Source organism: Pseudomonas sp. NBRC 111130, assembly GCF_001320485.1.
Taxonomy (GTDB): Bacteria; Pseudomonadota; Gammaproteobacteria; order Pseudomonadales; family Pseudomonadaceae; genus Aquipseudomonas; species Aquipseudomonas vlassakiae.
Map to the genome: position 1 here is coordinate 55964 of NZ_BCBG01000015.1, position 57671 is coordinate 113634.

52 protein-coding genes and 3 pseudogenes (1 of these 55 cut by a window edge) are annotated in these 57671 nt (G+C 58.7%); 32 read left to right on the forward strand and 23 right to left on the reverse strand.

Features of this window, described 5'->3' with window-relative positions:
• Positions 1-62: 62 nt before the first annotated feature.
• Entirely contained in the window at positions 63-929 is an 867-nt protein-coding gene (hexR, locus tag APH33_RS08880) for a transcriptional regulator HexR (RefSeq protein ID WP_027917078.1), read from the reverse strand.
• Positions 930-1032: 103 nt separating this feature from the next.
• Between hexR and zwf the strand changes: the two genes are divergently transcribed.
• Together zwf and APH33_RS08890 are read left to right on the forward strand one after the other, a co-directional pair.
• Complete coding sequence (gene zwf, locus APH33_RS08885; RefSeq protein ID WP_054884778.1) at positions 1033-2475, forward strand: glucose-6-phosphate dehydrogenase; 1443 nt, start codon at positions 1033-1035, stop codon at positions 2473-2475.
• A gap of 89 nt (positions 2476-2564) precedes the next feature.
• Positions 2565-2876 carry a hypothetical protein gene (locus APH33_RS08890; protein WP_054884779.1) on the forward strand — a complete coding sequence of 104 codons (312 nt, stop codon included), beginning with the start codon at positions 2565-2567 and terminating at the stop codon, positions 2874-2876.
• Positions 2877-2926: 50 nt separating this feature from the next.
• On the opposite strand, the gene APH33_RS08895 is transcribed toward APH33_RS08890, so the two are convergent.
• Positions 2927-5287, reverse strand: a complete 2361-nt coding sequence (locus APH33_RS08895; RefSeq protein ID WP_054884780.1) for a bifunctional diguanylate cyclase/phosphodiesterase — start codon at positions 5285-5287, stop codon at positions 2927-2929.
• 232 nt (positions 5288-5519) lie between these two features.
• Here APH33_RS08895 and uvrD point away from each other — a divergent pair, with 232 nt between their 5' ends.
• The 3 genes and pseudogenes from uvrD (at position 5520) to APH33_RS08910 (ending at position 9193) form a co-directional block, all read left to right on the forward strand.
• Entirely contained in the window at positions 5520-7706 is a 2187-nt protein-coding gene (uvrD, locus tag APH33_RS08900) for a DNA helicase II (RefSeq protein WP_054884781.1), read from the forward strand.
• Positions 7707-7817: 111 nt separating this feature from the next.
• On the forward strand, positions 7818-8675 hold the full coding sequence (locus APH33_RS08905; RefSeq protein WP_054884782.1) for a Tim44 domain-containing protein: 858 nt from the start codon (positions 7818-7820) through the stop codon (positions 8673-8675).
• A 114-nt stretch (positions 8676-8789) separates the two neighbouring features.
• Positions 8790-9193, forward strand: a pseudogene (locus APH33_RS08910) (SMI1/KNR4 family protein).
• 117 nt (positions 9194-9310) lie between these two features.
• On the opposite strand, the gene APH33_RS08915 reads toward APH33_RS08910, so the two are convergent.
• Complete coding sequence (locus APH33_RS08915; protein WP_054884783.1) at positions 9311-11071, reverse strand: cation:proton antiporter; 1761 nt, start codon at positions 11069-11071, stop codon at positions 9311-9313.
• A gap of 334 nt (positions 11072-11405) precedes the next feature.
• Between APH33_RS08915 and APH33_RS08920 the strand changes: the two genes are divergently transcribed.
• Positions 11406-11891, forward strand: coding sequence for an acyl-CoA thioesterase (locus APH33_RS08920; protein ID WP_016394349.1), 486 nt, complete (start codon positions 11406-11408; stop codon positions 11889-11891).
• On the opposite strand, the gene pdxY is transcribed toward APH33_RS08920, so the two are convergent.
• Positions 11888-12760, reverse strand: coding sequence for a pyridoxal kinase PdxY (pdxY, locus tag APH33_RS08925; RefSeq protein WP_054884784.1), 873 nt, complete (start codon positions 12758-12760; stop codon positions 11888-11890). The two genes, APH33_RS08920 and pdxY, sit on opposite strands and share 4 nt — an antisense overlap.
• A 120-nt stretch (positions 12761-12880) precedes the next feature.
• On the opposite strand from pdxY, the gene APH33_RS08930 reads away from it, so the two are divergent.
• Positions 12881-13273: a DUF3301 domain-containing protein gene (locus APH33_RS08930; protein WP_054884785.1), complete on the forward strand. Its 393-nt coding sequence runs from the start codon at positions 12881-12883 to the stop codon at positions 13271-13273.
• Positions 13274-13276: 3 nt separating this feature from the next.
• On the opposite strand, the gene APH33_RS08935 is transcribed toward APH33_RS08930, so the two are convergent.
• Genes APH33_RS08935 through zigA form a run of 3 tightly spaced genes read right to left on the reverse strand, consistent with a single transcriptional unit; the run spans position 13277 to position 16113 of the window.
• Positions 13277-14245, reverse strand: coding sequence for a GTP-binding protein (locus tag APH33_RS08935; protein WP_054884786.1), 969 nt, complete (start codon positions 14243-14245; stop codon positions 13277-13279).
• Positions 14246-14284: 39 nt separating this feature from the next.
• Positions 14285-14908, reverse strand: coding sequence for a DUF1826 domain-containing protein (locus APH33_RS08940; RefSeq protein ID WP_054884787.1), 624 nt, complete (start codon positions 14906-14908; stop codon positions 14285-14287).
• Complete coding sequence (gene zigA / locus APH33_RS08945) at positions 14905-16113, reverse strand: zinc metallochaperone GTPase ZigA (protein ID WP_054884788.1); 1209 nt, start codon at positions 16111-16113, stop codon at positions 14905-14907. The genes APH33_RS08940 and zigA overlap by 4 nt, the downstream gene beginning before the upstream one ends.
• A gap of 113 nt (positions 16114-16226) precedes the next feature.
• Between zigA and APH33_RS08950 the strand changes: the two genes are divergently transcribed.
• Together APH33_RS08950 and folE2 are read left to right on the forward strand one after the other, a co-directional pair.
• Entirely contained in the window at positions 16227-16607 is a 381-nt protein-coding gene (locus APH33_RS08950) for a hypothetical protein (protein ID WP_054884789.1), read from the forward strand.
• A gap of 20 nt (positions 16608-16627) precedes the next feature.
• Positions 16628-17515, forward strand: a complete 888-nt coding sequence (gene folE2, locus APH33_RS08955; RefSeq protein ID WP_054884790.1) for a GTP cyclohydrolase FolE2 — start codon at positions 16628-16630, stop codon at positions 17513-17515.
• Positions 17516-17518: 3 nt separating this feature from the next.
• Here the strand turns inward: folE2 and APH33_RS08960 are convergent, their stop codons facing one another.
• A complete protein-coding gene (locus APH33_RS08960) occupies positions 17519-18046 on the reverse strand; it encodes a DUF3617 domain-containing protein (RefSeq protein WP_054884791.1) in 528 nt (175 codons plus the stop codon).
• Between the two features lie 130 nt (positions 18047-18176).
• Here APH33_RS08960 and cls point away from each other — a divergent pair, with 130 nt between their 5' ends.
• Entirely contained in the window at positions 18177-19616 is a 1440-nt protein-coding gene (gene cls, locus APH33_RS08965) for a cardiolipin synthase (protein ID WP_054884792.1), read from the forward strand.
• A gap of 49 nt (positions 19617-19665) precedes the next feature.
• On the opposite strand, the gene cfaB is transcribed toward cls, so the two are convergent.
• The gene (gene cfaB, locus APH33_RS08970) at positions 19666-20850 is read right to left on the reverse strand and encodes a C17 cyclopropane fatty acid synthase CfaB (protein ID WP_054884793.1); all 1185 of its coding nucleotides are present in this window, start codon (positions 20848-20850) and stop codon (positions 19666-19668) included.
• Positions 20851-21057: 207 nt separating this feature from the next.
• Here cfaB and lpdA point away from each other — a divergent pair, with 207 nt between their 5' ends.
• Both lpdA and APH33_RS08980 read left to right on the forward strand, forming a co-directional pair.
• Positions 21058-22458 carry a dihydrolipoyl dehydrogenase gene (gene lpdA / locus APH33_RS08975; RefSeq protein ID WP_054884794.1) on the forward strand — a complete coding sequence of 467 codons (1401 nt, stop codon included), beginning with the start codon at positions 21058-21060 and terminating at the stop codon, positions 22456-22458.
• A gap of 73 nt (positions 22459-22531) precedes the next feature.
• On the forward strand, positions 22532-23440 hold the full coding sequence (locus APH33_RS08980) for a LysR family transcriptional regulator (protein WP_054884849.1): 909 nt from the start codon (positions 22532-22534) through the stop codon (positions 23438-23440).
• On the opposite strand, the gene APH33_RS08985 is transcribed toward APH33_RS08980, so the two are convergent.
• A complete protein-coding gene (locus APH33_RS08985) occupies positions 23426-24196 on the reverse strand; it encodes a substrate-binding domain-containing protein (protein WP_082433507.1) in 771 nt (256 codons plus the stop codon). The genes APH33_RS08980 and APH33_RS08985 overlap by 15 nt on opposite strands.
• Positions 24193-25491, reverse strand: coding sequence for an MFS transporter (locus APH33_RS08990; RefSeq protein WP_054884796.1), 1299 nt, complete (start codon positions 25489-25491; stop codon positions 24193-24195). The genes APH33_RS08985 and APH33_RS08990 overlap by 4 nt, the downstream gene beginning before the upstream one ends.
• A gap of 328 nt (positions 25492-25819) precedes the next feature.
• Between APH33_RS08990 and APH33_RS08995 the strand changes: the two genes are divergently transcribed.
• The gene (locus APH33_RS08995) at positions 25820-26242 is read left to right on the forward strand and encodes a DoxX family protein (protein WP_054884797.1); all 423 of its coding nucleotides are present in this window, start codon (positions 25820-25822) and stop codon (positions 26240-26242) included.
• A 41-nt stretch (positions 26243-26283) separates the two neighbouring features.
• Here APH33_RS08995 and APH33_RS09000 read toward each other — a convergent pair whose 3' ends face one another.
• Complete coding sequence (locus APH33_RS09000; protein ID WP_054884798.1) at positions 26284-27864, reverse strand: glycosyltransferase family 39 protein; 1581 nt, start codon at positions 27862-27864, stop codon at positions 26284-26286.
• Positions 27865-28293: 429 nt separating this feature from the next.
• Between APH33_RS09000 and APH33_RS09005 the strand changes: the two are divergent.
• A pseudogene (locus tag APH33_RS09005) lies at positions 28294-28644 on the forward strand (SDR family NAD(P)-dependent oxidoreductase); the annotation flags it as partial.
• Between the two features lie 36 nt (positions 28645-28680).
• Here the strand turns inward: APH33_RS09005 and APH33_RS26490 are convergent.
• The 6 genes from APH33_RS26490 to APH33_RS09035 form a co-directional block, all read right to left on the reverse strand.
• Positions 28681-30426 (reverse strand): MOSC domain-containing protein, encoded by a 1746-nt coding sequence (locus tag APH33_RS26490; protein ID WP_082433509.1) that lies wholly within the window; start codon positions 30424-30426, stop codon positions 28681-28683.
• Positions 30427-30644: 218 nt separating this feature from the next.
• Positions 30645-32135: an aldehyde dehydrogenase gene (locus tag APH33_RS09015; RefSeq protein ID WP_054884800.1), complete on the reverse strand. Its 1491-nt coding sequence runs from the start codon at positions 32133-32135 to the stop codon at positions 30645-30647.
• A gap of 13 nt (positions 32136-32148) precedes the next feature.
• Positions 32149-33042 (reverse strand): dihydrodipicolinate synthase family protein, encoded by an 894-nt coding sequence (locus APH33_RS09020; protein WP_054884801.1) that lies wholly within the window; start codon positions 33040-33042, stop codon positions 32149-32151.
• A 71-nt stretch (positions 33043-33113) separates the two neighbouring features.
• Positions 33114-34442: an MFS transporter gene (locus APH33_RS09025; RefSeq protein WP_054884802.1), complete on the reverse strand. Its 1329-nt coding sequence runs from the start codon at positions 34440-34442 to the stop codon at positions 33114-33116.
• Positions 34443-34627: 185 nt separating this feature from the next.
• Positions 34628-35947, reverse strand: coding sequence for an FAD-binding oxidoreductase (locus APH33_RS09030; RefSeq protein ID WP_054884803.1), 1320 nt, complete (start codon positions 35945-35947; stop codon positions 34628-34630).
• Positions 35948-36041: 94 nt separating this feature from the next.
• On the reverse strand, positions 36042-36764 hold the full coding sequence (locus APH33_RS09035; protein WP_054884850.1) for a GntR family transcriptional regulator: 723 nt from the start codon (positions 36762-36764) through the stop codon (positions 36042-36044).
• Between the two features lie 339 nt (positions 36765-37103).
• On the opposite strand from APH33_RS09035, the gene APH33_RS09040 reads away from it, so the two are divergent.
• The 6 genes from APH33_RS09040 to APH33_RS09065 all read left to right on the forward strand — a co-directional run bounded on the left by APH33_RS09040 (position 37104) and on the right by APH33_RS09065 (position 42762).
• Positions 37104-37796, forward strand: a complete 693-nt coding sequence (locus tag APH33_RS09040; RefSeq protein WP_054884804.1) for a GntR family transcriptional regulator — start codon at positions 37104-37106, stop codon at positions 37794-37796.
• A gap of 126 nt (positions 37797-37922) precedes the next feature.
• Entirely contained in the window at positions 37923-38807 is an 885-nt protein-coding gene (locus tag APH33_RS09045) for a glycine betaine ABC transporter substrate-binding protein (protein ID WP_054884805.1), read from the forward strand.
• A gap of 40 nt (positions 38808-38847) precedes the next feature.
• On the forward strand, positions 38848-39960 hold the full coding sequence (locus tag APH33_RS09050) for a glycine betaine/L-proline ABC transporter ATP-binding protein (RefSeq protein ID WP_054884806.1): 1113 nt from the start codon (positions 38848-38850) through the stop codon (positions 39958-39960).
• A complete protein-coding gene (locus APH33_RS09055) occupies positions 39957-40814 on the forward strand; it encodes a proline/glycine betaine ABC transporter permease (RefSeq protein ID WP_054884807.1) in 858 nt (285 codons plus the stop codon). Before APH33_RS09050 ends, APH33_RS09055 begins: the two co-directional genes overlap by 4 nt.
• Positions 40801-41652, forward strand: coding sequence for a proline/glycine betaine ABC transporter permease (locus tag APH33_RS09060; protein ID WP_054884808.1), 852 nt, complete (start codon positions 40801-40803; stop codon positions 41650-41652). Before APH33_RS09055 ends, APH33_RS09060 begins: the two co-directional genes overlap by 14 nt.
• 69 nt (positions 41653-41721) lie before the next feature.
• Entirely contained in the window at positions 41722-42762 is a 1041-nt protein-coding gene (locus APH33_RS09065) for a GlxA family transcriptional regulator (protein ID WP_054884809.1), read from the forward strand.
• 43 nt (positions 42763-42805) lie between these two features.
• Here APH33_RS09065 and gabP read toward each other — a convergent pair whose 3' ends face one another.
• Entirely contained in the window at positions 42806-44212 is a 1407-nt protein-coding gene (gabP, locus tag APH33_RS09070; RefSeq protein ID WP_054884810.1) for a GABA permease, read from the reverse strand.
• A gap of 860 nt (positions 44213-45072) precedes the next feature.
• Positions 45073-45567: an arsenic resistance N-acetyltransferase ArsN2 gene (arsN2, locus tag APH33_RS27935; RefSeq protein ID WP_054884811.1), complete on the reverse strand. Its 495-nt coding sequence runs from the start codon at positions 45565-45567 to the stop codon at positions 45073-45075.
• Positions 45568-45744: 177 nt separating this feature from the next.
• On the opposite strand from arsN2, the gene APH33_RS09080 reads away from it, so the two are divergent.
• From APH33_RS09080 to APH33_RS27185, 10 genes are all read left to right on the forward strand, one after another.
• Positions 45745-46101 (forward strand): metalloregulator ArsR/SmtB family transcription factor, encoded by a 357-nt coding sequence (locus tag APH33_RS09080; protein ID WP_049695271.1) that lies wholly within the window; start codon positions 45745-45747, stop codon positions 46099-46101.
• Positions 46102-46130: 29 nt separating this feature from the next.
• A complete protein-coding gene (locus APH33_RS09085) occupies positions 46131-47414 on the forward strand; it encodes an arsenic transporter (RefSeq protein WP_054884812.1) in 1284 nt (427 codons plus the stop codon).
• 14 nt (positions 47415-47428) lie between these two features.
• Complete coding sequence (locus APH33_RS09090; protein WP_054884813.1) at positions 47429-47899, forward strand: arsenate reductase ArsC; 471 nt, start codon at positions 47429-47431, stop codon at positions 47897-47899.
• A 23-nt stretch (positions 47900-47922) separates the two neighbouring features.
• Entirely contained in the window at positions 47923-48636 is a 714-nt protein-coding gene (arsH, locus tag APH33_RS09095; RefSeq protein WP_054884814.1) for an arsenical resistance protein ArsH, read from the forward strand.
• 4 nt (positions 48637-48640) lie between these two features.
• Positions 48641-49144: a dual specificity protein phosphatase family protein gene (locus tag APH33_RS09100; RefSeq protein ID WP_082433511.1), complete on the forward strand. Its 504-nt coding sequence runs from the start codon at positions 48641-48643 to the stop codon at positions 49142-49144.
• 25 nt (positions 49145-49169) lie between these two features.
• A complete protein-coding gene (locus APH33_RS09105; protein ID WP_054884815.1) occupies positions 49170-50252 on the forward strand; it encodes an ArsO family NAD(P)H-dependent flavin-containing monooxygenase in 1083 nt (360 codons plus the stop codon).
• Positions 50245-50823 (forward strand): arsinothricin resistance N-acetyltransferase ArsN1 family B, encoded by a 579-nt coding sequence (locus APH33_RS09110; RefSeq protein ID WP_054884816.1) that lies wholly within the window; start codon positions 50245-50247, stop codon positions 50821-50823. Before APH33_RS09105 ends, APH33_RS09110 begins: the two co-directional genes overlap by 8 nt.
• A 74-nt stretch (positions 50824-50897) precedes the next feature.
• Entirely contained in the window at positions 50898-51788 is an 891-nt protein-coding gene (locus APH33_RS09115) for a cation transporter (protein WP_082433513.1), read from the forward strand.
• A 49-nt stretch (positions 51789-51837) separates the two neighbouring features.
• Positions 51838-52353, forward strand: a complete 516-nt coding sequence (locus tag APH33_RS26495) for an ATP-dependent zinc protease (protein WP_082433515.1) — start codon at positions 51838-51840, stop codon at positions 52351-52353.
• Positions 52354-52360: 7 nt separating this feature from the next.
• Positions 52361-52930, forward strand: coding sequence for a DUF4946 domain-containing protein (locus tag APH33_RS27185; RefSeq protein ID WP_158238191.1), 570 nt, complete (start codon positions 52361-52363; stop codon positions 52928-52930).
• 170 nt (positions 52931-53100) lie between these two features.
• Here the strand turns inward: APH33_RS27185 and lspA are convergent, their stop codons facing one another.
• Together lspA and APH33_RS09130 are read right to left on the reverse strand one after the other, a co-directional pair.
• Entirely contained in the window at positions 53101-53613 is a 513-nt protein-coding gene (gene lspA, locus APH33_RS09125; protein ID WP_054884818.1) for a signal peptidase II, read from the reverse strand.
• 116 nt (positions 53614-53729) lie between these two features.
• Positions 53730-56141: a heavy metal translocating P-type ATPase gene (locus APH33_RS09130; protein ID WP_371263242.1), complete on the reverse strand. Its 2412-nt coding sequence runs from the start codon at positions 56139-56141 to the stop codon at positions 53730-53732.
• A 73-nt stretch (positions 56142-56214) separates the two neighbouring features.
• Between APH33_RS09130 and cadR the strand changes: the two genes are divergently transcribed.
• Together cadR and APH33_RS26500 are read left to right on the forward strand one after the other, a co-directional pair.
• Complete coding sequence (gene cadR / locus APH33_RS09135) at positions 56215-56610, forward strand: Cd(II)/Pb(II)-responsive transcriptional regulator (protein ID WP_054884819.1); 396 nt, start codon at positions 56215-56217, stop codon at positions 56608-56610.
• A gap of 166 nt (positions 56611-56776) precedes the next feature.
• Positions 56777-56997, forward strand: a pseudogene (locus APH33_RS26500) (copper resistance protein B); the annotation flags it as partial.
• 102 nt (positions 56998-57099) lie between these two features.
• On the opposite strand, the gene APH33_RS09140 reads toward APH33_RS26500, so the two are convergent.
• Positions 57100-57671: the 3' portion of a hypothetical protein gene (locus tag APH33_RS09140; protein WP_177332370.1), read on the reverse strand. 121 nt of this gene lie beyond the right edge of the window; 572 of the gene's 693 nt are visible here — the last part of the coding sequence; the start codon falls outside the window, past its right edge — the gene reads right to left on this strand; its stop codon occupies positions 57100-57102.

Sequence of the window (57671 nt, forward strand, 5' to 3'; positions counted from 1 at the left end):
GTTTGGCTGTGGAATGGTGACAAAACCGTGAAATCTGCTTTGCCCGTACAGGAAAAACACGATCAGTCGTCGGTAGCCTTGATCGACTTGGGCGACAACCGCAGGCTGCGCAAGCTGCGCTTCACGCTCTTGAGGTGATTGACCAGGCTTGGCCCCCGGGCCATCGCCACGCCCATGGCCAGCACGTCGATCACCACCAGGTGAGCGATACGCGAGGTCAGCGGGGTGTAGATTTCGGTATCTTCATGAACATCGATCGCCAGGTTGACCGTCGACAGCTCCGCCAGGGGCGTAGCGCTTGGGCACAACGTGATCAGGTTGGCACCACTTTCACGCACCAGATTGGCGGTGATCAGCAGGTCCTTGGAACGCCCCGACTGGGAAATGCACACCGCTACGTCACCCGGTTTCAACGTCACCGCCGACATGGCCTGCATGTGCGGGTCGGAGTAGGCCGCAGCGCTGAGCAGCAGGCGGAAGAACTTGTGCTGGGCGTCGGCGGCTACTGCGCCGGACGCACCAAAGCCATAGAACTCCACGCGTTGCGCCTGAGCCATGGCACTCACCGCCTGCTGCAAGGCCTGTGGGTCCAGGTGCTCTCGGACTTCCATCAGCGTGTGCAGGGTGGTGTCGAAGATCTTCAGGCTGTAATCGGCAACCGAGTCGTCTTCATGAATCGCGAACTGGCCAAAACTGGCGCCCGCCGCCAGGCTCTGGGCCAGCTTGAGCTTGAGATCCTGGAAGCCAGAACAACCGATCGCCCGGCAGAAGCGCACAATGGTCGGCTCACTGATACCCACGCTGTGCGCCAGGTCGGCCATGGAACTGTGCATCACGGCAGCCGGGTCGAGCAGCACGTGGTCGGCCACTTTGAGTTCCGATTTGCGCAGCAAGTGGCGCGATTGGGCGATATGTTGCAACAGATTCACGGGCTGGACTCGGTTATGATCGGCTGGCCGGGATGTAGCTTTCTTGTAGTTATACTACATGGAGGCCAACCCGCCCAGTTAAACGAACGTGGAGAGTGGTGGTTTGACTATTCCTTGCGACATTCTGGTGTTCGGTGGCACCGGTGACCTGGCCCTGCACAAACTGCTGCCGGCGCTGTATCACCTGTATCGCGAGGCACGCCTGAACAACGCGGTGCGCATCATCGCCCTCGCCCGCCGCCACATAACCCGTAATGACTACCTCAAGCTCGCCGAACGCCACTGCCGGGCGCAGATCGCCCGCCACGATTTCGACGAGGACGTGTGGCAACGCTTCTCCGCCCGCCTCGACTACTTCCCCATGGATGCGGCGCAAAGTGCTGATTTCGGCCGCCTGGCACGTTACCTCGGCGAGCCTGGAGGGCTGACCCGCATCTACTACCTGGCCACTGCACCCAACCTGTTCGTACCCATCGCCAACCACCTGCGGATTGCCGGGCTGGCCGACAGCGAAGCGCGCATCGTGCTGGAGAAACCGATCGGCCACTCACTGGCATCGGCCACCGCCATCAACGAAGCAATCGGCGCGGTATTCGATGAATCGCAGGTGTTTCGCATCGACCACTACCTGGGCAAGGAAACCGTGCAGAACCTGATGGCCCTGCGCTTCGCCAATGCCTTGCTGGAGCCGGTATGGCGCAACGGCCAGGTCGACCATGTGCAGATCAGTGTCTGCGAAACCCTTGGTGTGGAAAACCGCGGGGGTTACTACGACCGCGCCGGGGCGACCCGCGACATGCTGCAGAACCACCTGCTGCAGCTGCTGTGCCTGGTGGCCATGGAGCCGCCTGCGCAGTTCGAGGCCGAAGCCGTACGCGACGAGAAAGTGAAGATCCTGCGTGCCCTCAAGCCCATTACCGGCCAGGACGTGCAGGACAAGACCGTGCGCGGCCAGTACGGTGCCGGCCACATCGGCGGCCAGGAAGTGCCGGCCTACTACTTCGAGAAGGACGTCGACAACGACACCGACACCGAAACCTTCGTCGCCGTACACGCCCACATCGACAACTGGCGCTGGGCCGGCGTGCCCTTCTACCTGCGCACCGGCAAGCGCATGGCACGGCGCTCGTCGCAAATCGTCATCCAGTTCAAGCCGGTGCCCCACGAGCTGTTCACTGGCGGCCAGGTCAATCAGCTGCTGATCCAGCTGCAGCCGGAGGAGCGCATCAGCCTGCGGATGATGACCAAAAGCCCCGGCAAGGGCATGCGCCTGGAACCGGTCGACCTGGACCTGAACCTTGCCCAGGTATTTGGCCAGACGCGCCGTTGGGAGGCCTATGAACGTCTGCTGCTGGACATCCTGGAGGGCGATTCGACGCTGTTCATGCGCCGCGACGAAGTGGAGGCCGCCTGGGCCTGGATCGACCCGATCATCAAGGGTTGGGAAGAGCACTTCCAGGCACCCCGCCACTATGCCGCTGGCACCAACGGCCCGGAACAGGCCAACAGCCTGCTGGCCAGGCATGGCAGGCACTGGCATGACTGAAATGCTTCGCTCTTCAATGCAAGGAGACTCGCCCTGCACTGTGTCGGGCAGAAGGTGCATACCGCCCTTCTTCACACAGGAGCAGCAAAATGATCATCGAATGCAAAGATTGGCGAGCCCACCACGACAAGATGCTTCCAGCCGAGCTGCGCGTCAGTGGCACCATCATTGTGAGCCATCCCGGCATCGAACCTGTACTGGTCTTGCGCGCCAGCCAAAATACATCCACGACAGTGGCACTGGATCTTGAATTGCAAGATAAGGAAGGAAGCTTCCCGGTCATCTGCGACAAGGAAGTTCGCTTCGTTAAGCAACGAGCCTTCGAAACGATCACGCAAGTGGACATCTTCCAGGACGGAAAACTGATCGCATCCATCACCGATATCCTTGTTACCCATTGATCTGGCGATCCGTGCGGCCGCTGCTGGTCACGCATCAGCAGTTGCCGCGCTCAATGAGACCACGGTCGGGCAAGCATCTGCCTGAACTCAGGCGCCGGCATTGGCCTGCTGATCAGGTAGCCCTGGGCCTCATCACATGCCTGCTCACGCAGGAATGCCAATTGTTCCGCCGTTTCCACCCCTTCTGCCACCACCTTCAGGCCAAGGCTCCTGGACAGGGTGATGATCGCCTGGGTAATGGCCGCATCCTGGCTACCCTCATGCAACCCTCGGATGAAGGCCTGGTCGATCTTCACGTAGTCCACCGGCAGGCGCTTGAGGTAGCTGAGTGATGAATAGCCGGTGCCAAAATCGTCGATGGCCAATTGAACACCGAGCGCGTGCAATTGCTCGAAGGTCGAGATGATGTGTTCCACATTGTCGAGCAGCTGGCTTTCGGTCAGTTCCAGCTCCAGCAACCGCGGCGCCAGCCCGGTTTCCTCCAGCACCTGGCGCACCAGGCTGACCAGCTTGCCTTGACGCAACTGGAACACGGAGAGGTTGACCGACACGCGCACTTCCAACCCCGCTCGGCACCATTCACAAGCCTGCTGGCAGGCGCGACGCAGCACGAACTCACCCATCGGCGCGATCAGCCCGGTTTCCTCGGCCAGGCCGATGAACTCGCCAGGCGGCACCATGCCCCGCTGCGGGTGCTGCCAGCGCACCAAGGCCTCGGCCGCATGCAGGCGGCCGGTGCGCAGACACAGCTTGGGCTGGTAGTAGACCAGCAACTGGTCTTCTTCGATGGCCCTGCGCAGCTGGGTTTCCAGCTGTAGGCGCTCCACGGTACTGGCCCGCAGGCTCTCGGTGTAGAACTGGAAATTGTCACCGCCCAGATGCTTGGCATGCTGCTTGGCCATGTCGGCCTGGCTGATCAGCGCATCGGCATCGAGCGTGGCGTCGGACAGCACGCTGATACCCACCGACGCACTGACAACCACCTCATGCCCATCGAGCCGCTGCGGCTTGCGCAACTTGTTCAGCAGGCGGGTGGTTACCCGCACCAGGCTCGACAGGTTGCTGTACCCATCGAACAGCACGGCAAACTCATCGCCAGACAGCCGCGCCACGGTATCCGCCTCGGGAACGGTGCTGACAATGCGCCGGGCAATCTTGTGAATCAGCTGATCGGCCAGTTCATGGCCCAGGCTTTCGTTGAGCAGCTTGAAACGGTCCAGATCGACATGCAGCAGGGCAAGGCTGCGGCCGTTGCTGCGTACCCGTTGCGCGGCTTCTTGCAGGCGCAGCCGGAACAATGAGCGGTTGGCCAGTCCGCTCAGTTCATCGTAGTGCGCCAGATAGCGCAGGCGCTCCTCGGATGCCCGACGCGCCGACAGGTCGGTAAAGAAGCCGACCACCTGGCTCAATTGGCCCTGTGGGTCACGCACAGCCGTCAGCTGCAAGCGTTGCGGGTGCAGCTCGCCGTGCTTGCGCGCCTCTACCAGCTCACCCTGCCATCCGCCTTGCTGCGCCAGCGCCGACTCAATGGCCTGGCTGTGCCGGCGCGCATCGCTGTGGCATGGCAGGTCGAACAGCTCGCGCGCCAGTAGCTCGGAGCGGTTGTAGCCGGTCATCTGGCAGTAAGCCTGATTCACTACCAGCACGACGAAATCGGCACTGAGAATCGCCACGCCCTCGTTGCAAGCTTCAAACACCGTGGCAGCAAGGCGCTGCTGCTCTTCGAGCACCTTCTGCGCCGAGATCCGTTGCAGGTCCTGGTTCAACGCCTGATTCTGGAACCGCCGCAGGAGGCTGCGGTCGAGCAGGCGGTTGACCTGCCAGGCTACCACCAGCAACGCCGCCAGCAGGATCAGCCCGAGCCAGCCCCAACCACGCTGCTGTCCGGCGCAGAAACAGAACAGGAACAGGATGGGCGGTACCAGGCAGGGCAAGGCAAAGCTGAGAAAGGCCGGCAAGCTCACTGCATAGGCAATGCTCGCACTCAAGGTGGCCATCCCCAGCAGCCCGAACACCCAGGCCTGCTGCACGAAGTTGTCGTTCGGCACCAGCGCAATCGCGGCACAGGCCAAGGTCAAGCCACTGAACGCCGAGCCGAGCAAGAACATGCGGCGCCAGCCGGGGTTGGCCTGGCGCTGCGCCGTGGCTGCATCGAACGCCGCAACCTGGATCACTCGAAGGGCCACCAGCGCCAGCAGCCATACCAGCCAGACGCCCACCAGCAGATAACGTCCAGGGCTCCACACCAGCCAGGCGCACAGCAAACCGGTAAGCAGCATGAACACTGTGGGCAGTAGTGAGCCTTGATACAACAGGCGAGTTCGCTCAACGGACAGCTGAGTGGCGAACTGCCTGCGCACGTTCCTTGTCATCTCCAGCGATACTCCAATCGCCGTGCAGTCCTGAGTCATAGTGCGGGTTCTTGTACTGTTCTTATTATGGTTGGCGTTGAACGAGCTGCGATCTTACACAAACCGCTGATTTGGCCAAACTGCTCCGTGGCTTCTTTCGCCAGGTCGTACCGGGCAAGCACTGGCCTGGCTGAATGTAGTGGATGCACAACCCGATGAGCGACAGGGCGGGAGGTGAATATTTATACAGTAGACGTTTGCCCCTTTACCGGCCTGCCCCTAGAATGGCCGGATGCACACAGATGACCTCTCCCTCCTGCTGAATTCCCTCAACGATGCCCAGCGCCAGGCCGTCGCCGCCACGCTTGGGCGTCAGCTGGTGCTTGCTGGCGCCGGTTCCGGTAAAACCCGCGTGCTGGTGCACCGCATCGCCTGGCTGATCCAGGTCGAGCAGGCCTCGCCGCACTCGATCCTGTCGGTGACCTTCACCAACAAGGCTGCCGCCGAAATGCGCCAGCGGATCGAGCAGTTGCTGGGTATCAACCCGGCCGGCATGTGGGTGGGTACCTTCCACGGCCTGGCGCACCGCTTGCTGCGGGCGCACTGGCAGGAAGCGCGCCTGGTGCAGAACTTCCAGATTCTCGACAGCGATGACCAGCAGCGGCTGATCAAGCGCGTCATGCGCGAACTCGGCCTGGACGAGCAGAAATGGCCGGCGCGCCAGGCCCAGTGGTTCATCAATGGGCAGAAGGACGAGGGCCTGCGCCCACACCATATCCAGGCCAGCGGCGACCTGTTCCTGCAGACCATGCGGGATGTATACAGTGCCTACGAGCAGGCCTGTGAGCGCGCCGGGGTCATCGACTTCTCCGAATTGCTGCTGCGCGCCCTCGACCTGTGGCGCGACCACCCAGGCTTGCTGGAACACTACCAGCGGCGCTTCCGCCACCTGCTGGTGGACGAATTCCAGGACACCAACGCCGTGCAGTACGCCTGGCTGCGCCTGCTGGCGGGCAAGAACGGTGGCAGCCTGATGGCGGTGGGCGACGACGACCAGTCGATCTATGGCTGGCGCGGCGCCAAGATCGAGAACATTCACCAGTACACGGCCGACTTCCCTGACGCCGAGATGATTCGTCTGGAGCAGAACTACCGCTCCACCGGCGGCATCCTCAAGGCTGCCAACGCGCTGATTGCCAACAACAGCGGGCGCCTGGGCAAGGAGCTGTGGACCGACATGGGCGAAGGCGAGCCGCTGACGCTCTACGCCGCCTATAACGAACACGATGAAGCGCGCTATGTGGTCGAGACCATCGAGAGCCTGATCAAGCAAGGCAGCGCGCGCAGCGATATCGCCATCCTGTATCGCTCCAACGCCCAGTCGCGGGTGCTGGAAGAAGCCCTGCTGCGCGAACGCATTCCCTACCGCATCTACGGTGGCCAGCGCTTCTTCGAACGTGCCGAAATCAAGAATGCGATGGCATACCTGCGCCTGATCGAAGGCCGCGGCAACGATGCGGCACTGGAGCGGGTGATCAACGTGCCGCCCCGTGGCATTGGCGAGAAAACCGTCGAAGCCATTCGCGAACATGCCCGCCACAGCCAGCTGTCCATGTGGGAAGCCATGTGCCAGCTGTTGGCCGGCAAGGCGTTGAAAGGCCGCGCCGCCTCTGCCCTGGGAGCCTTTATCGAGTTGATCGAAGGCCTGGCCAGCAAGGTCGCGGACATGCCGTTGCACACCATGACCCAGACAGCCATCGAGCAGTCTGGCCTGATCATCTATCACCAGGAAGAAAAGGGTGAAAAGGGCCAGGCACGGGTAGAAAACCTTGAAGAACTGGTCAGCGCCGCGCGCAACTTCGAAACCAGCGAAGACGACGCCGACCTGTCGCCGCTGTCGGCCTTCCTTGGCCATGCCTCACTGGAGGCTGGCGATGCCCAGGCGGACGAGCACGAAGACAGCATCCAGTTGATGACGCTGCATAGCGCCAAGGGCCTGGAGTTCCCCTACGTATTCCTGGTGGGCATGGAAGAAGGCCTGTTCCCTCACAAGATGAGCCTGGAAGAACCCGGCCGCCTGGAAGAGGAACGCCGCCTGGCCTACGTGGGCATCACCCGCGCCATGCGCCAGCTGATCATGACCTATGCCGAGACTCGCCGTCTTTATGGCAGCGAGACCTACAACAAGGTGTCTCGTTTCGTACGCGAGATTCCGAGCGGCCTTGTTCAGGAAGTACGCTTGTCCAACAGCGTCAGCAGGCCGTTCGGCGGCTCGACGAGCACCAGCAGCAACCTGTTTGCCAATGCGGCCATTCCACAGACCGCCTTCAGCCTGGGCCAGCGAGTGCAGCACGCGGTGTTTGGCGAAGGGGTGATCCTCAATTTCGAGGGGTCCGGTGCCCAGGCGCGAGTGCAGGTAAACTTTGCCGAAGGCAGCAAATGGCTCATGCTGGGGTACGCCAAGCTCGAGGCCATCTAAACGCCTCGTAACACTCCAGGCAAAAGCTGGAAACATCTTGTCGCTGGTCATGTGCACAGGAACCTGTGCACCATGACGCGCGTGCAATCCACAACAGGGGAAATCCCATTTATGCAACGTTTTCTTAGCATCGTACTGGCGCTTTGCGTCGGCCTGACGCTGAGCCTGGACGCCAACGCCAAGCGTTTTGGCGGCGGCAAGAGCTCGGGCGCCGCACCTATCCACCAGACCCGCCAGGCTACGCCAACCACGCCTGCTGCCGCGCCGACCGCTCCAGGCCGCGCCCCGGCCGCCGCCAGCGGTGCTTCGCGCTGGCTGGGCCCACTGGCCGGCCTCGCCGCTGGTGGCCTGTTGGCTTCCATGTTCATGGGTGACGGCTTCCAGGGTCTGCAGATCATGGACTTCCTGATCATGGGTCTGATCGCCTTCCTGGTGTTCCGCTTCATTGCCGCACGCCGTCGCCAGCAACAGCCGCACATGGCCGCTCCGGGCCATGCGCCGTTCCAGCGTGAAGCCCATGCTCAGCAGCCAGCCCAACCGTCGATCTTCGGTGGTTCGGCCGCCCCCGCCGCCGCAGCCGCTCCGGTGATCAACGCACCGGCCTGGTTCAACGAGCAGAGCTTCCTGGCCGCAGCCCGCAGCCACTTCCAGTCGCTGCAGCAGCACTGGGATGCCAACGAGATGGACAAGATCGCCGAGTTCGTCACCCCGCAGATGCTTGAATTCCTCAAGCGCGAGCGCGCCGACCTGGGCGATGGCTTCCAGTCCACCTACATCGATGACCTCGATGTGCAGCTGGACGGTGTCGATGATCGCGCCGACCGCACCGACGCCACACTGACCTTCCGTGGCGTGTCGAAGACCTCGCGCTTCGACCAGGGCGAAGCCTTCAATGAAAGCTGGCACATGGTTCGCGCCCATGGCGAGAACCAGCCTTGGCTGGTCGCCGGTATCCGTCAAAACGGTTAACCGCCGCACGTTGCACAAAAAACCCCGGGCCTGCCTCGGGGTTTTTGCTTTTGCCAGAGCAGACTACTAGGGTATAACGCGCAGCGTTGTCATCAAGGTCAGAGGATGTAAACCGTGGAAGAAGTGATCGAACAACTCCGTGAAGCCAATGAACCCGTGCCGGTGCCGCTGGAGCTTCCCGACGAAGACCAACTGGTCGAGATCGAGGAGCAGCTGTTCATCAACATTCCGTTCGTGTTCAAGGAATTTTTGCTGACGGTCAGCGATGTCGTGTACGGCTCGCTGGAGCCGGTGACCTGCACCGACCCGCATTCGCACACCTACCTGCCTGACGTCGCTGCCAATGCCTGGGATGCCGGTGTGCCGCGTGACCTGATCCCGCTGTGCCAGGATGGCGAAAGTTACTACTGCGTCGAGGAAGATGGCACCGTGGTGCTGATTGCGCCGAAGAAGCCGTTGCCGAGGAGAGCTGGGAATCGGTGTGGCACTGGGCACGGGATGTATGGCTGGAGAGCTGACATCGCCAGCTGTAATGATCCTTCAGAAGTGGCCTCGCTGCTTCGATTCGACGCTGAACGCCAGGGCCGCTTTGCGGCCCGTTTGCGACACATGGGCGCTCCTGCCCAGGCATGCCCTCAATGCGAATGATCGCGGCTGTTCTCCAGCGTCTCCAGCAAGGCGATCTGCATCCGCGAATGCACGCGGATGAACCAGCGCCACAACAACGACACCACCACAGCCGCTACCACGGCAATTACCAGCAACAGCTCGCTGGTCGGCAGAATGCTCGCCGACAACGCCGACAGCAGCAGGAAGATCACCAGCAGCGACAGCAGCGGAATCACCTCGGCAACCACACGACGCACGCGCTGGGTGTGCCGCCCGGCCATTTCCGGTTTCACCCCCATTTCTGCCAACAGCATCGACAATGCCTTGAGCTTGCGATACGCAGCAATCAGGAACGGCAGCGACAGCAGTAACGCCGCACCCCAGATCAACGCCTTCTGTTGGCTGACATCCGTGACCCATTCGTTCAACCAATTGCCGATGTGCCCGGCGAAATAACCACCGCTGAAGAAGATCGCGATCACCAGCGCCAGGTTGACGCCCACCTGCAGCAGGATGCGCCGGATCATCGCCGCCAGCATGGCGCTTTCGCCTTGCGGCTGAATGTTGCGCAACCATTCCCCATATAGTGACAGGACCCGCGCCAGGCGCCTTGGCACGACTTTGCCAAGCTTCAGTGACAGCGGGTCGGCGGCGCGGATCAGGTAAGGCGTCAGCAACGTGGTGATGGCAGAAACCGCCACGGCCACCGGGTAAAGGAAATCGCTGGTGACCTGCAGGGTCATCCCCAGAGCCGCGATGATGAACGAGAATTCGCCAATCTGCGAAAGGCCCATGCCCACCCGTAGCGAAGTACGGCCATCGTTACCGGCGATGAATGCGCCCATACCGCAAGACAGCATCTTACCCAGTACCACCGCAAGGGTGATCACCACGATCGGCCAGGCATAGTCGACCAGCACCTGGGGGTCGATCATCAGGCCGATGGCGACAAAGAAAATTGCGCTGAACAGGTCGCGCACGGGCTCGATCAGGCGTTCGATCTTGAGCAACTGGCGTGACTCGGCCATGATCGCACCGATCAGGAAGGCCCCCAGCACCATGCTGTATTCCAGCTTGACCACCAGCAGGCAGAAACCGAAGCACAGGCCAAGCACTGTGATCAGCAACATCTCGTTGCTTTCGAATTTCGCCACGTAGGCCAGTAGTCGCGGCACGAGAAGGATGCCGATGACCAGTGCGACGATCATGAACAACGACAGCTTGCCCACCGTCGAGAACACCTCGCCCGAGCTGACTGTGCCACTGACGGCAATGCCGGACAGCAAGGCGATGATGCCGATACCGAGGATGTCCTCGACGATCAGCACGCCAAATATCAGCTGGGCGAAACGCTCGTTCTTCATCTTCAGGTCATTGAGGGCCTTGACGATGATGGTGGTCGAGGAAATTGCCAGGATCGCGCCCAGGAACAGCGAGTCCATGGTATTCCAGCCGAACCAGCGGCCGATCTCGAAACCGATCCAGATCATCAGGACGATTTCCAGGAATGCCGCGATAAAGGCCGTGGCGCCGACCTTGAAGAGCTTGCGCAGGCTGAACTCCAGGCCCAGGCAGAACATGAGGAAAATGACCCCCAGCTCGGCCAGGGTCTTGATCGTGTCTTCATCGTGGATCAGGCCGAACGGCGGTGTGTGCGGGCCGATGATGAAGCCGGCGACGATGTAGCCCAGCACCACGGGCTGCTTGAGCCGATGAAAGAGAATCGTCACCACACCGGCGACCAGCATGATAACTGCCAGGTCCTGGATGAAGCTGATGGCATGCATGGCACGATACTCCTTGTCGACTTTGCTGGATGCCTGGGCAGACCGCTCCTCTGCCAAGGCACAGCCGAGCGAGCAGCAAGTACATACTGTATTGAATGCAAGAACGCCCACGTTGCGTGGGCGTAGTCAGGTTAACATCGCACCCTGCCGCAAAAAGGCGGTGCAATATGTAGAAACAGATCGGCCGATCAGCCGCCTCTGATGACGTAATTGGCGTGACCATGGAGCGTCCGGCAACGTCCCGTAAATCAGGAAGGCAAACCTTCTAGAGGGGGAACCAGAAGTGTCAGCAGATACCCGCCCCGATTCAGCGCAACCTCACCGTGAGCACACTATGGAACCTGGAAACGCCCAGCTGAGCATGACCGTCCTGATGACCCCGGACATGGCCAACTTTTCTGGCAACGTACACGGCGGCACATTGCTCAAGTACCTCGACGAAGTGGCCTATGCCTGCGCCAGTCGCTATGCCGGCAGCTACGTGGTGACCCTGTCGGTCGACCAGGTGATCTTCCGCGAGCCGGTACACGTCGGCGAGCTGGTGACATTCCTCGCCTCGGTCAACTACACCGGCAACACCTCGATGGAAGTGGGGATCAAGGTGGTCACCGAGAACATCCGCGAGCGCTCGGTACGTCACTCCAACAGCTGCTTCTTCACCATGGTCGCGGTCGATGACAACCGTCGCCCGGTACCCGTGCCACCCCGCCAGCCGCACTCCAGCGAAGAGAAGCGCCGCTTCCTGCAGGGCCAGCAGCGCCGCCAGATCCGCCAGGAACTGGAAAAGCGCTACCAGGACTTGAAAACCGACTCGATCTAGATCGCCAGGCGCTGCGCCTCGAAGCGCACACGCGGATGGGCGATGCGATCCTGGGCCCGCACCAGCTGCAGTTCATAGCTGGCGCAGGCCTGGGTTTCCAGCAGCACCTCGTGCACGGCCGCAGCGGTGAACTCAAGGGCCTGCTGCCAGCTGTCGCCCAACAGCACGCGGGCCAGGAACAACCCTGAAGTCAGGTCGCCTACGCCGACCGGTTGCCGAGGGAACGCCAGCAGGGGGCGACGCAGGTGCCAGCTTGCTTCGCGGGTCACCAGCAACATCTCGAACATGTCTTCAGCCCGCCCCGGATACGACAGATGCTTGACCAGCAGCACTTGCGGGCCAAGTTCGAGCAGGCTGCGCGCCATGCTCACACAGTCCTCGAGCGATTGCGCCCGACGGCCGCAGAAGCTGTCCAGTTCCAGCTGATTGGGGCACAGGATATCGGCCTTGGCCGCCGCTTCATCGAGCAGGAACTCGCTGACCTCCTGCGGAACGATACACCCCTTCTGCGCATGACCCATGACTGGATCACACAGGTACAGCGCCTTCGGATTTACAGCCTTGATGCGATCGACGCCGGCCAGGATCGCCCGGCCCTGCTCGGCGCTGCCCAGATAGCCAGACAGCACGGCGTCGCAGTGGCCCAATTCGCCGATGTTGGAAATACCTTGCACCAACGCAGGAATTTGCGCAGGAGCGAGCACTTCGCCCGCCCACTGGCCATACTGAGTGTGATTGGAGAACTGTACGGTATTGAGGGGCCAGACATTGACCCCGATACGCTGCATGGGGAACACCGCAGCGCTGTTGCCGGCGTGGCCGAATACCACGTGGGACTGGATGGCGAGCAGGTGCGGGGTACGTTTCATGCGGGAGGATTCCAAAGCTGTTTCAAGGATTGTGCAGCGCGCAGTATGGACTCGATTGCCACCTGTACGACAGGCCAGGGACGCAGTTAAGCTGGTTTGACCTGTTTGGAGCATACGTAAATGTTGACCCTGGAGAATCTCTTCGTCCTGATGTTGCTGGCCACGGCAGGCGCTTGGTTATGGCACAACCACGGGCTGCGCGAAAAGGCCCTGGAGCGGGTCAAACAGCATTGTGCAAAGCTCGACCTGGAGCTTCTGGATGACGCCGTTGCGCTCAAACGCATCGCGTTCATCCGCGATGCAAACGGCAAGAAGCGCCTGGCCCGCGTCTATGCCTTCGAGTTCACCGTGACCGGTGAACAGCGCCACCCTGGTACCGTGACCCAGTTCGGCGCCCACAGCGCCCAGATCGAACTGGCCCCCTACCCATTCGAGATCAAGACGCCACCAAGGGCTGACAATGTGATCGAGATGCAGCAGTGGCGTCAGGAGCACAATCGCTGGCGCAACTGACCCTCAGATCAGGCTATCCGCCAGAGCCTTTCGTAGCAGCGGCTCTGGCTGCACCTGTTCGAAGATCAGCTCGATGCGCGAATCCTTGCGCCATTCGCTCGGCTGCCACTGCACCAATTCACCATTGAGCCCATTGAATGACTGCCATCCATCGGCACTGTGGATAACACCCTTGGCACGCCGCCACGGCCAGGCCGAAAGAAACGCCTGTATACGTTGTGGTTCGAATCGCTGACTGGGGTGCCAGCGCCAGCCGATGCTCCACCCTCCATCCCCCTCCTGGGCCGCACAAATCGGCAGGGAAGGATCTATCCACAGGGCTGAAAGCGTTGTGGATAGACTTGTCTTGGGCAAATCATCAACCGAACCGACATTCATTTGATGTGTGGATGAAACAGGCAGTGTTTCGAGCTCGACCAACCCCTGCTGGGTCCAAAGCGTGCGGGTGCGGGAAAAATTGCTGTTTATCAACAGCTTGGAATTTTCATCCACAGCGTCGGCCTTGTTCAGCACAACAAGAGATGCCGCTTGCAAAGCCTGTTGCTGAGCGTTTGCCAACGGCTCACCTCGGGCCAGTGCCTGAGCATCCAGCACTATCACCAACGGCTGCACTGCCAGCACCCCAACCCAAGGTGCCTGCTTCAACTGGTCCATCAACTGCACAGGATGACCAAGCCCGGAAGGCTCGATAAACAAGCGGTCAGGCCGAGCCTTGCGCAGCAGGCGGCCGAGGCCGACCTGGAACGGTGTACCGTTCACGCAGCACAGGCAGCCGCCTGCCACCTCGCCGATGGCAATACCGTCCTCGTCGCGACTGAGCAACGCCGCATCAAGGCCGACCTGGCCAAACTCGTTGACCAGCACAGCCCAGCGTTCGTTTGCAGGGCGCCGGGCCATCAGCTGGCGGATGAGGCTGGTCTTGCCCGCCCCCAAGGGACCGGCGACGACGTGGGTGGGGATGTTTTGCAGCATGCCAGCACTTCTAAGCGGAATTCACTCCACTATGACCCGTCAGGCCAGCCAGTCAAGGCTGAGCAGCAGACGCCGCTGGTCACTGGGCGGCGAGCGGTGGATAAGTCCCGCACCTTCATTGCCCAGCCATTTCTCTCCTTTGACAACTGCCACCTCACCCGCCTGCAAGACGCGAATGTTATCCACAGGCGCCGCGGCCAAGTGCAGACCAACTCGTTCTATTGCGCCTTCTTCCAGCCATTCACTGCCAGGGCCGACGTAAGTGGTGAGCAAGCGCAAAGGCACGTTATCCACATGGAAGCGCGGGCACATGGCACCTTGCAGCACCCGCAGCCGCAGCCCCACCCGCCGCGCCCCGACCAGGCAGGTGTAAGCCGATACCAGCCACATCACATCGGCCACAAACCCCTCGTAGCCATGCAGGTCGGCAGCCTCCTGCAGTAAGCCAGGCAATTGCGGCGGCTCGTGCTCGTTCACATCGAGCACGCGCTGGTCAGCCAGGGACCGACCGAGGCTGACCGCCAAGGTGGCAAAATCTTCGACCTGCGCAGGCAAACGGCGCTGCCAGACAGCCAGGTTAACGCCATCTTCGAAGATTTCGGTGAGCACCTTGGGTGCCTCACCAAAGGCCTGGCGGATAACCCGCGGGCACGCCAGGTTCATGCTGCTTCCTCGGCCTGCCAGGGACCGAACGGATCTGGCAGGCGCAGCCAGGCCATCGGCCCGAGTGCCATTTCCTCATCGGTCAGCAGGCAGGCGTCCAGCTCTGTGGATAACTGCACGAAGTCGATGTTCTGCCCGATGAATACCAACTCCTGGCGGCAGTCACCGGTTTCAGCGTGCCAGTGCTTGAGAATATCCGCTGTGCTCTCCTCGTCCTGCGGCCAATGCTCGCGGGGAACAAAACGCCACCAGCGCCCGGCCAGGCCATGACGCATCATGCCGCCCGCCTGCGACCAGCTTCCGGCTTCCTGGAACTTGCTGGCCAGCCAGAAAAACCCTTTGGAGCGCAGCAGCCGGCCGTTGCTCCAAGTGTTGTGGATAAAGTCAAAGAAGCGTTGTGGATGCAGGGGACGACGGGCTTCCCACGTACTCGCCGCGATACCGTACTCCTCGGTTTCCGGTATGTGCTCGCCGCGCAGCTCTTGCAGCCAGCCTGGTGCCTGCGCTGCCAGGTCGAAGTCGAACAGCCCGGTATCGAGAATCCGCGCCAGCGGCACCTGGCCCATGACCATTGGCACGATCTGCGCGCGGGCATTGAGGCTTCGCAGAATGGCGGTGAGTTCTTCGCGCTCGTGCTGGCTGATCAGGTCGATCTTGCTCAGCAGCAGCACATCGGCGAACTCGACCTGTTCGATCAACAGGTCGCTGATGGAGCGCTCATCGTCTTCCCCCAGCGTCTCGCCGCGGCTGGCCAGGCTGTCGGCTTGCTGGTAATCGCGCATGAAGTTCAGGCCATCGACCACGGTGACCATGGTGTCCAGGCGCGCCATGTCGGACAGGCTACGGCCTTGCTCATCGCGGAAGGTGAAGGTCTCGGCAACCGGCAGCGGCTCCGAGATACCGGTGGACTCGATCAGCAGATAGTCAAAACGACCTTCCCCGGCCAGTCGCGCGACTTCCTCCAACAGGTCTTCACGCAAGGTGCAGCAGATGCAGCCGTTGCTCATTTCAACCAGTTTTTCTTCCGCGCGGTTGAGGCTGACGTTGCGCTGCACTTCGCTGGCGTCGATGTTGATCTCACTCATGTCATTGACGATGACCGCGACCCGAAGGTTGTCGCGGTTACGCAGTATATGGTTGAGCAAGGTGCTCTTGCCGGCACCCAGGAAGCCGGACAGCACGGTGACAGGGAGGCGGTTGGACATGGTGAACCCTCTTCAGGCGGACGCACTCGAAACGATGCATTTGCATAATGTTATAAAGTAACAATACAATTTCGCCAAGCCATACTCGTCGCAATCGTATTTCGGAGATGGAAATGAATCTGCCACCTGCGGCCCTGGCGCTGCTGCTCCTGACGCCTGTGCCCGCCCTGGCATTGGCTTCAGGTAGTTCGCTGGTGCTGTGCACCAGGAGCGCAACGTTGCTCGCCTGCCAGGACGGCAACGGCAGTTACTACAGCGTGCGCACTGAAGGCAGCCATTTCTACCTGCGCGGCTTCGACACTACGACGCGTCGTCTCTGGTCCCAGACAAACAGTCGCTACGGCCCATTGACGTTCTTTACCGGTTTGGCCAGTGATGGCGAAGCCTGGTTCGGCTACAGCCGACGGGTTGGCTGGACCACGTTGAATCGCGTGTCCAGTTCCAGCGGCCAGCGTTTCAATTTGCATTGCAGCCTGGTCGGCGGATGTCGCTGACCCTATTTCTGGTAAACCCCATGACTAGCCTGATGCTCCCGGACATTGCCACCCAGCCCCAAGCACACGCCATCCCCCTTGATTGGGTCGGCATGCGCGGTATCGCCGTGCCTATCCAGTTAGACGGTCGTCAGGTGCCGGCCAAGGCCGATGCGGGTGTCAGCCTGGTGGATGGCAATTCCCGAGGCATCCATATGTCTCGCCTATACCTGGCACTGGAATCGCTGGAAGCGCAGCCATTGACGCCCTTGGCCATTCGCCGTCTGCTCGCAGACTTCCTCACCAGTCACGAGGGGCTTTCCAACGCGGCTTATCTCAGCCTGAATTTCCAGCACATGCTAAAGAGGCCCGCATTGGTAAGTCCATTGGCGGGTTGGAAGCGTTATGCAGTCAGCCTCGAAGCGCGGATTGCAGATGAAATGTTCCACGTGGAACTATCCGTTCGTGTGCCTTATTCCTCAACGTGCCCCTGCTCGGCAGCCCTTGCAAGGCAACTGATTCAACAGCAGTTCGAGGCTGACTTCGCCGGGCAGCACCTCGAGCGCAGCGCGGTACTGGAATGGTTGGGCACCAGCCAAGGCATCGTCGCGACACCGCATAGCCAGCGTAGCCAGGCGATGGTCAGCGTGCGCCTGCAAGATAGACTGGCGTTGCTGCCCATTACTGAATTGATAGACCGGATTGAGGCTAGCCTGGGTACGGCTGTGCAGACCGCAGTAAAGCGTGCAGACGAACAAGCGTTCGCTTTGGCCAACGGGCAGAACCTCATGTTCTGTGAAGACGCTGCTCGGCGACTGCACCAGTCGCTGCAGCAGTTGGAGTGGGCGACGGCCTTCAAGCTGCGCGTGGAACATGCAGAGAGCCTGCATGCCCACGATGCGGTAGCCAGCAGCCAGTGGCAGTGGTGAGGCTCAGGTGCGAGGTTTGACTGTTCCACAGTCGTTGCCGAGCCATACGGCACGGGTATTCATGCTGCCCTGTTGCTGAACGCCCGAGGCATTGAAGGTGCCGTTGACCTGGGTGGTGAACTCCTTGTCACTGAGGAAAGTCGCCTGGCCAGTGCCCTGAGCCTTCGGGCAACTGAACTGAAACTTCCAGACATTACCCGTTCGGTCGGTGATCTTCTGAGTGCATCCAGACTTAGGATCCTGCAGGGGGATATCGTTGGTCTGCACCTGTTCACGCGTCAGACAGGAGCGCACGCCATTGCCGCCAATCGTAACGCCCTGCTTGGCCAATACCCCTTCCATCATGGCCCGCTGTTCAGGGGGCAGGTTCTTCAATTGCCCGAGCATGAACTGCATATCGGGTAATGGCTTGCCATCGACCTGCATCTTGCTGGTAGTCAATTCCCACAAACCAGGTTGCAACATCTGCGCATTTACCAGTGGGCTGCTCAGGCCCAAGGCCAGGGCCAACAGTGGCAGACGAATCTTCATGTAAGGACGCTCCTCGTAAAGCCGGCCAACGGGCCGGGCTCAGCCTTAGACGCCAAATCCGCTTTCAGGTTGCAAGGCGGAGGTGGAACGTGTTCTGTTATCCGCTGTGTATTCGGCAAGCAGGATGCGTATGGATTACCACAGCCCCTACTTCTTCGGCTACGTGCTCGGCCTGATCCATTTGCTTGGCATGATCGCCGCGTTGCACGCAGTGTTCACCGTGCGCACTGCCCAAGGTGCAATTGCCTGGGCCATGTCACTGTTCTTCATTCCTTACCTCACACTGATTCCCTACCTGATCTTTGGTGCGAGATCCTTCTACGCCTACATCCAGGCCCGGCGCCAGGCCAACCAGGAAATGCACGTGGCCATGGCCAACCTCAACTGGCGGCCTTGGGTTGAAGAAGCCCTCACCGCCAGAGAGTCAGAAAGCTACGCGGCCTTGCGTGCCATGCCGAAACTTGGACGGATGCCTTGCCTGGCCAATAACGAAGTGAAGCTGCTGATCAATGGTAAAGCCACTTTTGAGGCGATCTTCGCTGCCATCGAGCAGGCACGCGAAGTGGTATTGGTGCAATTTTTCATCATCCACGACGACGGTCTTGGCAAGGAGCTGCAGCAGTTGCTACTGCGCAAGGCGGCTGAGGGTGTGAAGGTATTCGTGCTGTACGACCGTGTCGGCAGCCATGCGCTGCCCGCGAGTTACAGCCAAGCGCTGCGTGATGGTGGTGTGCAGATCCATGCCTTCGCCACCCGCCGCGGATGGTTCAACCGCTTTCAGGTCAACTTCCGCAACCACCGCAAGATCGTCGTGGTCGATGGCCTGCTCGGCTTCATCGGTGGGCATAACGTAGGGGACGAATACCTTGGCAAGGATCCACACCTGTCACCTTGGCGCGACACCCATGTGCAGATCGGCGGCCCGGTGTTGGCCTGCCTGCAGGAGTCGTTTGCCGAGGACTGGTACTGGGCCACGCGCCAGCTGCCTCCTTTGATCCTGCCCGACACCTACCCGGACAACGGTGTACTGTGCCAAGCGTTGGCCAGTGGTCCGGCAGACCCACAGGAAACCTGTTCGCTGTTCTTCATCGAGGCCATCCACTCGGCGAGCAAACGCGTATGGATCACCAGCCCCTATTTCATTCCCGACGAAGCCGTGTTCGCCGCCTTGCGCCTGGCGGTACTGCGTGGCGTGGACGTGCGCGTGCTTATTCCGTCTCGGCCCGATCACAAGATCGTCTATGCGGCCTCCAGCCTGTTTGCGTTCGAAGCGGTACGTGCAGGGGTAAGGATGTTCCGTTATCAGCCTGGCTTCCTGCACCAGAAAGTGGTGCTGGTGGATGACGAGGTCAGCGCGATCGGCAGCGCCAACCTGGACAATCGCTCATTCCGGCTCAACTTCGAAATCACCTTGCTGACGGTGGACCGTCCATTCGCTGATCAGGTAGAGGCAATGCTACTGGAAGACTTTGAACAAGCCCGTGAAATCACTGCTGAAGACAGCCGCGATACCCATCGGATCCAGCAGCTGGGAATGCGCATTGCGCGCCTGATTTCACCCATCCTCTGATCGAAGAAGGGGCCGCTTTTGCGGCCCCTCTGCGATCAGTGATGAAGGCTCAGCGATAAAGGTCTTCCCGCGTCCACGGCAGATCATGGTGCCCATCGGCATACGGTTTCACGGCCAGAATCTGGTGCAGGTTGATCCAGCCCTTCTGGAACGCATAGGCACACCCGGCCAGGTACAGGCGCCAGATCCGCAGGGTTTTCTCCGGCACCAACCCCGCAGCCTTGTGCAGCTGGTTCTCCAGGTTCTCGCTCCAGTGATGCAGCGTCTTCGCGTAGTGAAGACGCAAGCTCTCCACGTCCACCACCTCCAGCCCCGCCTCACAGATGCTGGCGCTGATCATCGACAGGTGCGGCAGCTCGCCATGGGGGAAGACATAGCGGTCGATGAACTCCCCTGCCCCACGCCCGACCGGGCGTCCATCGACATGCTTGGCAGTAATCCCATGGTTCATCACCAGTCCACCTTCGCGGACGGCGCCGAACAGTTTCCGGCAATACAACGCCAGATTGGCGTGCCCGACATGCTCAAACATGCCAACGCTGACTACCTTATCGAAGCGGCCATCCTGAGGCAGGTCGCGATAGTCGAGAATCTGCAGGTCGACCTTGTCGGCCAGGCCTTCTGCCTTGACCCGCTCGCGGCCGAGCTTGAGCTGCTCCTTGCTCAAGGTGATACCGAATACCTTGGCGCCGTATTCTCGCGCGGCGAAACGCGACAGCCCGCCCCAACCACAGCCGACATCAAGCAAGTAGTCGCCGGCTTCCAAGCGCAACTTGCGGCACAAGTGATCGAACTTGTCCTGTTGCGCTTGATCCAGGGTGTTGTCGGGCTCGCGGAAATAGGCACAGGAATAGGCCATGTCCTGATCGAGCCAGAGTTGATAGAACTCATTGGAGACGTCGTAGTGATAAGAAATCGCCTCGGCGTCTGTGCTCTTGTCATGCGCCAGGCGCTGAGGCGGAGCTTCATCCTCTTCGCTCAGCAATGCTTCGCTGAGTTCGTCGCAGACGCGGATGGCTTCGCCAATATCGCCTTCCAGTTCCAGCTTGCCCTCCACGAATGCAGTGCCCAGCTGGTCCATGCTCGGGTGGGTCAGCTGGCTGATCAGCTGTGGCTCCTTGACCAGGATGGTGACCTGCGGACTTGGGCCCAGATCGAACTGGTTTCCATCCCACAGTTTCAGCCGCAGCGGCAGATGCAGGCTCTGCAATGCCGGTGGAAGTTGAGCAAGCATGAACACTCCTCCTATCCCTAAAAGGCTACGACGCCTGACATTTCGAACGTCGCCGGAACAGAGTAGTTCATTCGTGGGAGGTTTCCTCTAGACGAGACCAAGGTCTAGAACCAACTGATCTGATAAGGCAACGGATTGTATACAATCCGCACTTCACAGCTTAACCTTATGCCCCTCTCGCGCTTTCTCATCTGGAGTACAAAACCCATGAAATCCTATGACGTGGTGATCATCGGCGGCGGCCCTGGCGGCTACAACGCAGCGATCCGCGCTGGCCAGCTTGGCCTGAGTGTCGCCTGCGTGGAAGGCCGTGCGACGCTGGGTGGCACCTGCCTTAACGTCGGTTGCATGCCGTCCAAAGCGTTGCTACACGCTTCCGAGCTTTACGAAGCTGCCAGCGGCGACGAGTTCGCCCACCTGGGCATCGAAGTGAAGCCGACGCTAAACCTCGCCCAGATGATGAAGCAAAAGGACGAGAGCGTGACCGGCCTGACCAAAGGTATCGAGTACTTGTTCCGCAAGAACAAGGTCGACTGGATCAAAGGCTGGGGCCGCCTGGATGGCGTCGGCAAGGTCATCGTCAAGGCTGAAGATGGCAGCGAGACCGCATTGCAGGCCAAGGACATCGTCATTGCCACCGGTTCAGAGCCCACTCCCCTGCCCGGCGTGACCATCGATAACCAACGGATCATCGATTCCACCGGTGCCCTGGCCCTGCCCCAGGTCCCCAGGCACCTGGTGGTAATCGGTGCGGGCGTTATCGGCCTGGAACTGGGTTCGGTATGGCGCCGCCTGGGCGCACAGGTCACCGTCATCGAGTACCTCGACCGCATCTGCCCGGGCACCGATGAAGAAACAGCCAAGACCCTGCAAAAAGCGCTGACCAAGCAAGGCATGGCCTTCAGGCTCGGTAGTAAAGTCACCCAAGCGCAGACGCAGGCCGAAGGTGTCAGCCTGACCCTGGAGCCGGCTGCGGGTGGGGCCGCCGAAACGTTGCAGGCCGACTACGTCCTGGTCGCCATCGGCCGTCGTCCTTATACCAAGGGCCTGAACCTTGAAAGCGTCGGGCTGGAAACCGACAAGCGCGGCATGCTCAGCAACGAGCATCACCGCACCTCGGTAGCAGGTGTATGGGTGATTGGCGACGTCACGTCCGGCCCGATGCTGGCGCACAAGGCCGAAGACGAAGCGGTCGCGTGCATCGAGCGGATTGCCGGCAAACCGCATGAAGTGAACTACAACCTGATTCCGGGCGTGATCTACACCCGTCCGGAGCTGGCTACCGTTGGCAAGACCGAAGAGCAGCTGAAGGCCGAAGGCCGCGCCTACAAGGTCGGCAAGTTCCCCTTCACCGCCAACAGCCGTGCCAAGATCAACCATGAGACCGAAGGCTTCGCCAAAGTCATCGCCGATGCCAATACCGATGAGGTGCTCGGTGTGCACCTGGTCGGCCCGAGCGTCAGCGAGATGATCGGCGAGTTCTGCGTAGCCATGGAATTCGCCGCCTCGGCTGAAGACATCGCCCTGATCTGCCATCCGCACCCAACCCGCTCCGAAGCCCTTCGCCAGGCAGCGATGAACGTGCACGGTATGGCCATGCAGATCTGATCCATCTGGCTCCGCCGGTTTTTTCGAAATACCATTGATGCACGTTTTCGATCAAACCAGCGGGGCCCACCGGGTGAGCATCAATTTCGATCTGAACGACCTGCAGGCGTTTCGTGCAGTGGTCGAGCAAGGCAGCTTCCGCCGCGCCGCCGATACCATTCGCATCACCCAATCGGCGCTGAGCCGGCGTATCGAAAAACTCGAATCGGCATTGGGCGTGAAACTGCTCGAACGCACCACGCGCAAGGTGTCGCTGACCAATGTCGGGCGTGCCTTTCTACCTCAGGTCGAGCGCCTGCTGGACGACCTCGACCTGGCGCTGCTCAGCGTCGGTGATGGTGGCTCGCTGCGTACCGGCACCCTGACCATCGCCTGTGTGCCGTCAGCCGCCTACTACTTCATGCCCCATGCCATTCGTGCCTTCCATGGGCAATACCCGAAAGTGCGCATCAACTTGTACGACGCCTCGGCCAACGAAGTGAGTGCCGCCGTAGCCTCCGGCGAAGCGGACTTCGGCCTGAGCTTCACCGGCAATCTCGCACCGGAGATCGAGTTCAGCGACTTGCTTGAGGAACGCTATGTCATCGCCTGCCGCCACGACCACCCGTTGGCCAAGCAGGACACGGTGACCTGGGCGCAAGCCTACGAACATGAGTACATCAGCCTGAGTAAGTCGTCTGGCAACCGCCTGGTCCTGGATCGGGCGCTGGCCGGCATGCAGGTGAGTAGAGAGAGTGTTTGCGAGGCCAGGCATGTGACCACCCTGCTGGGCCTGATCGAAGCGGGCCTGGGAATTGCCGCGGTGCCGTCGATTGCGCTGCCGCTGTCACCCCATCCAATCCTGGCCAGCGTTGCACTGGTCGAACCGCAGGTCAGCCGCAAGATGGGCCTGCTCAAGCGCCGCGGCCGCACACTCACGCCTGCGGCACTCGAGATGGTAAGGCTGATCCGGGAGTTGCCCGGCGTATTACCGGGCGACTGAATCCAGGCCGGTAGCACGTACGTCAGGCTGCGCGGCAGGTGAGGCCAGGTACTGCAGAAGCTTTTTTGCCTCGGCGGGGTGCTCGGCGCCTTTTGGAACAGCGGCAGCGTAGCGGGTCACCGACTGCAGGCTTTCCGGAATCTTGCCAACCAAGGTCACACCCGGCACCGGCAGCAACTCGGCAACCTGCTGGAAACCAAGCTCATAGGTGCCCTGAGCCACCTGCGAGGCCACCGGTATGCGCTCGACCATAGTGCTCTTGCCGACCAGGCGGTCCTCGATACCCAGCTTCTTGTACAGCTCCGTCTTGATATAGACGCCACTGGCGCTATCCGAATAGGCCACCGATTTTGCCGCCAGCAGCGTCTGCTTCAGCTGATCGGGGGTACCGATCTGCGGCTTGGGCTGGCCCTGCTTGACCACCATACCGATGCGCGAGTCGGCAAGCTCGACGCGCGAAGCCGGGTCGACCTTACCCTGACGGATGAGCTCGTCCAGCGCATAGCCGACCATGATCACCACGTCAGCGTGCTCGCCGCGAGCGAGGCGATTGGGGATCGCCTCGGGTGCCTTGCCCATCGAGGGCCCGAGCACGGTGACCAGTGTATCGCCGCTCTGCGCGGCATACTTGGGCCCCAGTTGCTTGTAGGCGGCGGTGAAGCCGCCCGAGGTCATAACGGTCAGTTCAGCAGCCTGGGCAAGGCTGCAGCCAGCCAGGAGAGCAGCGGTCAGTAACGCTTTCATCGAGTTCCTCATACAGCCACCGGTGTGCGGTGGGCAAAGCGACGGTACAGCATCCAGGTAGCGACGAATGCACAGAGCGCGGCAAACATCATCCAGTAGGCGGGTGCCGCCTTGTCATTGGTGACATGGATCACCCACGTCGAGATTGCCGGGGTGAACCCGCCGAACAGGGCAGTCGCCAGGCTGTAAGCCAGCGAAAAACCTGCTACACGGACTTCCACCGGCATGATTTCGGTCAGCGCCGGGATCATCGCACCGTTGTACATGCCGTACAGGAACGAGAACCACAGCAGCACTTCAAGCATGTGGCCGAAGGTCGGCGCCTGGGCCAGATAGGTCAGGGCCGGGTAAGCGGTGATCAAGGTCATCAGCGACATGACCAACAGCAGCGGCTTGCGCCCCAAGCGATCGCTGAGCGCACCGCCGATGGGCAACCAGATGAAGTTCGACACCGCAGTCAGCAACGTCACCAGCAGCGCATCACCGGTACTCAGTTGCAGCACAGTCTTGCCGAAGGTCGGCGCGTATACCGTGATCATGTAGAAGGCAGTGGTGGTCATGGCCACCATCAGCATGCCGTACAGCACGATGCCGGAATTGGCAGCCAGCGTCGCCAGTACCTGTTTCATGGTTGGGCGATGTTCGCGGGCGGCGAACTCCTCGGTTTCCTGCAGGCTGCGACGCAGCAGGAAGATCACCGGGATGATCATGCAGCCAACAGCAAACGGTACCCGCCAACCCCACTCGCTGAGCTGGTCAGGCGTCAGCCACTGGTTGAGGGCAAAGCCGAGCGCCGCAGCGACGACGACCGCCACCTGCTGGCTGGCGGACTGCCAGCTGGCGTAGAAGCCCTTGTGCCCAGGCGTGGCCATTTCGGCCAAATACACAGATACGCCGCCGAGCTCCGCGCCGGCCGAGAATCCTTGCAACAAGCGCCCGATGAGTACCAGCGCCGGGGCCAGAAGTCCGATGCTCTCATATCCGGGCACCAGCACGATCAGCAGGGTCCCACTGGCCATGATCGCCAGGGTTACGATCAGCCCTTTGCGCCGGCCTACGTCATCGATGTAGGCCCCGAGGATCACCGCACCCAGTGGGCGCATGAGGAAGCCTGCGCCAAACACGGCGAAGGTCATCATCAACGAGGCGAATTCATTGGACGCGGGAAAGAACGCCGCCGCGATATGCGTGGCATAGAAGCCGAACAGGAAGAAGTCGAACTGTTCGAGGAAGTTTCCGGACGTGACCCGGAAGACCATACCGGCCTTGGACTTGCCCTCGGGCACCGAGTGTGATGGCAGACTCATGGTGTGGATCTCCAGCGTTTCTTAATAATTGTAAGTGCTTATTTCGAGAATCATCGTCGAAAGCGGCGCTGGAGATAATCGTTCATTTTTCATTAATTGATGCACAGGGGCGATCAATCAGGCGAGCACTGCGCTTGTTTGAAGCAGACAGTGAACTCGGTTCAGCATTTCTTGAGCGTTTTAATTGTCCTGTCTTGTGGAACAATCATTCACTTTCAGACCCAATTGTCTTGATCAGCTCTTAGCTCCAGAATGGCCCCATACCGCAGACAACGCCACCGAGCACAGCGCGGTGAGCCATTCGAACTCAAGCATCAGGAGCTATTAAATGATCAATTTCACAGGTACAACTGCAGTCGTAGGTCGCGTGTTGCTGGCCGTGCTATTCCTGCTGAGCGGCTTCAGCAAGCTGACCTCGCCGGAAGGCACCATTGCGTATATCGAATCAAGCGGCCTGCCCTTCCCGGTACTGAGCTACCTGGCAGCACTGGGTGTTGAACTCGGTCTTGCAGCATTGCTGATCATCGGCTTTCAAACCCGCATCGTCGCGGTGGTCATGGCGCTGTTCACCGTAATGGCAGCCTTCGCTTTCCATAACAACCTGGCGGACCAAGGGCAGTTCATCAACTTCTTCAAAAACCTCTCGATCGCAGGTGGCCTGTTGCAGATTGCAGCGTTTGGCGGCGGTGCGCTGAGCGTGGATGCGCTGCCGGCGCGGCGGGCAGGCAAGACGGTGTTGAAAACGGCCTGAAGGCAAACTGAAGTTCAGAGCTGGGGTAGCCAGGCCAAAAACTAGTTCGCTTTAGCATGGTAGGGCGCGTTAACAGTGTAAAGGCGCACTTGGGTATCGCCGACTTTCAGCATACTGACCTTGTTCCAATTGTTCGGTATGGAAGCGAAATCATCAGGCGGTTCGCTGTTACTTATCAACCAGACTCTGCTTTGGCTGACGGGTAGTTTTTCAAGGCTGTCGAGGTAGATTTTATCGGCATCATTGTTCACCAGCGTGCCGAATCCATAGTTACCTGGCCGACCCGACGCGCCGTCGGCCAAGGGTGGCGTATAGAGCAGTGGAACCGAACCGGTCTTATTGTAGTAGACGTAGCTGAAATACCAGAAAAGATCGCTGACGACGATACGGTCATCAGTACGATAATTTTCATTTACGAAGTTGACCAGCTTGTCGAACTGATCATCATCCTTTTGGTAATAACTGCTCAGGCCAACCACCTCTACGACCAATAAGGCCGCCAGTGTGATGAGGGCGGTGTAGCGATAATGACGCTTCATTCGCTCAATGGCGACTGCCAGCACGATCGGTAAGCCCAGGGCCGAAAACATCAGATAGCGCTCGACCAGAAGAGGCGTTATCCATGAGATTGAAAACACGACGATCAACGGTAGAAACGTATATATCGCCATGAGCACTAGGAATTTATGGCGGCTTCGATCATGCAGACACTCAGCGCCCGTTACCAGCGCCAACGCCAGTGGCAGAGCAAGGTAGACTGGCCATGCCAGGTTCAGGCCATCGGAGAGAACCATAAACTGCCAGATTGTCGATGGCAGGGAATACAGTGTAACGGGCAGTATCCAGCCAATGTCACCACCCGCCTTGAGTTGGTCAAGGTGCTGCAGCAGGTCTATCAAGCTGGGGATCCACGGGGTATATAGCAGGACGATCATGCCGTTGGCTATCCACCATGCTGGCCGAGCGACCAGGCGCTGTTTTTCACCTCGTACAAGCAATAGATAAGCCCAGTGGGACAGTACGCAAAGGCCCGTGAAATAATGCGTATAGAAACTTGCCGCCATTAACAGTACATAGACGAAAAGGTAGCGGTGTCGCTCAGGATTTTTTATCCAATATACAAGCGCAATGGTTGCTCCCAGCAGCAAGAAACCCATCAGGGCGTACATGCGCGCTTCCTGACTATAACGCACGGCAATGGGCAGCAAGGCCAACATGACACCGGCCATTACTGCTGCGCGACGTGTGGCAACCAGGCAAACCAGCCACATGCTCAGGGCTACAGTACCGACACCGGTCAGCACGCTGATGAACCGGACCGAGAAGACACTGTCCCCGAATGCGCCTATCCAGGCATGTAGAAGGAGAAAGTAAAGGGGTGGGTGTACGTCATGGGCGCTGTGGGTCCAGATGAGCGAGGGTGAGTACTGGCTCATTAACAAACTAGAGCCCTCATCGCACCATATCGCGGAGGCCGTTGAGCCATATACTCGAGCCAGCATGGCGAGTAACAGGATGGGCACCGGCCAGAGTCTCTCGGCCCATAGGGCGAGTGTCCCGAACTTGATCATAGTGCCGGGAACTGAGGCTTGCGCGCTGACGTTGCGTTCGTGAAACCTCATGGTTCCTCCAGCCCAGCGCAGCCGTTGTGAGCGCTTTTTACCCGACGTATTGCAATCACTGGGTCAATCGATCAGCGCCAGGCATTCCTCATGGAAATCGTCAAAACCTGAGTACCACTGTCAAAATGTAGTACACGATTACCTGCCTGCTGCTTATCGAGGACCTTCGGCAGCGCTTGTCGCTTGCTCAGCGTGGCCAGCGGCTGGGCCCTGTAGCACTCGATGACCGCTGCGCAACCATTGATTTCTGTGTCGAACCTTTGAGGGAAGATTGTGCCTGCGGATACGTTCGGTGGGGCTGGATGAACGCGTCACTGCCTCAGGAGCAGGCCAAGCTCAGTAACCTGGCTATACCCTTAGGTATATTTACCGCACTCAATCTCGGCTCTAGTTTTGGGAGCACAACCATAACAGCCGAGGAAAAAATCCCTGGATCGTTTGAAAGGCAAAGTAGCACTGATTACCGGCGGCGCAGGCGGTTGTGGCTTGGCAGCGTCACAACTGTTCGCTGCCGAGGGCGCCAAGGTAATCATCCTCGACTTGCCGACCAGCCAAGGCGAATCCGTGGCAGCACGTATCAATGCCGAAGGCGGTCAGGCGCTGTTCGTTGCAGCCGACGTTTCCCAGGCCGACCAGGTGCGCCGTGCTGTAACTCAGGGCCAGGCGCATTTCGGCTCAATCAACGTGCTTATGAACCACGCGGGGATCATTGCCGCCGCGCCGTTCCTGGAAACCAGCGAAGCCGACTGGGATCGGCTGATGAGCGTCAATGTCAAAAGCAAAAACAGTTAACCAGGCTGGTGCTTGATGTCTGATTCAACAATCAACGCTGATATCAGTCCCCGGTACGGACGCGCACATGAGCGCATATCCGGATTTAGCGCTACCGGCATCAATCAGGGGAATAATTTTCCCGTCCAAGACGGCGCACTCACAGGTTTGGCATATGCCAGCACGACAATGGGCAGGTAATACCAGCCCGTTGGCCTCTGCAAAGCTGAGGAGGGTTCCATCTTTGGGTTGCCATGATGCAGTGACACCTGATCTGCTGAACGTGACCTGGAATGGCCCACATTCGGGGATTTTGCGCATTTCCACTGGACTGTCAGGGGTGGCGAAGCTGTCCATATGCAGCCGATCCACAGCGTTAGCTTGAACCACGCTGTCCTTTATCTGGCGCTGAAAGCCTTCAGGCCCGCAAACATGCATGGCAGCGCCACGCTCGGCAGCGTCGGTGACTAACGCGGATATATCCGGCCGGTAGTTGATCGCGCCTTCAATTTCACTGTTCCCCTCGGTCACATGCAGGGCGATAGCACCTTGGCTTAGCTGCCCTACCAGCTTGGTGACCTCAACCCACAGCGCTAAGTCGTCGCTGGATTTCACGGTGTGCACGACCCGTACAGGATGCGGGTAACGTGCTTGCACAAGTGCTGTGAGCTTGGTGATCGTCGGGGTTATGCCTATTCCTGCGGTAATGAAGAGATTGGCTGGAGCGTCCAGACTAAACGTAACTGGCCCTGAAGGACCAGTGAGATGTAGCCACTGCCCTGTTTTCAAAGCATGAATAGCTTGGGAGCCGGCACCACTCCCCTGCTTCACCGTGATGCGTACCCGATCATCCTCGACGCCTGACACGGTATAGCGGCGCCACGTGCCATCTGTTGTCAGATGGTGAACTGCGACATGCTGCCCAGCCACAAAGCTGGCTAGCGAGCCGAGCATGGCTAGAGGATCTCGTAGCCATACCGAGCGAATACCCGGAGCTTCCTCAACAATCTCAACGACTTCTGCAGGACGCGGCCAGGTAGTCAACGCAGGTGCTCTTGGAACCTTGGCTGCAATTGCCAGCCTTTCGCCGTAATGCGCCTGCGTGCTTGAAATTCTGTCGCCAGGTTGCAGCGATCCTGCTTGCTCAACCTGTGCATAGACGCCGCAATACATGTGACCGAAATGTCGGTTCAGTTGGGCGGGAATGTTCATGTCCACTTCGCCCGTCTGCGGGTTTACCGACGTCGCTCGGCAGCGCTTGATTGGCCGAATGATCGAGAGACGGGACTGACCAAAATCCACACCTTTGCCAAGCCATCCGAATTCGGAAAATGGTTCTGCATCGATATAGATATTGCCTCGAAAACGCATGGGGTCGATCGTTACGCCCATGAGCGTAGACAGCGCCTGCACTGTCCTCACATTGATGATGGACAATGCTGAGTCGTCAAAATCCCAATGGCCGAGACAATCGTTTCGATGAACAACGCGTGATTGCGCACCAAAAAATTCGGCCAGTAGTTCTGGATCTGTCAGCAAATCTCCACGAGGCACTGGCTGCTTAACATGGAGCGTCGCTGCGCCCAGGCTTTGTCCAGGCAGAAAATGAACAAGCGCTGGATTGGTCGTGAGTTGCTGATACGGGGCGGCCCCGGCCGTCGTCCCACTTCGGGTAATGGCTACCGCACGGTCGCCTGGAAAACCTTTTCCGTATTCCAGCGAGACACTGTCCAGCTTTTCACCATCGAAGCCCTTTATTGGATAGCGGAACAACGAAACGACGTGAGCCATCTGACATGCCCTCTTCACAAATTCGTAGGAATCACTTGAAGCCCAGCGTGACCTGACGAGGCTGAACTTTTCGATGCATGCAATGCCGATCACCCAGTCGCTCGTCACTGATGCAAAAAAGCCACTACCCGGAGGGGCAGTGGCCGGGTCCGCACCGAACTCCGTCAGAACAGCGCGGGATCAGGACACAGGCAATTGCATCACCCGCGTCCCGCCAGTCACGAAGCGTTGATCCAAATGGTCTTCAGCTCCGTGTACTGATCATGGGCCCAGATGGACTTGTCCCGTCCACCGAAGCCAGACTCCTTGTAACCACCGAACGGCGTAGTCACATCCCCTTCGCCGAAGCAGTTGACCGTGACCACGCCCGCACGGATTTCCCGCGAAAGGCGCAGCGCGTTGCGCAGGCTGCCGGTGTAGGCCGAGGCGGCCAGGCCGTAAACGGTGTCGTTGGCCAGCTCGATCGCCTCGTCGATGGTCTCGAAGCTGGTCACGCTCAGCACCGGGCCAAAGATTTCCTCGACGAACAGTTTGTTGTCGCGGCCAACGTTGTCGACGATGGTCGGTTGCACGAACACACCTTCCTCGGTTTCGCCGCCCTGAACGATGCTGAGTTTCTGCTCGGCAGCGTATTCCAGGTACGACTTCACCTTCTCGAAGTGCGACTTGCTGACCATGGCGCCCAGGCGGTTGTCCGGGTCGAGCGGGTCGCCCAGCTTCCAGTCTTTCAGGTGCTTGGCGATCAGGCTCAGCAGTTCGTCCTTCACGTCCTTGTGGACGATCAGGCGCGAGGAGGCGGAGCAGTTCTCGCCCATGTTCCAGAACGCACCCGCGGTGACGAACTGGGCCACTTCGTCCAGGTCTTCGCAGTCGTTCATGACCACGGCCGGGTTCTTGCCACCCAGTTCCAGGACGATGCGCTTGAGGTTGGACTCGGCGGCGTATTTCAGGAACAGGCGACCGGTGTCGGTGGAACCGGTGAAGCTGACCATCGGGATGTCCATGTGGCGGCCAATGGCCTCACCCACTTCACGGCCACCGCCAGGCACCAGGTTGAACACGCCAGCCGGAATGCCCGCCTCGTGGGCCAGTTCGGCCACGCGCAGGGCGCTGAGGGTGGTTTCCTTGGCTGGCTTGACCACGATCGAGCAACCGGCGGCCAGCGACGGGGCGATCTTCCAGGCCAGCATCAGCAGCGGGAAGTTCCACGGCAGTACCAGGCCGACCACGCCGATGGCTTCACGCACCACCATGGTCACGGCAGCGTTGCCGGTCGGCGCGGTGGCATCGTAGATCTTGTCGATCAGCTCGGCGTGCCAGCGGATGGTGTGGATGGTTTCCGGCACGTCGACGGTCTGGCACTCGCTGACCGGCTTGCCGCTGTCCAGCGCTTCCAGCACCGCCAGCTCGTGGGCGTTGTCTTCCAGCAACTGGGCGAACTTCTGCAGCACATGCTTGCGGTCGTTCGGCTGCATTTTCGACCAGGTGCCTTCCTCGAACACACGCTTGGCTGCTGCAACGGCGACGTTGACGTCGTTGACGTCGCAGGCGGCGACCTCGGCCAACTGCTTGCCGGTGGCCGGGTTGGTGGTGACGAAGGTGCGGCCAGAGATGGCGTCGCGGAATTCACCGTCGATGAACGCCTGGGTGCGCAGTTGCAGGTCGGCGGCGATGGCCGCGTATTGATCCTTGCTCAGCAATTCAGCCATTTTTCCAGCCTCCTTATTTGATCCGGGCGATGGTGGCTTTCAGCTCGGTGACCACGCGCTGCAGCTCTTGCTTCTCGGCTGCGTCCAGGTCGTACAGCGGCTTGCGCACGCCTCCGGTGCTCAGACCGTTGAGGGCGACACCGTATTTGATCGACTGGACGAACTTGCCACCTTCGAGGAAGTCCATCAGCGGCATCATGGCGGCCATGATCTTGCGGCCCTTGTCGAAGTTCTTCTCGATCACGCAGGCCTCGTACAGGGCCACGTGCTCGCGCGGGATGAAGTTGGAGCCGGCGCAGACCCAGCTCTGGGCGCCCCAGGCGAAGAACTCCAGGGCCTGGTCGTCCCAGCCGCACGAAAGCTGGATGTTCGGGCGCTTGATGGCCAGGCGATGCAATTGGGCCATGTCACCGGAGCTTTCCTTGATGGCGACGATGTTCTTCACATCGGCCACGGCGTCGAAAAACTCTTCACCCATGCTTACGCTCATGCGGCCCGGGTAGTTGTAGAGCATGATCGGCAGGCCAGCGGCGGCGTCGACGGCTTTGACGTGCAGGGCGATTTCCTGCTGGGTCGGCAACGCGTACGGCGGGGTACCGACCAACAGCGCATCGGCCTTGATTTCCTTGGCGTGCTGGGCGAAAGCCACGGCGTCTTCGGTGCGAATGCCACCGGTACCAACGATCAGCGGCAAATGACCATTGAGCACGTCCTTGGCCTGGGCAGCCAGTTCGATGCGTTCTTGAGTGGTGTGGGCATAGTATTCACCGGTCGAGCCGCCGATGATCACGCCGTGAATCTTCGATTCGACCAAGTACTCGAGCACTTCGGCGAAGGCCGCTTTGTCGATCGAGCCGTCCGCTGCCAGTGGAGTGATTGCCGGGGTGTAGATGCCTTCAAATTTCACGGTAGATTCTCCAAGGATACATTTGGTAGTGAAAGCCGCGACGCAACGCGCCGCGACGGCTGTGTTTCAGGTCAGGCGAGCGAGGCGGCCTGTTGCAGATTCATGGATCGGGTTTCGGGTGCCAGCGCGAAGGAGAACGCCAGGCCGACGAAAGTCACTGCGGCGGCGGCGTACATGGTCGCGCCGATTCCGTAGGTATCGAGGGCAATCGGGACCAACCAGGTTCCGACCGCGGCGCCGACCCGCGACATAGAGGTGCCCACACCCACCGCACCAGCGCGAATTTCGGTAGGGAAGAGTTCGTTGGGGTAAACAAGCTGCAGCACCTGGGCACCGCCGATAAACAGTGCATAGGCGCCGAACAAGGCCAGAATCAGCATTTCCGAACCGCTACTGAATGCGCCCAGGCCCAGCAACGCCAGCCCGGACCACAGGAAGCTGTGCAGCAGCGTGGTACGCCGGCCAAGCCCGTTGATCAGGCGTGTAGCAATGATGCAGCCGACTACGAATAGACAGGTGATGGCGACAGAGCCAATCGACGCCCACTCACCTTTGAGATTGAGCGCGCCCAGAACCTTCGGGGCGAAGGCATAGACGGCAAACACCGGAATAACCGAGCAGGTCCAGAACATGGTGACGAACAACATGCGTTTGCCATAGCCGGAGTGCAGCAGGCTGAGGAACGACAGTTTTCGCGTTTTAGGCTCTTCTGGCAGGTTGCGCAGAGAGAAATCACTGCCATATACACGCTTGATGATCTGCTCGGCCTCGGCGCTGCGGCCCTTGCTGATAAGCCAGCGTGGCGACTCAGGCGTACCAAGGCGCAACATGAACAAAACGCTACCGACTACTGCTGCACTGGCCAGGACCATGCGCCAGGCATCATCGCCACCGTGGTGAAGAATCGCTTCCCCGACCATGTAGGCCACAGCTGCGCCTGCGAACCACAGTACGGTGAGGGTGGCCAGGCGAGGCCCCCGATTCTTCTTGGGCAGGAACTCAACCAACAGCGAAGTGGCCACTGGATACTCAATGCCGACAGCGATGCCGATGGCAAAGCGCAACAGGAACAGTGCCAGCGCCGACTCGACCCAGAACTGCGCGACTGAGGACAGAACGAACAGGGTCGGCCCGACGAAGAAAACGCGTTTGCGACCAAAGCGATCGGTCAACCACCCGCCGAAGAAGCCACCGAAGAAAATGCCGATCAGCGCCGAGGCCGCAATCATGCCCTGCCAAAAGCTGGACAGGCCAAGCCCTGCGGACATCTGTGCCATGGCCACGCCAACGATGCTCAGCACATAGCCGTCAACAAACGATCCGCCGCCAGAGCGTACCGTCAGAAACTGATGAAAACGATTAATAGGTACATCTTCGATTGATACATTGGAATTTGTCATTGTTTTCTCCTGCCACGACCAAAGTGCAGCCTGTTTAAGGACGAACGGGTCCGCGAAGCTGAAAACCTTATTCAGCTCCGTCTCGTCGAAGTGCACTTCGACCCTAAACAGCACGCAATAGAAACCGCAGGCCAGGCCAATTATTGCCCGGCGAATATCAATAAGTTATAGCGTCTTACATTAACTCAGCTTTCTTTTCCGGCGCGGTACTGTCCCCATTTCAGATTCAGGTTCAAACCCAGCGATACCAAGGGCGCCGGTGGGTTCGCGCACGGTCCTGGTGCCTGGCGAACAAAATCGATCAGTTCATTCTTCTCACCGGCCAGCCAGTCAGCCAAAAGTTTGCCGGTAGCGGTGCCGCGAGTAACACCCAAACCATTGCAGCAAAGGGCACCATAAACGTTAGGCGCCAACTCCCCAAAATACCCCATGTGATTTCGCGACATCGCCAGTGCGCCGCCCCAGGTATATTCGAAGGGCATGCCTGGCAGCATCGGGAATCGCCGTTCGAAGGCGTCACGATGACGAACCACGAAGCGTTCGAGGTATTTGCGATTGGCACGGCCGTCAGGGTTGAAACTGAAACTGTTACGGATCAACAAACGGTTGTCTGGCGTGCGACGCACCGTGGTGCCGAATGGATCAGCGGGAATGACGCCCCAGTATGGCTTGCCGCCTAGCCTGGCCTGCTCCTCTTCGTTCATCGGACGGGTCAGGCTGGCATAAGTGAACACCGGCAGCATGCGGCCTTTCAGGAAGCCGAAACTCATGCCGAAAGCGTTGGTAGTGAGCACCAGCTTGTCAGCCGTGATCGAGCCATGGGCATGCTTGAGCACGGTTTTTGCGCCGTATTCAATTTCAGTGATCGGCGTCTGCTCATACAGCGTGACATTCGGCGGCAGATTATCTGCCAACCCTTTTACCAACGCCGAGGGCTGAATAAGGGAAGTGCCCGGAGTGAACAGGGCCTTGCGGTAGAAATGAGTGCCGATATGCTCTGGAAGCTGAGCGGCGTCAATCATCTCGTACGGCTGATCGAGTTTGTCCAAGCCGCGCCGGTAGGCATCCAGTACGGCAATGCCGCGTGGCTCTACGGCCGCTTGGTACTTGCCACAATGCTTCATCTGGCAATCGATCTGATAGCGTTCCACCAGTTCCTTGAGGAATGACTGTCCGCTGAGATTGAGCTTCAGCGTGGTTCTGGCGATGGCAATGTCACCGATGTAGTCGTCGGCGCCGATGTCATGAGGCAGGTCGATGGCAAAACCAGCATTGCGCCCCGACGAACCGAACCCCACTTCCTGAGCTTCGAGCAGCACGACCTGGTCATCCGGAAAATTCAATGCCAGCTGGCGTGCAGCGGCTAATCCGGTAAAGCCAGCGCCGACCACAACCCAACGTGCGGCGGTGTGCCCGCGGTGCGGAGCTTTGATCTGCCGTCCTTTGCTCAGGTGGTACCAACCGCACGTGGTGTCGTCGGCGGGCAACGAGGTGATCTTTGTCATTTCAGGAACCAGATATTGTTGTTAGCGTCTGTTCCTCATCACGCCTCGCCAAACCCGGCATCCTGCCGGGTGTTGGCGCGCGGTGAGCATTACTTCATAAGGCCAGTGCCACTTCCATCCCTTGGGGCGCCGCGTATTCGGCCATGCGGCGACGGGACAACTCGAAGTGCTCGCGCACAAGCTGTCCGGCAGTTTCAGGATCTCGACGCTCGATGGCCTCGATCATTTGATCGTGCTGCTGGCAGGCGAGCTCTAGGTCGCGCTGCATGTCATCTGTGGTCGGGTGTCGATAGAAGATCTTGCCAAGCCTTGTGTGGTCGATAAGAAGGCGCCGCAGGCTTGGCAACAAGTAGTCGTTATGCGCCATCCGGCCGATCTCCAGATGGAAGGCATCGTTGTAGAGCACTCGGTTTTCCACATCGCGCTCTTCGATGGCCTGGCGGAACATCGCCTGAATGGCCTTGAGCCCCTCGATCTCACGCGCAGTTGCATGGGTAGCCGCCAGCTGGGTAGTCGCTATGTAGATCAACGGCGCTGCCAGGAAAAAGCTATGCAGAGAATCGTGGTTCATCGCAGCCACGCGAGGCGCGCGATTGGCTTCCAGTTCGATGTAGCCCTCTGCTGCGATTTGTCTCAGCAATTCGCGAACCGGCGGGCGTGACAGGCCGAACTCTTCACTCAAGGCCAGCTCATCGACCACCGCGCCAGGTGCCAGCTCCATGCTCAGGATGCGCCGGCGCAAGGCATCAGCAAGGACGCCCTTGCGGTCCAGCGGCACTTCACCGATCAGTGGATGAGCCTCAGCGGTTGCTTTCATGGCGGCTTTCTTGGTTTTCATATTGTTGTGTCTACAATTTGTATAATGAATATAGGGTTCGTTAGACAATGTGTCTACTGGTTTTTCGACCATCGGTACAGCGTGATCACGATGGCTCGAAGCTCACATTTCTGTCCGCGACAATATCATGCCAACCCACGACCATAGCGGCGCCCAGCGCAGCCGCCGCAAAGGCTCATGGCCACTGGGCTCGCGGTATTCTTTCGAAATTATCTTGGTATACACAAAGAATACAATCGCGTTGACGGGGCTTGGAACCCATGCCAGTCTGAATCAAACAGTGATCGCTCCGGGTTTTGGTGAACGGTGGGGGGTTCCATGAGAGGCGGCAAAAATGAGCTGTACGAGGATCTGAAAGGCCAGATTCTGACCATGGAACTCAGCCCCGACCAATTGCTGGACGAGTTGGGGCTAAGCGAACGATACGGGCTATCGCGTACCCCTGTCCGAGAGGTGTTTCGCCGCCTGGCGGGTGAAGGCTATCTGGACATACAGGAACATCGTGGCGCCCGAGTGGCACCGATGAACCACAACACATTGCGTAACTTTTTCTTGGTGGCGCCCATGATTTATGCCGCTATCGGCCGACTTGCTGTTCAAAACTACAAGCCCGCTCAACTGCGCGACCTGCATGCCACCCAGGAGCGCTTTCGCACGGCGAGCCAAGTTCGCGACCCACGGGCGATGGTCGTTGAGAACAACCGCTTCCACGAGATCATGGGCGAGATGTCTGGCAACCCCTATCTCGAACCCAGTCTTGGTCGCCTGTTAATCGACCACGCACGCATCGGCCACACCTTCTTCCGCCCACGCAACAGCGACATGGAGCGCCACCTGTGCTTGGCCGTCGAGCATCACGACAGCTTCATCGACGCTTTCAGCCGGCATGACGAAGGTGCCGTAGTCGATCTGGTGTTCGAACACTGGGAGCTTTCACGCTGCAACATGCAGATGTTCATCGCCCCGCAAAGCCTGGTTGAAGACGTTGCACGCGATATCAACAGCGGCTGACACGCGCTCTTAAGACCGTTTTGCAGTACCCGCCATGGACGGACGTTGGCCGGCCAGGGATGCACGCAGGTGAATTTCAACAAAAACAGGGCTTAACGCCCAGCCACCACAATGCAGGAGTTCAACATGAATCGTATCCGCAAGGCACTATGCGCAATCGCGATGATCGGTCTAGGGCTGTGTCAGGCCCATGCCGAAGAAAAGGTCATCAACATGGGCACCCTTTCCTGGGAAGACCTCACGCCCATCACCGGTATCACCAAGAAAGTACTGGAGGACGCCGGCTATACCGTCAAGGTGACTTCGTTTTCGGAGTGGGGCATCGCTTACGCAGCCCTGAGCAAGGGTGACGTGCAGATCCTCGCCTCGCAGATCGACTACGTGGCCCAGGATTTCTGGAACCGTAACAAGAGCCGCTTGGAAAAGATCTCGCCGGTGTCTCACGGGCTGTACCAGGCGATCGCGGTGCCCAAGTACGTGCCAATCGACTCGATTGAGCAGCTCAACGAAAACGCTGACAAGTTCGGCAACAAGATCGTCGGGATTGAACCCGGGTCGGGCTTGATGAGTGATGCCGCCAAAGCGGTCAAGGCTTATGACCTGAAACTCAACCTGCTCGAAGGCAGCACCGCAGCCATGACGGCGGCGCTGAAATCCGCTGTCGACCGTAAGGAATGGGTGGCCGTGACACTCTGGGAGCCGACCTGGATGGCCCTCAAATACGACACCAAGTTCCTCAAGGATCCGAAAGGCGTGTTCGCTCCAGCGCAAGGCTACTACTGGATTGGTCAGAAAGGCTTCTCGGCGGAGAACCCCCAGGCCCGCGAGGTCATCGCCAGCGTTTATGTACCCCTGGCGGACATCAGTGCGATCAACAGCGCAGTGAACGATGGCAAGACAATGGACCAGGCCGTGAAGGAATGGACCGACAGTCATGCTGATCTGCTCAAGCGCTGGGAAACATCAAAAAATACTGACAGCAGCGTTTCACCTTGCCACTGCCGAACTTGAAACAAGAACACACCAGAAAAACTCTGGTTCGGGTGCACACATGAATACCAAGAATGTTGTTGAAACACTGGTCGATTGCCGCGGTGTCTGGAAGATCTTCGGCGACCGCGCGCCGGCCGCCATGCAGGCCTACCGTGAGCGCGGCCTGACAAAGACCCAGATTCTTCAGGATTATGGCTGCGTTGTAGGCGTCTCCAACGTCAATCTGCAGGTACGCCGCGGTGAAATCTTCTGCATCATGGGTCTCTCCGGCAGTGGCAAATCCACGCTTATCCGGCTTCTCAATCGCCTGATCGTTCCTACCAGCGGCGAAATTCTGGTCAAGGGCCGCGATATCGCCCAACTGGACGCTGCCGCACTGCGGGAAGTACGTGCCAAGCATATCGGCATGGTGTTCCAGAGTGTCGCCTTGCTGCCACATCGCACTGTCTTGGAAAACGCAGCCTTCGGGCTGGAAGTGCAAGGCCTGTCCAAGGCCAAACGCCATGAGGTGGCCGGGCGCGCCCTGGCCAAGGTTGGTCTGAGCGATTGGGCCAACCGCTACCCCGCCGAACTCTCCGGCGGCATGCAACAGCGTGTCGGTCTTGCCCGGGCGATCGCTTCCGACCCGGAGGTGATCCTCATGGACGAGCCCTTCAGCGCCCTGGACCCCCTGATCCGTCGGCAGCTGCAGGACGAGTTCAGGGAACTGACCAAATCCCTGGGCAAATCCGCCGTGTTCATTACCCACGACCTGGAAGAGGCCATTCGCATCGGTGACCGTATCGCCATCATGAAAGATGGTGTGATCATCCAGGAAGGCACCGCCGAAGATATCGTGCTAAACCCGGCCGACGATTATGTAGCCGAGTTCGTCGCAGGGATCTCGCGCCTGCACTTGGTCAAAGCCCACTCCATCATGCAGCCGCTTGCCGAATACAGTGCCCGCCACCCGCACGAAAACCCCGAGCTCTTGCAAAGCGCGGCCCCCGAAAGTGACCTGGATTCACTTATCAACCTGTTGATTCGCTCAGGCCACGACGCCATAGGCGTGCGCGAGAACGGAACATTGCGGGGGGTGATAAGCCAGCGTGACTTGCTGCGCGCCGTCCAAGGCGTACGGGACGACGAATCCCATGCCCAGGAACGTACGTCGGTGGAGGGTCTGGCATGAACCCCGAAGACTTCGCTTCTGCCTTCGATGAACATGTCGACAATGCCTTGATGTGGCTGTCAGACAATGCCGCTGGCTTGTTCGACCTGTTCAACGACCTGCTGAAAGCTTTGTACCAGGCGGTCTATACGGTACTGGAAGTACCTCCTTTTTATGCTGTGGCATTGCTGTTCGCCCTGCTGGCATGGCGCTTGGCAGGGTGGCGCTTTTCGTTGGGTACCTTTTTGGCGCTGCTGATGTGCGCGCTGATGGGATTGTGGCCGCAAACCATGAGCACCTTGGCTCTGGTGCTTACCGCTACCAGCCTTGCTCTGGTAATCGGCATTCCCTGCGGAGTAGCGGCCGGCCTGTCTCCAGCGGTGAATCGCATCTGTGAACCGGCCATGGACCTGGTTCAGACGCTACCGCCATACATCTATCTGCTGCCTGCCATTGCCTTGCTCGGCTACGGCACTGGCACCGCACTGGTGGCAACGGTCATCGTTGCCGTACCTCCAGTGCTACGGCTCACTGCGCTGGGCATCCGCATGACACCGAAAGCGTTTCTGGAACTGGGGAATGCCAGCGGCACAACCGGATGGCAACAATTCGTCAAAATCCGTTTGCCGTTCGCCATGCCAAGCATCATGACTGGTATCAACCAGAGCTTGATGATGGCCTTCGGCATGGTGGTCATCGCAGGGATCGTCGGTTCTGGAGGCCTTGGCGAAGTTATCTACAGCGCCATTCGGACATTGGACATCGCCCGCTCGATCAACGCAGCGATCGCGATCGTGGTCCTCACCCTGATCCTCGACCGGCTGGCACAGAGTGGCATCCGTACTGCCGAGGAGGCACGTCATGACGCTCACTGAAATGAACCTCTCCCCCGGCGCCTATCTTGCCCCCTTGTTCGACTGGCTGAACACCAACTTGCATGGTCTGTTCGCCGTCATCAGCCGCTTCGTCGAGGCCATGCTAGGCGCGATTGAGGCGCTGCTGTTGCTACCACCGGCCTACGTAATGATTGCCGGTGTATGCATTGCTACGGGGCTGTTGATCAACCTGCGCAGCGCAGGGCTTGCAGGCGTGCTACTGGGCTTTTGCTGGATCAGTGGCTTCTGGGCCGCTTCCATGCAGACCATCGCCTTGGTGTCCGTGGCAGTACTGATTGCGGTTGCCGTGGCCTTCCCGCTCGGCATCCTTGCAGCTCGGGTAAAACGTTTCGACAACGCCGTAAGTCCGCTGCTGAACGTGATGCAGACCGTCCCCCCATGGGTGTACCTGATCCCCGCAGTGATCATCTTCAGCCTGGGCAAAGTGCCGGCGATCATGGCGACGATCATTTATGGCATCCCGCCGATGCTGCGCCTGACCACGCTCGGCTTCCGCCAGGTACCCAAAGACCTGCTGGAACTTGGCCAGGCTACCGGTGCAAAACCCAGCACCATCTTGTTCAAGATCGAGCTTCCCAGTGCCATGCCTACCCTGCTGGTTGGCCTCAATCAGTGCATCCTCATGTCGCTGGCCATGGTCGTTCTGGCCGGGTTGGTCGGTGCAGGCGGCCTGGGCGCCGAAGTTACCCGAGGCCTGACGCGCATGGAAATGGGGCTAGGCCTACGTGCGGGCTTGGCTATCGTCGCCGTGGCGCTATTACTCGACCGGCTCTCACGAGGCCTGCTCAGCCGTCGGGCTGGGCCACAACTTCGGTAAGCCAGGGAAAACACGGCGGGCCGTTCTGGCCCGCCACAACTTTTTTTGCATGTTCAAAGAGAAACACCGTTGCGTCCCACTCGTAGCTTCAGTAATGCCCTGAATGGGCACAATTCGCGTTTCACCCACTCGATCGAACAGCCCACCCATCAACAGACGCGCGTGGGCTTTCTCTTGCTCGAGCACTTCTCGCTGTTGGCGTTCACTCAGGCCCTGGACACTCTGGTCACTGCCAATCTGATTCAGCCAGAAACCTGTGTGAGTACCACCTTCAGCTTGGACGGCCAGTCAGTAATCAGTGACCTGGGTATCGATATCTCTCCAGCAGCATTATTGGAGAAAAGCCTCAAGCTACCCTTGGATTTGCTGGTGATTTGCGGTGGCCTGCGTACCGCGCTTGTAGCTTCCGCTGACTTGAGCGCATGTCTGCAGGGCCTGGCAAGAAAGGGAGTTGCATTGGCCGGACTGTGGAACGGCGCCTGGTTCCTAGGGCAGTCGGGGTTGCTTGACGGCTACCGCTGCGCTGTTCATCCGGAGCACCGTGGGGCCGTAGCAGAAATCGCCCATCACAGTCACGTGAGCACAGACAGCTTCGTCGTCGACCGCGACCGCTTGAGCGCGGCGAGTCCTGCAGGCGCGTTCAACATGGTGCTTGAGTGGTTGGGGCAAAGAAGAGGCACGGCGTTGACCGATGGCGTTACCGCCATCCTGGCTTTCGAGGCGTCCCGCTACCGGCGCACTGTCCCGGCCCCCCACACCAACATCAGTGAGCCGCTACGTGAAGCGATCAGCCTGATGGCCGCGAACATCGAAGAACCCCTGAGCCAGGATCAGATAGCCGAATACGTAGGTCGCTCGAAGCGCCAGATCGGACGCTTGTTCCAGCATCAGCTGGGGACTACTCCCGTGCGCTACTATCTGGAGCTACGCATTACCGAAAGCCGACGGCTGCTGCAGTATTCCGACCTGCCTCTATTGGGCGTCGCCGTGGCATGCGGGTTCGTCTCTGCAAGCCACTTCAGCAAGTGCTATGCGTCGTTCTTCGGATACAGTCCTTCTAAAGAAAAACGCTTTGCCTGCGTGAAAAGCATGCAGCGCGAACCCAATTGACGAAGAGCCCGCGCGCAGACGTTCTGCAAACGGGCTTTCCATGTCACGCAGCTTCTGTCGTCGACAGCGGCATCACCTGCCCATGGCGCCGGCTGTTGATCACACCTATTACCAGGATCATCAGGGCCAAGCCGATGGTTAGCGATACCTCCAATCTATGTTGGGGCATCACTAACATCACACCCAAGGCGAAAATGATGAAGCCGATCACCCCATAAGTAAGCCAGGGGTAGAGCCACATCTTGAAGGCAATCGCTTGGTTCTGCTTCTCCAGCACGGCTCGCATGCGTAGCTGTGAGAAAGCGATAGCGAGGTATACCAGCAGAGCAATCGAACCCGAACTGGCCAACAGAAATGCAAACACTTCAGACGGTGCGAAGTAGTTGATGATAGTGGTCACCATGCCAATCAGAGTGCTGCCTATCACCGCAGCACGAGGTACACCGGCTGCTGAAGTGCGGCCTATGGCAGCCGGTGCATCTCCGCGCTTGGCAAGCGAGAACAACATGCGCGAAGCGATGTAGATGGATGAGTTCAGGCAGCTGGCCACCGCCACTAGCACCACAATGTCCACCAGCAGCTTGGCATGGGGAATGTTCATGATCTCCAAAGCCCGTTGATAGGAGCCATGAAGTGCCAGCAGCGGATCATTCCATGGCACCACCGATATGATGATGAAGATAGAAAGCAGGTAGAACACGCTTATCCGCCAGATCACCGAGCGTGTCGCCTTAGCGATATTTCGGGCGGGGTCGGCAGATTCGGAAGCGGCGATAGTGACCGCTTCGGTGCCGAGGTAGCTGAACATGGTGGTGAGCAAGGCACCAATGATGGCCGTCCAGCCATTAGGCATGAAACCACCATGGGCGCTCATCAGGCTTGCCAGACCGCTGACCTCGCGTGCCGGCAGTGCCCCTGCCAAAGCGAATCCGCCAAGTGCGATGAACGCGACGATCGCGATCACCTTGAGCATTGCGAACCAGAATTCGAACTCACCGTACTTGGCCACGCTGAACAGGTTTGTGGCGGTGAGTAGCACTGTCATCGACAACGCGAAGCACCAGGGTTGAACCCCGGGAAACCAGTTGTTGAGCACGACGCCGGCAGCAATCGCCTCGATCGGAATCACCAGCACCCAGAACCACCAGTACAGCCAGCCAATGGTGAAACCGGCCCAGCGCCCGATTGCACGATCTGCATAAGTGGAAAAGGAACCGGTGTCAGGACTCGCCACCGCCATCTCGCCCAGCATGCGCATTACCAGCACTACGAGAGCGCCAGCAAGCGCATAGGCGATTATCGCTGCCGGACCTGCCGCAGCGATCGCTTGTCCGGAACCTACGAATAAACCCGCGCCGATCACACCGGCAATCGACAACATAGTCACATGTCGAGGCTTGAATCCCTGCGCCAACTGATCGCTGGCTTTCCCAGACGTCGTCATAGTCATTATGGTCCCTGCTTTTGCTCTTGTTATGGGTAGGGTGCAGTGCCAGGGCACGTCACCGCTTAACCACAGAGAGCGAAAACAGGGCTCAATTGACTGATGCAGACACTAAATGGAGTGAGCCGGACATATCCCGGGCTACAAAGCGTCAGTGAGATGATGGTTTGCAGCGGGCGCTCAGTACAGTGGCCAGCACCACCAGCGCCGCCCCGGCACCCATGCGCAGTGAATTGGCCGGTCCATGGCTGAAGGGGGCTGGGTTGGGCGAGGGGCAGTGATCGCAGGAGCGGATGAGAGGGTCCTCACTGGCTCCTGCGACAGTCTTATTTATTCTGCGACAGTTTTAATTCTCTAAATCCATCGTCTTGTTGCCGATTAATAAACTTTGTCACAAAGTCTCTTGCATTTCGCGGCCTAGCGAGGAGGCTGCTTCTAGGGAAGCAAAAATAAAGGTTGTCACAAAGCATAATTTTTCAAAATTTCTCGGGCTTTTTCGTTTAATAAAGGTTGTCACAACAATAAAGGTTGTCACAGCCAAGGTTCAGCCAGAGAAAAATTACAGGAAGGACCCCGTGCTAAAACCCCAAAAAAATTATGATGGTATCTTTTAGGGGCGTGGTAACCGGTGCGAGCGCACCTGGCTGGGAGGCCCCTACAAATCGTTGGGTTGGGCATGGATTTCTCTGAGCTACATCTGGAGGGGTTGCTGCTTTTCCGAGCGCAGACGCGCCAACCAGACTGACTGTTTTCCGCTACCAGGCAGGTTTAAAACCGTCCAAGGATACGCCTGTATCCTCACTCATGAAGTCGCTCAATCATGACGGGTCAACCCAGGGCTCGCCATCTTCCGGGCGCCGCAGGACTCAGTGAAGTTCGTGGAGGCGAGTTCCCTGAGGTGACACCGAGTTCATGTCGCCAAGCTCCTTCACCATATAAACCGCAGACGTCGGGCAGAGGCTGTTGAATTCCTCCGAACTGGAAATTTCCTTTGGGGCTTGGGATCGGTTTCTCTGCTCATATCCCCGAGCCTCGAAGAAGTCGGGTGCTGTGGTGGTCAGCAGATGAAGGCTTTGGGCTCCGTCAGCTCCCGCTATTCGCTCAAGTGCTCTGAGCAGCAGCGTACCGATCCCTGACTTTCGCTGGGCCGGTACGACAACCAGTGAGCGAATAAGACGAGTCCGACCGCTTCCTTCAATGCCCCCGTATCCCAGCTCCGTTTCTCCCCGGTGAAAGGAATAGAACATTCGACCGGGCTGCAAAAGGTCTTGGGTCGGCAAGCCCGCAGCAGTCAGATGCGCAGCTAGGCCTAGGATTTGATCGGTACCAAGCAATCGGACAGAGATATCAGACTGGTTCATTGGCGACTCTGGGGGTGGTATCGACGCCCAGTATAGGACCCAGAGCGCGGGCTTTTTCCAGTTTTATGACGTCCCGTAACGCGAGGCGATTGTAAATATCTGCTTTACCGCATATTCGAATAGTCATATATTCGTATTTCCAGATATTGGCCGTACACGCATTCCCCAGGAGGTCCCATGCGGGAAACACTAACTCCCCCCATCGTTTTCAAATGCCTGGCTGATGACACCCGGGCCCGTATGACCCTGCTGATCGCCCGTGAAGGCGAACTCTGTGTCTGCGAACTTACCCACGCGCTGGAGTTGAGCCAGCCGAAGATCTCCCGGCATCTGGCCCAGTTGCGCGAGGCTGGAATCCTGATGGATCGCCGCAAGGGTCAGTGGGTGTACTACCGACTGCACCCCGAACTGCCGCAGTGGGTTGACGCGATGCTGAAGGGAGTGGTCGATGCCAACCAGGAATGGTTGAGCCCCGATGCATTGCGCCTTGCCGAAATGGGCGAGCGGCCGCAGAGCCCTGTTGCTTGTGCTTGAGACTTCCCTTCACTGATTGAGTTGTAGTCATGCTGATCGCATTTTTGATTTTCCTGGTGACGATCGTTTTCGTCATCTGGCAGCCCAAAGGCCTGGGCGTGGGCTGGAGCGCCGCACTGGGGGCCGTCGTGGCGCTGCTGGCGGGCGTCGTGAGCCTGTCCGATATCCCCGTGGTCTGGCAGATCGTTTGGAACGCTACCGCCACTTTCATTGCCGTCATCATCATCAGCCTGCTGCTGGATGAGGCGGGGTTCTTCGAGTGGGCGGCATTGCACGTGGCCCGCTGGGGCAATGGCAGCAGCCGCAAGCTGTTCGCCTTCATCATCCTGCTGGGCGCCGCCGTCTCGGCGCTGTTCGCTAACGACGGTGCGGCACTGATCCTGACCCCGATCGTCATCGCCATGCTGCTGGCCCTGCGCTTCTCCCCGGCGGCGACGCTGGCATTCGTCATGGCGGCGGGCTTCATCGCCGATACCGCGAGCTTGCCGCTGGTGGTGTCCAACCTGGTGAACATCGTTTCCGCCGACTACTTTGGCATTGGCTTCAGCGAGTACGCCTCGGTCATGGTGCCGGTGAACCTGGTCAGCATCGCCGCCACTCTTGGAATGCTGCTGTGGTTCTTCCGCAAGGACCTGCCGCGTACCTATGAACTCGACCAACTGAAGGCTCCCGAGGCCGCTATCCGCGACAAGGCGACGTTCGTTGCCGGCTGGTGGGTGCTTGCGCTGTTGCTGGTCGGCTTCTTCGCCATCGAGCCGCTGGGCGTTCCGATCAGCGCCATCGCTGCTGCCTGTGCGCTGATCCTCTACCTGATCGCCGCGCGCGGGCACGTGATTTCTACCCGCAAGGTGCTCAAGGACGCGCCTTGGCAGGTCGTGGTGTTCTCGCTTGGCATGTACCTCGTGGTCTATGGCCTGCGTAACGCCGGCCTCACCGACTACCTGACGCAGATCCTCAATGTTTTCGCCGGCTACGGGATCTGGGGCGCATCCCTCGGGACGGGGCTGCTCGCCGCTGGCCTGTCGTCGGTCATGAACAACATGCCCACTGTGCTGGTAGGCGCCCTGTCGATCCATTCCGCCGAGGCCACCGGCATCGTGCGCGAGGCCATGATCTACGCCAACGTCATCGGCTGTGACCTTGGTCCGAAAATCACCCCAATCGGCAGCCTGGCCACCTTGCTGTGGCTGCACGTGCTGGCCCGCAAGAACATCGTCATCACCTGGGGTTACTACTTCCGCACCGGCATCGTTCTGACGCTGCCGATCCTGCTTGCCACCTTGGCCGCATTGGCCATCCGCCTGAGCTTTTGAACCGGAGATACCTGATGAAAGTCTTGTTCATGTGCACCCACAACAGCTGCCGCAGCATCCTGTCCGAGGCGCTGTTCAATCACCTGGCCCCCGAGGGTATGGAAGCTGTGAGTTCTGGCAGCTTCCCAAGCGGCAAGGTCAATGAGCGGGCACTGAAAACCTTGGAAGCCGCCGGTATCCCCACCGCTGGTCTTTCAAGCAAGGCCTCGGACGCCTTCGAAAGTTCTCCCCCCGACATCGTTGTCACCGTGTGCGACCGCGCTGCCGGCGAAGCTTGCCCGATCTTCTTCGGTCCATCGCTCAAAGCCCACTGGGGCTTGGCCGACCCTTCGGCGGTCACCGGGAGTGAGGCAGAAATCGAAGAAGCCTTCCAAACCACACTTGCGAAGATCGATGAGCGCGTGCGCGCCTTCATTGCGCTGCCTCTCTCGCAACTGAGCCAGGACCAACTGAAAGCCGAACTTGCCCGCATCGGCGCGCTGTAGGCCCTGGATCAATGGAGACCGAAATGAACGACCACCTGCCAAATGTCCAACCAGAACTGATTGATCTGCCGTCGCTGGAGCGGCTGGCGCCGAAGGATCCTTCCACACACAAACCGCGCATCCTGCTGCTGTACGGATCGACCCGCGAACGCTCATTCAGCCGCTTGATGGTTCAGGAAGCTGCGCGCCTGCTGGAAGAGTTCGGCGCCGAAACCCGTATTTTCGACCCTTCCGGCCTGCCACTGCCGGATGACGCTCCGGACACCCACGAGAAGGTGCTGGAACTCCGCGAGCTGATGCAGTGGTCCGAAGGCCAGGTGTGGTGCTCGCCCGAGCGTCACGGCTCAATGAGTGCTGTCTTCAAGGCGCAGATCGATTGGGTACCGCTGGCCATGGGCGCCGTTCGCCCAACCCAGGGCAAGACCCTCGCCGTGATGCAGGTGTGTGGAGGCTCGCAGTCTTTTAACGTGGTGAACCAATTGCGCGTGCTTGGCCGCTGGATGCGTATGTTTACCATCCCGAACCAGTCGTCGGTGCCGAAAGCCTTCCTGGAGTTCGATGAAGCCGGGCGCATGAAGCCGTCTTCTTTCTACGATCGACTGGTCGACGTGATGGAGGAACTGACCAAGTTCACGCTCCTGCTGCGTGATCGCCAGGATTATTTGGTAGACCGCTACTCCGAGCGCAAAGAGTCGGCGGAAGAACTATCCAAGCGAGTCAATATTCGGTCTATCTGAGGTCATGAGCATGTCGCATCCTTACTCATTGAAATCGTTGCCCCATGCTCCGGGTGTGCTGATTTTTACGCCTTGTCCGGGCACCCAGACCAGCGGTCTCGCTGAAAGCCTGGATACGCTCAAGAAGGCCGGTGCCGTGGCGCTGGTTACGCTGATGTCGGACGCAGAGCTTCAGGAAAACGGAGTTGCCCAGCTTGGCGTCGCGGCCAAGCAGCATGGGTTGGAGTGGTACCAACTGCCGATCAAGGATGATCATGCTCCGGATAAAAACTTCGAGGTCGGGCTGGGAGAGATCCGCCACCAGTTGAACGCTTTGCTCGCATCCAACAAGGCCCTGGCCATCCACTGCAAGGGCGGCTCCGGCCGCACCGGGCTGTTCGCTGCCCGTCTGCTGATCGAGTCCGGAATGCCGCGCCGCGTGGCGATTGCATGGGTGCAGGATCTTCGCCCACGGGCGATTCAGAAGCCTGCGCACATCAACTACATCAACCAGTTCGGCGAAGACTGAGCGCTCCAGCCAGAAAGGAGAAACCATGGTCACCGAAGGCGAACTACTCGATGTCATCGTGATTGGCGGCGGGCAGTCCGCGCTGACGGTGGCTTATTTTCTCAAGCGAGCCAAGCTGTCGTTCCTGTTGCTCGATGCCGAAGCGGCTGCGGGCGGGGCTTGGCGCCATGGCTGGGACTCGCTGACGCTGTTCTCGCCCTCCGCTTGGAGCTCCATCGCGGGCTGGCCGATGCCGCCAGTCACCGAAGGTAATCCTGATAGGGATCACGTGGTCAGCTACCTGGAGCAGTACGAGGCGCGCTACGGGTTTCCTATCGTTCGCCCCGTCAGCATCACGGCGGTGGAGCGGACCGCACGTGCTCTTCGTGTGCGCTCGAAGGACCGCGACTGGGAGGCTCGTGCCGTCATCAGCGCAACGGGGACCTGGAGCAACCCCTATGTTCCGGCCTATCCGGGGATAAAGCTGTTCCAGGGGCAGCAGATTCACTCCGCCCAGTACCAGTCACCAGAGGCTTTCCAAGGAAAACGCGTGCTGGTCGTTGGTGGTGGCAACTCGGGGGCGCAAATCTACGCGGAGCTGTCCGAGATCGCCGACGCAACGTGGGTAACCACGGAGGAACCGGCGTTTCTGCCTGATGACGTGGATGGCCGGGTGCTGTTCGAACGGGCTACCGAGCGCCTCAAGGCTCAACAGGAGGGCCGTGTTATCGACGCACAGGTCGGTGGGCTTGGTGATATCGTCATGGTGCCCTCAGTAGTCCGGGCTCGCGAGCGCGGGGCCCTTCGTGCTGTAAGGCCTTTCACCTCATTCACGTCGGATGGGGTCGTCTGGCCCAACGGTGAGAAAACCCAGGTCGATGCGGTGGTCTGGTGTACTGGATTCCGGCCGGCGCTGGATCACCTTAAGGCACTGGACGTGCTGGATGACTACGGAAAGGTCGAGGTTGATGGGGGGCGTTCTATTCGCGAGCCGCGCCTCTGGCTGGTCGGATATGGCGACTGGACCGGCCTGGCCTCGGCGACGTTGATCGGCGTCACCCGTACCGCGCGCAGCACGGTCAACGAAGTAGTTGAACATCTGAACAGCTTGGAGCAGCCGGATGCATAGCGGAATCGATATTCGTGTCGCCAGACCAGAGGATGCAGAAGAGATCCAGATCATCTACGCGCCCATCGTGCTCAACACGGCTATCTCATTCGAAGAGGCAGTGCCTAGCGTGGAGCAAATGCGTGAGCGGATCTCCACGACGCTGCGAACCTACCCGTATCTGGTGGCTGTGCGAGAAGGACGAGTAGTCGGCTATGCCTACGCCAGTCAGCACCGCGCGCGTGCGGCGTACCGGTGGGCGGTGGATGTGACGGTGTATGTCGCTGAAGGGCAACGCCGCAGCGGGATTGCTCGCCAACTCTATGACGTGCTGCTGCCGGTTCTGAAGCGTCTGGGATATCGCTCGGCGTATGCCGGCATCGCCTTGCCGAATGAAGGCAGCGTCGGGCTGCACGAGCGACTCGGCTTCCAGCACATCGGTACGTTTCCACAGGTCGGATTCAAGCTCGGTGCTTGGCATGATGTGGGGTATTGGCGGTTTGACTTCGGTTACGAAGGCCTTCCCCCTAAGGCTCCAGTAAGCTTCATAACCTATCGAAGCATCAAAGGTGCGCCATTCAACGAAAGATAGCGTAGCTGCGCTTGACCCTCTACCCGCTATAGGGTTTGTAATCGTCTATGAGAACCTCAAGTAGGATGCAAACCATGAGCGGTTGTACTTGCAGCTGTGGGCCCGACTCAGTCAACGCTGGAGCAGCAGCAGCGCCTTCGAACGACGAAACCTGGGTTAGCACTTTTTCAGTGCCTGAGATGGATTGCATTTCCGAAGAAGGGATCATTCGAATGGCACTGAGTGACCTACCTGGGCTCAACTCGTTGTCCTTTGATTTGATGAACAGGCGGGTGCACGTTTTCCATCACGGGTCGGTTGATCAGATTGCTGCAAAGCTGGGCTCGCTTGGAATGGCTGCACAACTGATTGATACACACCCGGCCAGCGAAGAGCCCGCTTCTGACATCTGTGCCACTGAGGAGCTAGACGCCAAGAGGGAGGCCAAGACCCTAAAGAGCTTATTGGCTATCAATGCCGCTATGTTTTTGACTGAAATGATCGCTGGCTTGGTAGCTCATTCAGCAGGGCTCATAGCCGACTCGCTAGACATGTTCGCCGATGCAGCCGTCTATGGCCTGGCTCTCTACGCCGTGGGCCACAGCGCTCGGTTGCAGGTGCGTGCTGCACACATGGCTGGTTTTTTTCAAATCGTACTCGCCCTAGGCGTTATTGGAGAGGTTGGTAGGCGGTTCCTTTACGGCAGTGAACCCGAGTCGATGTTGATGGTGGGGTTTGGCTTAGCTGCAATGGCTGCCAACGTCATTTGCCTCATTCTGATCCATCGTCACCGCGGAGGTGGCGCCCACATGAAAGCGAGTTGGATTTTTTCAGCGAATGATGTGCTCGCGAATATTGGCGTAATCGCAGCAGGGGCATTGGTTGCTTGGACAGGTTCTTCCTATCCAGATTTGGTCATTGGCACACTCGTAGGCCTCATCGTGCTAAACGGTGCACGCCGCATCCTGGCCTTGAGAGCTGACTAACCGGATCACGGCAGCTTGAAACTAAAATATTGCTCACTATGGTTTTATTATGAAATTTCGGACGACTCCTTGGCTTGCAGGTTTATTTGTTGCCCTGACCATGAGCTCCAGTTTTGCGGGCCCAAACCCACCCAAAATCTTTGGCTGGGTAGAGGAAGGGCTCATTCAGCCGGAAAATATCGCAGTCAAAATCAAGCTGGATACCGGTGCCTTGACGTCGTCTATGGACGCCAAGGACTTAGAACATTATGAAAAGGACGGAGATAAATGGGTGCGCTTCAATGTCGAGGTAAAAGACAGCAAATCCGGTAAGCTGACGAACTCTCCATTTGAACGCAAGATAATCCGTAGCGTTAAAGTACGTGGTGCAGGTGGTGCTGAAACTAGGCCGGTTGTGACGATGCGGATGTGTATTGGAACTCGAATGTACGAAGAGGAGTTTTCGCTTAAGGATCGCGGAAAAATGAACTATCCAGTTCTGATTGGTCGTCGCACGCTGCAAAATTTAGGTGCGGTAGATGCCTCGCGGACATTCACTATGGAACCGCGTTGTATTAAAAACTGAGGTGAGTGTGCGCACTGCTAAATCGAGTTTTCCAACACTATTATTTAATAAGTTTTCTATCATTTTAGTCTGCGTAGCATCACTTTCGGTGATTATTTTTAAAATATGCGATCCTGATGACCAGATAGATTGGCCTGTCGGCTGGAAGAGCTCTGTACTTTCGAGCCCGATAGATACACAGGGGAAGCCTATCGGCTCACGCCAGAGAGCTATTTTGGAAGACAAAGATGGCAAACAAGTCGCTGCGATGGAAATCACTCGTGTAACGCTTAACGAGCATATCGTGAACATCGAAAACGTCATCGTGATAATGCGTAAAGCGCTCCAACAACACTACTCGGGGCTGGGGCTTCTGGCGACTTGCAGCAGACCGACATCAGTGCAAGTCGGTGACCTGAGTGGGTTGCAGACAACCTGTCTCATGATGGCCAGCGGCAAAAAGGTCCTCAAACACACCTTGGTAACAGCTGTTGGGGGGCAGGCCAGCTATTCACTGGAGTACGCGGCCGTCCCTGAAGTTTTCTCTGATCATTTGGATGAATTTTCGAGTTTGCTTAGGTCACTGAATTCAGACTGATAAACGTGTGCGAGGTCTATGTACGTCGCTGTGTCGACCAGCTTCACAAGCGCTGTATAGCACCGGAGCAAAATGGCATGGATGTGTACACTGCTGATTAAGGTCGTGAGCGACATCATCAGCAGTGTACGCAACCTATTACCCCACATTCTGCGTAACGTCGCGTGCGATTACGTCCGATCCACCTCAGACGCTGGCCTCACAGGTCTCACTAAACTTACTACCACCATCAGCAGCGCACCCCCGACGATGGCGATGTCTGCCAAGTTGAACGCTGGCCAATGCCAGCCTTGGTAATGGAAATCGAGGTAATCCACAACATACCCACGGACAGATCTGTCGAGAAGATTTCCTATTGCCCCCCCCAAGATGAGGCTGTAACTCAACGCTTCCCACAACGGACGTGCTCGACGAAGCATCATGGTCAGTGTCACGGCAACACCCAGGGCAATGGCAATGAAGAAGTAACGTTGCCAACCGCCAGCATCCGCCAAAAAGCTAAATGCCGCCCCCGTATTGCGGGCGTGCACTAAGCTGAAAAATGGCGCTACGGTGATCGAGTTACCTAACACAAACAATTGTTCAATGGCGTACTTGAGCCCTTGATCGAGCATTGCCAAGGCGGCTGCGATTCCCCAAAACAACCAACACCTTGTAGTATTAGTATCCTTGCCAGTGCTCATTGTCTATTTCGTCCTGGAAGTTTCATCTTCTCTAAGATTGGCCGCAACAGAGAACCGCTATCTCGGCCCTGCTCAGCGCCCCACCGGAAATGTTGTAGCTTGATCTTCATCCGCCCTTACTTGCGCAGTAGACGCAGGCCGTTCAGGACAACCAACAGACTTACTCCCATGTCGGCGAACACTGCCATCCACATAGTGGCGTGCCCCAACAGCGTTACCACCAAAAAGATGGCTTTGATCCCAAGGGCAAGGCCGATGTTTTGAGTGAGCACAGCAGCAGTTTGGCGGGAAAGACGAATGAAGGCCGGTATTTTACGCAGATCATCATCCATGATCGCGACATCGGCCGTTTCGATTGCTGTATCAGTACCGGCAGCCCCCATAGCGAAGCCCACATTGGCTCGTGCGAGCGCCGGCGCATCATTGATGCCATCGCCGACCATCCCTACGGTCGCTTTTTTATTGATCAGGGCTTCGATTGCGTTCAGTTTATCAGACGGGAGCAGACTACCCTTGGCCTCATCAATACCAACCTGGGACGCAATGGCCTCGGCTGTATGCGGATTATCACCCGTCAACATCAAGGTTTTCACGCCCAACTCATGAAGTTCTTTGATCGCGGCTCGACTGGTGTCTTTCACTGTATCGGCTACCGCGAACAACGCCAGTGCCTGTGTCTCATCTGACAGAATGACGACGGTTTTGCCTTGGCGTTCTAGGTGGTCAAGCGTGGCTTCGATTGTCGGGGAGCAAAAACCCAGTTCTTCTAAAAGCCGATGATTGCCGAGGTGATAGCGGTGTCCATCAATAGCACCTCGCACGCCACGGCCCAGTAAGGCTTCAAAATCGTCAACGTTCAATATGGAAACGGATTGCTCAATCGCCTGTGTGGCTATGGCCTGCGATACCGGATGGTCAGAACGATCTGCAAGACTTGCAGCGAAAGTGCGAAAATCCTTAGATAGTCCATCGGTCAGAGGCATGTAGTCAGTTTGCACTGGCTTACCATGGGTGATTGTCCCAGTCTTGTCTAAGGCTAGGTGGGTGATCATGCGACCGCTTTCCAGATACACCCCTCCCTTAATCAGAATACCTTTGCGAGCAGCTGAGGCAAGGCCGCTAACGATGGAGACAGGAGTCGAGATGACCAGCGCACAGGGACAGGCCACTACCAGCAAAACCAGGGCACGATAGATCCACTCGAACCACTCACCTCCCATCAACAATGGGGGCAGAATCGCTACCGCTAATGAGAATGCGAACACGGCTGGCGTATAGATACGGGCGAATTGATCTACAAAACGCTGAGTCGGTGCACGTGCACCTTGTGCTTCTTCTACCGCATGGATGATTCTGGCCAGAGTGGAATGGCTGGCTTCTGCTGTGACCCGATACTCAAGTTCCCCGGCCTGATTGATAGTACCGGCGAACACGGGATCACCGATGGTTTTTTCCACAGGTAGACTTTCGCCAGTAATGGGTGCTTGGTTGATGGTCGAGTTCCCTCGGACAACCTCTCCATCAAGACTGATGCGTTCGCCTGGGCGCGCCCTGACCGTGCTGTCGATCGGCACATTAGCGACATCCGTCTCTATCCAACTGCCATCGGCTTGCTGGACAGTTGCCTTTTCAGGCGCCAAGTCCATTAAGCCGCGAATGGCATTGCGGGCTCGATCGAGAGACTTTGCTTCTATTAGCTCGGCGACTGCAAACAGGAACATAACCATGGCCGCTTCGGGCCACTGTCCGATCAAAATTGCGCCCGTAACCGCAATACTCATTAGGGCGTTGATATTGAGGTTACGGTTCTTGAGGGCGATCCAGCCTTTTTTGTAGATGGCCAGACCGCAAAGGAGCACCGCGGCAACGGAGATCAGGGCTACTACCCATTCTGGTACTGCTTGGCTGAAATGCAAAATCTCCGCCGACACCGCTGCTATACCAGACAGCCCAAGACGCCACCAATGACTCTTGACTGGTGGTTGGGCTTCAATCGAAGCTTTGGCTTCTACCTGGGATTGAGGAGTGAAGCCGAGTTCTCTGATTGCACTCAAAGCCGCCTCAAGCGCGTTAGGCTCATGACTAATAGTGAGAGTGCGCTGCAACAGATTGAAGTGTAGCGCTGCGATGCCTGGCATTCCCGATAGCTTGTCGGTTATCAACCGCTCCTCGGTGGGGCAGTCCATCTGAGCAATATTTACTCGCGTACTTACTGTGGCCTCGAAGCGAACCGCCCGCATGCCCACAGACGCGATAGCATCAACGATGGTCTGCGCCGATAGTGGTGCGTGCCACACACCGAGAGTGCGGCTCATCAGATTGAATTGCAGTTTCAGCACCTCCGGGATCTGCTCCAGCTTATTCCGGATGAGAGCTTCCTCAGTGGGACAGTCCATCTGCTCGATGCGGAAGGTGCTCAGTTGACCGGACGGTTCGGCAGGAGCTGAGCACGCGGCCTTGCAACAGCTCGTGGTAGACGTGCTGCTTGCGGGGCTCGCTTTGGGAGTATCGTCGCAACAATTTACCATTTGGATTCTCCTATGCAGGTGTATAGTCAACAACCTATAGCCACTATAGAGTCAAGCGTTTTTGGAGATTGCGATGAAAATTGGCCAGCTGGCTAAAATTTCGAACTGTCAGGTCGTTACGATTAGGTACTACGAACGCGAGGGGCTTCTGCCTGATCCTGCACGAAGCGGGGGAAATTATCGGCTTTACTCTCAGCAGCACGTAGATCGATTGGCTTTCATCAGAAACTGCAGAACGCTCGACATGACCCTGGAAGAAATACGTCGCTTGTTAAGCTACAGAGACCGCCCGTCCAGCAGTTGCGCCGGTGTCAACGAGCTCGTTGATAAGCATATCCAGCACGTCAGGGATCGCATTGCCTGCTTGCAGGTGTTGCAGTTGCAATTGGTGGAGCTGAGGCAAAGCTGTAACGACGGTCGCGAGGCTGCGGCTTGTCAGATCCTTCAGCAGCTCACAGTTAGCCAGTAATCAGGATGGTTACTCGGCATGCAGTCGTTGCCGAGCGTGACTGTTCCTACGGAAATGGCCCGTGAGCACTTAGACGGCCCGTTACATTGTGTAGGCGGAGGATGATCGCCACCAGGGCCCTGCCCACTTGTGACAAGCTTTATTGTGCCCCCAGCAGCCTTTCCACCAGCTCGAATACCAGGACGCCGATGAGGGGTACTTGGCCTGAGACGCATCAGGCTGGGTAGGCGGCGACATTAATCGACTCTAGGTTCGTTCGGATAAAGGCGCACCAATGGGGCAACCGAAGACGCTGAGCTGCAATTGCTGTACGGGCGCTCAGTCAGTCCATGGTGGAATCTGGTCGCCGGGGTCCGTCAGGGTTTCAAAACGGAATCCTCACAGACCTAGGCAGCCTTTAGTATTCAGGGCGTTACTGAATCGTCCCAGTTTTGTAGATACCTCCAAACCTAATAACGATGCCCAAAGATTGGTGAAATGGTGCTTGCACTACAGGGGGTAGTTGAAAAGCGCCAAGAAACGGCTGAAATTGACAGCGGCAATGGCAAGGCCGCTCAGTACGATAACTGTCGTGTAGATCGGGTGGTCTTTGACGATTTCAATTAACACAACAGGATGCACCCCGTTCCGCTCGTACCATCTGGATTTAGTCTTCAAGGACTTTTCATGTGTACGCTCGAAGAAGTTCGCAAACATATCGAGCTTCCTGAGGGTCGATTGATGCATTTTTATGTACTCAGCGTTCACAAAGGCGGCAGCCTCATCAGCGCCGGGCAGTGCGTCTTGGTCGCTGGCATTATTGAGTTCAGCCAACGCCATGATCCTGCCTTTCCTTCCCCTGCTATCGGCATGCGGGGCATAGTTTCTTCCATATAACGCAACCAGCTCACGCGCAAGGTCAACCTTCTTGTCATCCGGCAGCTCTACGGGTTTGCCCCCGAGCACCCGAAAGCGATGCTCAAGCGCAAAGAACCCGAAATTTTCGTCTCGCATGTTCCAATGCAGGAACCGACAATCCTTGTGCTTATCAAGCCATTGGAAAAAGCCTTTCAGCATCGACT

Excerpts from the sequence above, each read along its gene's own strand:
- pdxY (WP_054884784.1), bottom strand. The coding sequence starts at position 12,760 with ATGAAACGTACCCCGCACCTGCTCGCCATCCAGTCCCACGTGGTATTC.
- lspA (WP_054884818.1), bottom strand. The coding sequence starts at position 53,613 with ATGAGCACTGGCAAGGATACTAATACTACAAGGTGTTGGTTGTTTTGG.
- APH33_RS09060 (WP_054884808.1), top strand. The coding sequence starts at position 40,801 with ATGACGCTCACTGAAATGAACCTCTCCCCCGGCGCCTATCTTGCCCCC.
- APH33_RS08935 (WP_054884786.1), bottom strand. The coding sequence starts at position 14,245 with ATGCTGCAAAACATCCCCACCCACGTCGTCGCCGGTCCCTTGGGGGCG.
- APH33_RS09015 (WP_054884800.1), bottom strand. The coding sequence starts at position 32,135 with ATGGCTGAATTGCTGAGCAAGGATCAATACGCGGCCATCGCCGCCGAC.
- APH33_RS09105 (WP_054884815.1), top strand. The coding sequence starts at position 49,170 with ATGGTCACCGAAGGCGAACTACTCGATGTCATCGTGATTGGCGGCGGG.
- APH33_RS08985 (WP_082433507.1), bottom strand. The coding sequence starts at position 24,196 with ATGAGGAACTCGATGAAAGCGTTACTGACCGCTGCTCTCCTGGCTGGC.
- APH33_RS08960 (WP_054884791.1), bottom strand. The coding sequence starts at position 18,046 with ATGAAGATTCGTCTGCCACTGTTGGCCCTGGCCTTGGGCCTGAGCAGC.
- uvrD (WP_054884781.1), top strand. The coding sequence starts at position 5,520 with ATGCACACAGATGACCTCTCCCTCCTGCTGAATTCCCTCAACGATGCC.
- APH33_RS09100 (WP_082433511.1), top strand. The coding sequence starts at position 48,641 with ATGAGCATGTCGCATCCTTACTCATTGAAATCGTTGCCCCATGCTCCG.
- APH33_RS09055 (WP_054884807.1), top strand. The coding sequence starts at position 39,957 with ATGAACCCCGAAGACTTCGCTTCTGCCTTCGATGAACATGTCGACAAT.
- APH33_RS08905 (WP_054884782.1), top strand. The coding sequence starts at position 7,818 with ATGCAACGTTTTCTTAGCATCGTACTGGCGCTTTGCGTCGGCCTGACG.
- APH33_RS08940 (WP_054884787.1), bottom strand. The coding sequence starts at position 14,908 with ATGAACCTGGCGTGCCCGCGGGTTATCCGCCAGGCCTTTGGTGAGGCA.
- APH33_RS08915 (WP_054884783.1), bottom strand. The coding sequence starts at position 11,071 with ATGCATGCCATCAGCTTCATCCAGGACCTGGCAGTTATCATGCTGGTC.
- APH33_RS08990 (WP_054884796.1), bottom strand. The coding sequence starts at position 25,491 with ATGAGTCTGCCATCACACTCGGTGCCCGAGGGCAAGTCCAAGGCCGGT.
- APH33_RS08930 (WP_054884785.1), top strand. The coding sequence starts at position 12,881 with ATGTTGACCCTGGAGAATCTCTTCGTCCTGATGTTGCTGGCCACGGCA.
- APH33_RS09110 (WP_054884816.1), top strand. The coding sequence starts at position 50,245 with ATGCATAGCGGAATCGATATTCGTGTCGCCAGACCAGAGGATGCAGAA.
- cadR (WP_054884819.1), top strand. The coding sequence starts at position 56,215 with ATGAAAATTGGCCAGCTGGCTAAAATTTCGAACTGTCAGGTCGTTACG.
- APH33_RS09080 (WP_049695271.1), top strand. The coding sequence starts at position 45,745 with ATGCGGGAAACACTAACTCCCCCCATCGTTTTCAAATGCCTGGCTGAT.
- APH33_RS08895 (WP_054884780.1), bottom strand. The coding sequence starts at position 5,287 with ATGACTCAGGACTGCACGGCGATTGGAGTATCGCTGGAGATGACAAGG.
- APH33_RS09115 (WP_082433513.1), top strand. The coding sequence starts at position 50,898 with ATGAGCGGTTGTACTTGCAGCTGTGGGCCCGACTCAGTCAACGCTGGA.
- APH33_RS08890 (WP_054884779.1), top strand. The coding sequence starts at position 2,565 with ATGATCATCGAATGCAAAGATTGGCGAGCCCACCACGACAAGATGCTT.
- APH33_RS09040 (WP_054884804.1), top strand. The coding sequence starts at position 37,104 with ATGAGAGGCGGCAAAAATGAGCTGTACGAGGATCTGAAAGGCCAGATT.
- cfaB (WP_054884793.1), bottom strand. The coding sequence starts at position 20,850 with ATGCTTGCTCAACTTCCACCGGCATTGCAGAGCCTGCATCTGCCGCTG.
- arsH (WP_054884814.1), top strand. The coding sequence starts at position 47,923 with ATGAACGACCACCTGCCAAATGTCCAACCAGAACTGATTGATCTGCCG.
- APH33_RS09000 (WP_054884798.1), bottom strand. The coding sequence starts at position 27,864 with ATGAGGTTTCACGAACGCAACGTCAGCGCGCAAGCCTCAGTTCCCGGC.
- lpdA (WP_054884794.1), top strand. The coding sequence starts at position 21,058 with ATGAAATCCTATGACGTGGTGATCATCGGCGGCGGCCCTGGCGGCTAC.
- arsN2 (WP_054884811.1), bottom strand. The coding sequence starts at position 45,567 with ATGAACCAGTCTGATATCTCTGTCCGATTGCTTGGTACCGATCAAATC.
- APH33_RS08920 (WP_016394349.1), top strand. The coding sequence starts at position 11,406 with ATGGAACCTGGAAACGCCCAGCTGAGCATGACCGTCCTGATGACCCCG.
- APH33_RS09045 (WP_054884805.1), top strand. The coding sequence starts at position 37,923 with ATGAATCGTATCCGCAAGGCACTATGCGCAATCGCGATGATCGGTCTA.
- gabP (WP_054884810.1), bottom strand. The coding sequence starts at position 44,212 with ATGACTATGACGACGTCTGGGAAAGCCAGCGATCAGTTGGCGCAGGGA.
- APH33_RS26490 (WP_082433509.1), bottom strand. The coding sequence starts at position 30,426 with ATGGCTCACGTCGTTTCGTTGTTCCGCTATCCAATAAAGGGCTTCGAT.
- APH33_RS09035 (WP_054884850.1), bottom strand. The coding sequence starts at position 36,764 with ATGAAAGCAACCGCTGAGGCTCATCCACTGATCGGTGAAGTGCCGCTG.
- APH33_RS08950 (WP_054884789.1), top strand. The coding sequence starts at position 16,227 with ATGAATCTGCCACCTGCGGCCCTGGCGCTGCTGCTCCTGACGCCTGTG.
- APH33_RS09090 (WP_054884813.1), top strand. The coding sequence starts at position 47,429 with ATGAAAGTCTTGTTCATGTGCACCCACAACAGCTGCCGCAGCATCCTG.
- APH33_RS09085 (WP_054884812.1), top strand. The coding sequence starts at position 46,131 with ATGCTGATCGCATTTTTGATTTTCCTGGTGACGATCGTTTTCGTCATC.
- APH33_RS09050 (WP_054884806.1), top strand. The coding sequence starts at position 38,848 with ATGAATACCAAGAATGTTGTTGAAACACTGGTCGATTGCCGCGGTGTC.
- APH33_RS09030 (WP_054884803.1), bottom strand. The coding sequence starts at position 35,947 with ATGACAAAGATCACCTCGTTGCCCGCCGACGACACCACGTGCGGTTGG.
- APH33_RS09130 (WP_371263242.1), bottom strand. The coding sequence starts at position 56,141 with ATGGTAAATTGTTGCGACGATACTCCCAAAGCGAGCCCCGCAAGCAGC.
- cls (WP_054884792.1), top strand. The coding sequence starts at position 18,177 with ATGGATTACCACAGCCCCTACTTCTTCGGCTACGTGCTCGGCCTGATC.
- zigA (WP_054884788.1), bottom strand. The coding sequence starts at position 16,113 with ATGTCCAACCGCCTCCCTGTCACCGTGCTGTCCGGCTTCCTGGGTGCC.
- APH33_RS26495 (WP_082433515.1), top strand. The coding sequence starts at position 51,838 with ATGAAATTTCGGACGACTCCTTGGCTTGCAGGTTTATTTGTTGCCCTG.
- APH33_RS08995 (WP_054884797.1), top strand. The coding sequence starts at position 25,820 with ATGATCAATTTCACAGGTACAACTGCAGTCGTAGGTCGCGTGTTGCTG.
- APH33_RS09025 (WP_054884802.1), bottom strand. The coding sequence starts at position 34,442 with ATGACAAATTCCAATGTATCAATCGAAGATGTACCTATTAATCGTTTT.
- folE2 (WP_054884790.1), top strand. The coding sequence starts at position 16,628 with ATGACTAGCCTGATGCTCCCGGACATTGCCACCCAGCCCCAAGCACAC.